The following is a 56,395-nucleotide window of genomic DNA, read 5'->3' on the forward strand; positions in this document are numbered from 1 at the left end:
AGTAGAGGTTTCCTGTGCGCAGTCCAGCTTCAACATGCCCAACTGGGATGCGATGGTAGAATGCCGCAAGACTGGTTGCCATTGTTGTGGCGGTATCGCCGTGCACAAGGACAACATCCGGTTGGAAATCCGCAAATACTGCCTTTAATCCTTCCAAAATACGGCAAGTAATATCGGTTAAATCCTGACCTGGCTTCATAATGTTGAGATCATAATCGGGCGTGATCTCAAATAAGTTCAGTACTTGATCTAGCATTTCACGGTGCTGAGCGGTGACACACACTTTCGCTTCAAAGTCTGCATCATCAGCAAGAGCATGAACCAATGGAGCCATTTTAATGGCTTCAGGCCGTGTGCCGAATACAGTCAATACTTTCACAGTGACTCTCTTATGTTTTCTTCGCAGTTTACTGCTTTCTTTAGTTTTAATGATGCTATTTCGCCACCGACCTTGCCGCCGGTGGCGAATATGACATTACGATGGGCGACGGCGAGACAGTACCACTCCGGCACCTACTAACATACCAATTGCACCCCACAGAACAGCAATAAATGCTCTGCGCGGACTATCGCGTTTGATTGGATCTTCAGGCGTTCGCAGATAACGATACGCATGGAAATTATCTTGAAGAACAGGTTCAACATTCAGCGTCGATAACATCGCCACATTCTGATCATAATCTGTATCAAAATCTGGACCTGTTGCTTTTAACGTCTCAATTTGAGCTTGCAGTAATGGAACACCTAACATGAACATTTTTGAGTCAGGAATTTCATCCACTGGCGCAGTCGTTTGATTACGTGAAATACCTTGCTTTTCCGCCACTTTAAGAGCTTGTTCAAGGCTATTTAGACGACGGTCATACGCTGCCGTTGCTACCATCGCTTCACGTTTAACTAACGCTTTCATTGATTGGGTTTTGGTTGCCCACGTCCCTTTCAATTCATCATTCAAATTTGTCGTTGCACGCTGATTAGCAAACTCAATATATTCACGTAACAGTTGATTGCTGTCTGTTGCTGTTTCAGCTACTAACTTCACGCTATCTGTTGGGTTTTTGAGTGCATCAGCTGGCGTATATTCGATATTGTTGATCAGCTCATCTAACAATGCCGCATCCGCTTTCGGGTCATTTTCCAAGCGTTGCTTATAATACTCAGTACCTAACCAAAATTGGCGGCGAGTATCGTAAGAACCTAATTGTTTGGTAAATTCTTCATAAGCTTCTTTGGCAATCGTTGGTAGTTGCCCTTCTTGCCCCACCGCATTAATACGAGAATCAAGGTTGCGCAGAAATTGTTGCTGAGAATAATAACTTCCCAGATTGTTCACAGTCGGTAAATCCGTGATAGCCGTTGTGCTCCACTTCGGCTGCATAAAATAGGATGCTCCCAGTGCAATCGCAGCAAAAATCACTGCACATGCGACGATCCAAATTTTACCCTGCCATAGTGAACGGCATAAATCACGAATATCTAACTCCGCTTCAAGCGAGGTTTGATGTTGATTAGGTTGCGTTTCTGAGTTATTCACTGCACAGAACCTCTATAGTTCGTTTGTCGTTACCGGACCGCACTCTTACGCGCACGACGTCTAATTCGCTTGATAAAACGGGCGACTTTCCATGCTCGCTTGATGCAGTAACCATACATCATAAATACAAGCAAAAATAATGCCAACATTACCCATTCAGGAACGAATGAAAGGCGCTCGCCAATAATACCAATACACGCAAGAATTGCCGCAGCCAATGTGATGATTACAAATGCCCCTTTCGGGGTAAAACCTGAGCGCATAATCAAGTGATGAATATGCTGACGATCCGGTGAGAATGGACTCATACCTTTACGAATACGGCGGTACATAATTGCCACCATATCCATAAGCGGAATAGCAATAATCCATAATGCAGTCACAGGGTTTATTGGATGAAAGTCTTCTTGTGTTGATGCTACCAAGATCCAAATAATGGTAAAACCAATCAATGTACTTCCCGCATCCCCCATGAACACTTTAAAGCGACGCCCTAAAACACCCATATTCATGAGAATATAAGGAAGGATAGCCGCTATAAATGCAAAACACCAAAACGCTAACGCATAGTTACCATTTTGATACAGTAAGAAACCAAGGGCTCCAAAGGAAACCGAGGACAATCCGCCTAATAAGCCATCGATGCCATCGACCATGTTAAAGGCATTGATCGCAGCCCAAACGGCAAATAAGGTGACGATATAACCAAATGGTCCAAGTACCAGTTCCCAAGGACCAAATGCATGGCCTAGAGACTCTAATGACAACCCACCTGCTGTCATCATGACGACAGCGACGATAGCTTGAACCCCAGCGCGTAATTTCACGCTGATATCAAACCTATCATCCAGAGCACCAACGAATACTAAGAGCCCCGCACAAGCAATATATAGCCATTTATGGGGAATGTATTCTTCCGTGATCATAAACGCGAAGCAAACGCCAAAGAAAACAGAGATCCCTCCAACGAGAGGAACCAATCCTACGTGTTTCTTCCTGAAATTCGGTTTATCAACCAAGCCAATTTTTGGCGCCACAATACGCGCGACAAAAATAAAGACAAAGGTAAACAAAAAAACATAGAAGAGATTACTCATAAAGTGTGTGCTATCCACTGTTCTACTCTCTTATATTTCTATCTAACTTTTAAACACTAAAAATCTGGGTTGTTATGATAAATAATCGCCATCACGTAATTACAGCTAACTCAATGATAGTTACTACAGAGCATCTGGACAAAAAATACCCCGTTAAACTGAGCCTTCCCTATTCTTATCTATGCATAAAACATGTATGCACAAAACATGCCATAAAAAACAATCTCAGATTCGTTAGCCGCCATTGACGATTATTTTCACCTAAAAGAGTCAATATCAGTCATTGGATAAATCTAAGTATAAAAATTAATATAAAAAATACCATCTTATAGAGAATAAGCTAGCATCCGTTGATTATTTCATTTTGCTCATCAAGAAAGTAATTCATGCTTATGTTGATAAATAATAAAGACTATTATTTTGTGAATGTTCACTGATAAAAAAATAGGCGCCCTAATTAGAGCGCCTATTTCTATACTCATAATCCTAACGAGACTATGCTCTTTTCATAAAATCAAAGAACTCTTCGTTAGTCTTAGTCATTGCTAATTTGCTGATGAGGAATTCCATTGCATCGATTTCGCCCATTGGGTGAATAATCTTACGCAGGATCCACATTTTTTGCAGCTCATCTTGGGAGGTGAGCAGCTCTTCTTTACGTGTACCAGAGCGGTTGTAATCAATCGCAGGGAAAACACGTTTTTCAGCAATTTTACGGGACAGGTGTAATTCCATGTTACCTGTTCCTTTAAATTCTTCGTAAATCACTTCATCCATTTTGGAACCGGTATCAACTAACGCGGTCGCGATGATAGTCAAGCTACCACCTTCTTCAACGTTACGAGCAGCACCGAAGAAACGTTTTGGACGATGTAATGCGTTTGCGTCCACACCACCGGTCAATACTTTACCTGATGAAGGAACGACGGTGTTGTATGCACGAGCAAGACGAGTAATAGAATCCAGTAAAATGATAACGTCTTTTTTATGCTCAACCAGACGTTTCGCTTTCTCGATAACCATTTCAGCAACTTGGACGTGACGTGCAGCTGGCTCATCAAACGTTGAAGCGATAACTTCACCTTTCACTAAGCGTTGCATCTCAGTAACTTCTTCTGGACGCTCATCAATCAGCAGAACCATCAATACGCAGTCAGGGTAGTTATGGGCAATGTTAGCCGCAATATTTTGCAGTAACATGGTTTTACCCGCTTTCGGTGGTGCAACGATCAAACCACGCTGTCCACGACCGATAGGTGCGGCTAAATCCAATACACGCGCCGTTAAATCTTCAGTAGAACCGTTACCACGCTCCATGCGCAGACGATTATTGGCATGTAATGGGGTTAAGTTTTCAAAAAGGATTTTGCTGCGGGCATTTTCAGGTTTGTCAAAGTTAACTTCGTTAACTTTCAAGAGTGCAAAATAGCGTTCACCTTCTTTCGGGGGACGAATTTTTCCTGAAATGGTGTCGCCGGTGCGTAGGTTAAAGCGGCGAATTTGGCTAGGGGAAACATAGATATCATCAGGGCCTGCGAGGTAAGAACTGTCTGCTGAACGGAGGAAACCAAATCCATCCTGCAATATTTCCAGTACGCCATCGCCGAAAATATCTTCTCCACTTTTAGCATGCTGCTTCAAAATTGAGAAAATAATATCCTGCTTTCTCATACGGGCTAAGTTCTCTAGCCCCATGTTTTCGCCTAACGTAATCAGTTCTGATACAGGCGTATTTTTTAATTCGGTAAGATTCATAATGGTGGGTTCTTTAACTCGGGGTATTTCTCGAACTATGAACGTAAATTGGAGGCAACTTTTATAGTGAACCTATTTAGTATAGTGAACCTATGAAGCGCCAGTTTAACTTTATAGTGCCCTGTTGATAGATATGGACTCATAACCAACAACAATGCATTAAAATTTGTGCTAGCTACAACTAATATTGCTGTGAAGGTGTTGTGACTAACGAAAGCGTTGTAATCATCAAGATGACATGCCGCATATTATTAGAAACGTAATCAATATTAGCAATAGTTTTTTATACATTTTAGGACAACATCTTATCCCTAATACAGCCCATTTATTTACTCAAGACTCAAGTCACAGTGATACAACCATGAATTATCAACTTTAGATTAATAGTCAGTAACTAAAATTGGCATTGAACAGAACTGCAAGCTAGATGTTTCAGAAAAGAGCAAAGGAAAACAAGGTAATTCTTATGGGTACTCTATGAGGAATGCGGATAACTTATCATGCTTAAATGGGGACGTCTAGCGACTCTCTATATAAAATAAATGCGCCGCTAAACGTTTTGGCTTATATAAAGCTATAACTTACAGATTTTCGTCTAGAAATTCTTTCAGTTGAGTTTTAGATAAAGCACCAACTTTAGTTGCAGCTACACTGCCGTTTTTGAATAATAACAGTGTAGGGATACCGCGAATACCAAATTTTGGGGCAGTCGCTGGATTATCATCAATATTCAGTTTTGCGATAGTCACTTTGCCTGTATATTCTTCAGCAACTTCATCAAGGATTGGCGCGATCATTTTACAAGGTCCACACCATGCAGCCCAGAAGTCGACTAAAACAGGTGAACTTGCATTTAGAACGTCTGACTCAAAACTTGCATCAGTAATATGTTTAATTTTGTCGCTCATGTTGTACTCCAAAGGATCATTTTTACAGACATAGTGTAACATTAATTGGCAGCAGTATGCTTTATTTCAAAAGATACACTTTCGTAAACCAACCGATAACTGATATTCTAACATACTATGAGTAAAGCACACTTGACAGAAAAGAAGTTTTCCGACTTCGCATTGCACCCAAAAGTCATTGAAGCACTTAATAAAAAAGGCTTCAACTTTTGCACGCCTATTCAGGCGTCTACCCTGCCTTATACTGTCGAAGGCAAAGATGTTGCGGGGCAAGCACAAACAGGTACAGGTAAAACGTTAGCATTCCTAACGTCTACATTTCATTTTCTCTTAACTCACCCGGCAATCGAGGGGAAAAAAACCAATCAGCCACGTGCGCTGATCATGGCTCCTACTCGTGAATTAGCCGTACAGATTTACTCAGATGCTAAAGAGCTGGCTGAGTACACTGGTTTGAAAATGGGTCTAGCCTATGGTGGTGATGGCTATGACGAGCAGTTACGCGTATTACAAAACGGCGTTGATATCCTTATTGGAACAACCGGTCGTCTTATTGATTATGCAAAACAAGGTCACGTTGATTTAGCGGCTATCCAAGTTGTTGTTTTGGATGAAGCTGACCGTATGTACGACCTCGGTTTTATTAAAGATATTCGTTGGTTATTCCGCCGTATGCCTGGCGCAACAGACCGACTCAACTTACTGTTCTCAGCAACACTCTCTTACCGCGTTAGAGAATTAGCGTTTGAACAAATGAACAGCCCGGAATATGTGGAAGTTGAACCACTACAAAAAACCGGTCACCGTATTAAAGAAGAGCTATTTTATCCATCCAACGAAGAAAAAATGCGCCTACTGCAAACGCTACTCGAAGAAGAGTGGCCAGAGCGCTGCATTATTTTCGCCAATACGAAGCATCGTTGTGATGATATCTGGGCTCACCTTGCTGCCGATGGCCACCGTGTCGGGTTATTAACTGGCGATGTCGCACAGAAAAAACGTCTGCGCATTTTAGAACAGTTCACCCAAGGTCAAATTGATATCTTGGTTGCGACTGACGTTGCTGCTCGTGGATTACATATTCCATCAGTAACTCATGTATTTAACTATGATTTACCTGACGATTGCGAAGACTATGTGCACCGTATTGGACGTACAGGTCGTGCAGGTGAAAGCGGAAATTCTATCAGCTTAGCATGTGAAGAATACGCACTAAACTTACCTGCAATCGAAGAGTATATTCAGCACTCCATCCCTGTCAGTAAATATAACAGTGATGCACTGCTGAGCGACCTGCCGGCACCAAAACGCCGTCACCGTCCGCGCCCTAGTGGTCCACGCCGCAATTCTAATGCGCCGCGTCGCCATAATGGCCCACGTAATAACCATAAACGTGCAGGCTGAGTAAATACCCTATGCTGAAATCTTCTTCTCTGTATGCCGCTATCGATTTGGGTTCCAACAGCTTTCATATGCTGGTTGTTCGCGAAACTGCAGGTAGCATTCAGATTATTTCTCGGGTTAAACGGAAAGTTCGTCTGGCAGCGGGTTTAGATAAAGATAATATTTTATCTGAGCAAGCCATGGAACGAGGCTGGCAATGCCTGCGTCTCTTCTCAGAACATCTGCAAGATATTCCTAACTCGCAAATTCGAGTTGTGGCAACCGCGACATTACGCCTTGCCAAAAATGCCGATGCCTTTATTGAGAAAGCCAGCCAAATCCTCGGAAATCCCGTAAAAATAATCCAAGGAGAAGAAGAAGCTCGCTTGATTTATCAAGGCGTCGCCCATACAACTGGCGGGCCAGAGCAACGCTTAGTGGTCGATATCGGGGGCGGCAGCACCGAACTTGTCACCGGTACAGGCGCTAAAGCTCAGCTACTTTATAGCCTAGAAATGGGCTGTGTGACTTGGCTTGAACGCTACTTTAGCGACAGAACGCTAACAGAAGAAAACTTCGCTCAAGCCGAAGCGGCAGCTCAACACGTTATTGCGCCTATCGCAGATACCCTTAAAAACCATGGGTGGAAAATTTGTGTCGGTGCATCGGGTACTGTACAAGCGATTCAGGAAATCATGATTGCTCAAGGGATGGATGAACTCATCACTCTGAGTAAATTACAGCAACTGAAACATAAAGCTATCCTGTGCCATAAATTAGAAGAGCTTGAAATCGAGGGCCTCACGTTTGAACGTGCCCTCGTTTTCCCAAGTGGCTTATCGATCCTGATCGCAATTTTCAAAGCTCTGAATATCGAAAATATGACATTAGCCGGCGGCGCTCTTCGCGAAGGCTTAGTGTATGGCATGCTTGAACTGCCTATTGAGCAAGATATTCGCGCACGCACGCTACGCAATATTCAGCGTCGCTTCCTTGTGGATATTGAACAGGCTAGCCGCGTGCGCCAGCTTGCTGAACATTTCTACCTGCAAGTTGCCAAAGAGTGGGAATTAGATAGCCGTTGCCGTGATTTATTATCCAGCGCTTGTGCATTACATGAGATTGGGCTGAGTGTTGATTTTCGCAAAGGCCCAGAGCACGCAAGTTATTTAATCACTCACCTTGATTTACCAGGCTTCACGCCAGCGCAAAAACGCTTTCTCGCGGTTCTTCTCAAGAACCAGCAAGGTCAAATCGACCTCGCTTCGCAGAGCCAACAAAATGCATTACCTATTCAGCAAACTTACGCATTATGCCGTTTATTGCGCCTAGCCATTATTTTTGCCAGCCGTAGACGTGACGATACATTACCAGCATTGCGCCTTAACGCTAATGGGCAAGATTTAACCATCGCACTGCCATACCGCTGGCTTGAGGAACACCCTTTACGAGCTGAAAATTTACAGCAAGAAGTTCAGTGGCAAGGGTATGTGAATTGGCAACTGGCCTTAGAAGAGCGTAATAGCTCCAATTGATATCGCTCTAAATTGATCATGATAGGTTCCCACCTCGTCGTGGGAACTCTCTCTTAAACTCTTTTGCTACTGATCAGTTTTCTTATTTAACCCCAAGCGTGCCTTGATATCCGCTAAAGCGGACTGCCCTTTTTGCATTCGCTCTTCAGCGGTAACCACTTTTCGTTGTTGTTCCCACACCAAATCATCTTGCGGTAATTCCATCAAAAAGCGGCTCAGTTCAGGGCGGATCAGTTCGCCGTATTGGCGACGCTCACGGCTATGAGTAAAGAATAACTCTCGCTGCGCTCGCGTAATTCCCACGTAAGCCAGTCGACGCTCTTCATCAATATTATTTTCATCAATACTACTTTGATGAGGCAATAATCCCTCTTCCATTCCAACTAAGAAAACATAAGGAAATTCAAGACCTTTAGATGCGTGCAATGTCATCAACTGAACCTGATCTGAATCTTCATCATCTTCCCCACGTTCCATCATATCGCGCAGCGTAAAGCGAGTGACAACCTGATTGAGCGTCATTGGATCATTTAGCTCATCCCCTTCAATCATTTCGCTCATCCATGTAAACAATTGATTGACGTTTTTCATTCGCATTTCGGCGGCTTTGGTACTGGCCGAGGTTTCATACAACCAACTCTCATAGTCCATTTCCCGTAAAAGATCCCGTACCGCTATCAATGGTTCACGCTCCGAAATCCGGACTATCCCTTCCATCCAATGAGTGAAACGCTGCAACGCTTCCAAGCCTTTCCCTGTTAAAGTTTGTTCCAGACCTAAATCAAAGCTGGCGTGATATAAGCTTTTGCCTCGCTGATTCGCCCATTCTCCCAATTTTTGGATAGTTTTAGGGCCAATTTCTCGGCGCGGCGTATTCACAATACGTAAAAAAGCACTGTCATCTTCAGGGTTAGTCAGCACCCGCAAATAAGCTAAAAGATCTTTAATTTCAGGACGTGAGAAAAAGGATGTCCCTCCCGAAATTCGGTAAGGAATACGGTTTTGCATCAGCATTTTTTCAAAAATACGAGACTGATGATTGCCTCGATACAAGATCGCATAATCTTTATATTGGGTTTTATTAATAAAGTGGTGAGCAATTAATTCACCAATCACACGTTCCGCTTCATGGTCTTCATTATTTGCAGTCAGCACCTTTAATGGCGCCCCATAACCCAACTCAGAAAATAATTTTTTCTCGAAGACATGGGGGTTATTGGCAATCAAAATGTTGGCCGCTTTCAAAATACGGCCCGATGAGCGGTAATTTTGCTCCAGCTTAATCACATTCAGTTTTGGAAAATCTTGGCTGAGTAACACTAAGTTTTGAGGCCTCGCACCACGCCAAGAATAAATAGACTGGTCATCATCACCAACGACGGTAAAGCGGGCACGGCTGCCCACGAGTAATTTCACTAGCTGATACTGACTGGTGTTCGTATCTTGGTATTCATCCACCAGCAAATAACGAATTTTTTGCTGCCAACGCTCACGGACTTCTTCATTATGATAAAGCAGCAATGTTGGTTTGCTGATTAAGTCATCAAAATCCAAGACATTACAACTTTTTAAATGCAGCTCATAGCGGCGATAGCACTCAGCAAAATGGTGCTCTTTTTCCGTTCTCGCTTGCCCAACCACTTGCTGCGGAGAGATCAGATCGTTTTTCCAATTTGAGATCGCCGAGATCAGCTGTTGAAGAAGATCTTTATCTTCCTCAAGCAGATCAAATGTGAGTTCTTTGAGTAACGCCATTTGGTCTTGGTCATCAAACAAAGAAAAATTAGCTTTGATCCCTAACGCTTTATATTCGCGTTTGATAATTTCCAGTCCCAAAGTATGGAATGTGGAAATGATTAGCCCTCGGGCTTCTTTTTTACCTAATGTTTGTCCCACACGCTCTTTCATTTCGCGCGCGGCTTTATTGGTAAATGTTACCGCCGCAATTTGCCGAGGCTGATAACCACAATGGCGGATCAGATGCGCAATTTTATTGGTAATAACCCGTGTTTTACCTGAGCCTGCCCCTGCCAAAACAAGGCACGGACCATCTACATATTCAACTGCCTGTTGCTGGCTAGGATTTAATCGCATGGTTTCTCTGCATCACTTAGTTATTCAAAAAGGAATTCGCTACAGATTGTAGCAGAAACCCACCCAACTCTTGAGCAACGATCCTGCCTATTTATAAAAAACAAAAAACCACATCATTCAGCAGAGCGATGTGGTTTTGTTTGCTTTCTGTTTTCTGTTTTTTTTGACAGCCATACATTTTTCTAAACTATTCGCGTTAGAGGAAGGCGGCAAAGGAGGTTATCCCAAGGAGCATACATTAGTATGTGACTTGGGTAACCGAGCGCAGCCAACGCGCCTATCACGCGAAGAGTGACGAAAAATTAGGTTATCTCAAGGAGCATACATTGAGTATGTGACTTGGGTAACCGAACGCAGCCAACGCGCCTATCACGCGAAGAGTGACGAAAAATCAACTTCCAACTGAAATTTTCTTCATATCCGTCATATACCCCCGTAAAACCTTACCGATCTTCTCGATAGGATGATTACGGATAGCTTCGTTGATATCACGTAATTGCGCGTTATCGGTACCATTATCTGCAACTGGTTTCGCTAAATCACCCGCTTGTAACTTGGTCATAAACTCTTTCAGCATTGGAACCGCTGCGAATGAGAACAGGTAGTTACCGTACTCCGCAGTATCCGAGATAACCACGTTCATTTCATATAAACGCTTACGTGCAATTGTGTTAGCAATCAATGGCAGCTCATGCAGTGATTCATAATATGCTGACTCTTCTAAGATACCCGCTTCCAACATAGTATCGAATGCTAACTCAACACCCGCTTTAACCATCGCAACTAACAGAACGCCGTGGTCAAAATATTCTTGCTCTGCAATTTTGCCTGCAAATTCTGGGTAGTTTTCAAAAGATGATTTGCCGGTCTCTTCGCGCCATGTCAGTAAGTTTTTATCATTATTCGCCCAATCCGCCATCATTGTTGATGAAAACTCACCAGAAATAATGTCATCCATATGTTTTTGGAACAGTGGCGCTAAAATGGTTTTCAGCTGCTCTGATAAAGCATAAGCACGGATTTTCGCTGGGTTAGACAAACGATCCATCATCAGGGTGATGCCGCCCTGTTTCAGTGCTTCAGTGATTGTTTCCCAACCAAACTGAATTAATTTCCCTGCATAGCCTGGCTCTACGCCATCGGCAACCATTTTGTCATAGCTCAGTAACGCACCTGCCTGCAACATACCGCACAGAATTGTTTGCTCACCCATTAAGTCAGACTTAACTTCAGCAACGAAAGAGGACTCCAGAACGCCCGCACGATGGCCACCCGTTGCTGCTGCCCATGCTTTCGCAATCGCCATACCCTCACCTTTCGGATCATTTTCAGGGTGAACCGCGATCAACGTTGGAACACCGAAGCCACGCTTATACTCTTCACGAACTTCGGTACCCGGACATTTTGGAGCAACCATCACAACCGTGATGTCTTTACGAATTTCTTCACCAACCTCAACGATGTTGAAACCGTGAGAATAACCTAACGCAGCACCTTGTTTCATCATTGGCTGAACCGCACGAACAACGGTAGAGTGTTGTTTGTCTGGCGTTAAGTTAACAACTAAATCTGCTTCAGGGATCAGTTCTTCATAAGTCCCAACTTTGAAGCCATTTTCTGTCGCTTTACGCCATGATGCACGTTTTTCTGCGATCGCTTCTGGACGCAAAGCATAAGCGATATCTAAACCAGAGTCGCGCATGTTCAAACCTTGGTTCAGTCCTTGAGCACCACAACCGACGATGACGATTTTTTTACCTTTCAGATAGCCTGCTTCATCCGCAAATTCTTCGCGTTTCATGAAACGACACTTGCCTAATTGCGCTAACTGCTCACGTAAATTCAATGTATTAAAATAATTCGCCATGGTCTTACTCCATTATTCGGTCAGTGTTCTGTTGTGTTCGTATTATCAGGCAATTTCGTTACCTGTTGCTCATTATTGAGCAGTTATGGATTTACTATATGCGATGATGAGCATTGCTTAAATTGATATATTAACAATATAATGTTGCAATATTTGCAACATCAATCAAGGTATCATCAGAGGGCAAAATGGATATTCGTGATCTACAACTGTTTTTGCACTTAGCTGAAAGTTGCCACTTTGGTCGCACATCAAAAGCCATGCATGTCAGTCCATCCACACTATCAAGACAAATTCAGCGTTTGGAAGATCAACTGGGTCATCCACTATTCATTCGTGATAACCGCTCGGTGAAACTGACCCAAGCGGGTGAGCATCTCAAACAGTTTGCCCAACAAACATTGTTACAATATCAGCAGCTAAAGCATGCGCTTAATCAGCAAAGCCCATCACTAAGTGGCGAATTACGCCTATTCTGCTCGGTCACTGCGGCATATAGTCATTTACCTCAAGTGCTTGATAAATTTCGTGCTTTGCATCCGCTCGTTGAAATAAAACTCACCACGGGCGATGCCGCAGATGCCGTTGAAAAAGTCGAAACCAAAGAGGCGGATTTAGGCATCGCAGGTAAACCTGAAAAATTGCCAGATAACGTGCGATTCGCCAAAATTGGGGAAATCCCCCTCGTACTTATTGCCCCATCACTACCTTGCGCAGTACGGAGTATGGTGACTGAAGAGGAGCCGGATTGGTCTACGGTACCGTTCATTCTTCCTGAACATGGCCCTTCTCGTAAACGTATTGAATTATGGTTTAAGCGTCATCGAATCCATAACCCGGTAATTTATGCGACGGTTTCGGGTCATGAAGCCATTGTGTCTATGGTGGCATTGGGCTGTGGTATTGCATTAATACCAAGTGTCGTCGTTGATAATAGCCCCGAGCCTGTCCGTAGCCGTGTATCTCAACTCGATAATATTTCGATGGTAGAACCATTTGAACTTGGCGTTTGCCTGCTCAGCAAACGCCTAAGTGAACCATTAATTAAAGCATTCTGGGAATTGCTCCCAGAACACTCAATCTAATGTTCTTTTGCTATCTTGCGGCGCTAGAAAGAAACGGAATGACGGATTTCCCGTTTCATCATGATATTCATATCCTAGTGCATCAAGGTGGCGATCAAAGCGTACTTCTGGACCAGAAAGCTCAAAGGCCGCCAGCACTCTCCCATAGTCTGTTCCGTGACTACGATAATGAAATAGCGTGATATTCCAGTGAGTTCCCAGTGTTTCTAGGAACTTCAATAATGCCCCTGGAGATTCAGGAAACTCAAAGCTATACAATTTTTCATCTAATGGCTTCGATGGTCGCCCACCTATCATATAGCGCACATGCAGCTTCGCCATTTCATCATCCGATAAATCAGCCACTTCATAACCATTATTTTGCAGCCCTTGAATGATGTCATGCCGCTCTTGCTCACCACCATTTAAGCGAACACCCACAAAAATGCAGGCTCGCTCTGGATCAACATCTGTATAACGATAATTAAACTCAGTGATTGAGCGGTTACCAAGCAATTGGCAGAATCGCAAAAAACTGCCTTTCTGTTCAGGAATAGTCACTGCAAGAATCGCTTCTCGTTGTTCACCTAATTCACAACGCTCGGATACATAACGTAAACCATGGAAGTTCATGTTGGCGCCTGACAGAATATGCGCCAGCCTTTCACCTTTAATGTTATGTTGCTGAACATATTTTTTCAGTCCCGCCAGCGCTAATGCCCCCGACGGTTCTGCAATCGCTCTCACATCTTCAAAAATATCCTTCAGTGCCGCACAAATGGCATCACTATCTACGGTGATCACATCATCGACATACTGCTGGCATAGTCGAAAGGTTTCGTCGCCAATACGTTTCACGGCAACGCCTTCCGCAAATAAACCAACACGAGGGAGATCAACGGGATGACCAGCTTCTAATGCCGCTTTTAAGCAAGCAGCATCTTCAGCTTCTACACCGATAATCTTAATTTCAGGCATCAACTGCTTGATTAATACAGCGACGCCGGCAATCAATCCACCGCCCCCAACAGGCACAAAAATACGGTCGAGGTGAGCATCCTGCTGAAGGAGTTCTAGTGCAATAGTTGCTTGACCTGCTATCACAGATGGATGATCAAACGGCGGTACAAAGGTATATCCTTCGCGTTTTGCCATCTCAATTGCGTGAGCTTTAGCTTCATCAAAATTTGCGCCGTATAAAATGGCCTCTCCACCAAAGCTGCGAACAGCATCCACTTTGATATCTGCGGTTGCTACTGGCATAACAATTTTGGCTTTAATACCAACACGATTAGCCGACAACGCTACGCCCTGTGCATGATTTCCCGCTGATGCAGTGACAACACCTTTAGCTTTTTGCTCTTCGGTCAAGCCCGCAATCATGGCGTAAGCACCACGTAACTTAAAACTATGAACTGGCTGTCTATCTTCGCGTTTGACTAAAATGGTGTTTCCCATACGCGAAGAGAGTTTGCTCATTTCCTGAAGCGGTGTCACTTGCGCCGCTTCATAAACTGGCGCACTGAGCGCCGCCTTCAGATAGTCGGCACCTGTCGGTGCCGCTGGTAATGGTTTTGCGGCTGCCACAATTAGCCTCCTAATTTAGACTTATCGCGTACAGCGCCTTTATCCGCACTCGTCGCCAAAGAAGCATAAGCGCGTAAAGCGAAAGAAACCTCACGTTGACGGTTACGCGGAGTATAGGCTTTATCTCCACGCGCTAATTCCGCTTCACGACGTTTTGCCAGCTCACTGTCGTTAACATCTAGGGACATGGTACGTTTTGGAATATTGATATCGATAATATCCCCATCTTGTACCAGAGCCAGTAATCCACCGCTTGCCGCTTCAGGAGAGATATGGCCGATTGATAAACCTGAACTTCCACCGGAGAAACGCCCATCGGTGATCAGTGCACAATCTTTGCCTAATCCCATCGATTTCAGATAGGAAGTTGGGTACAACATTTCTTGCATACCCGGTCCGCCTTTAGGGCCTTCATAGCGGATGACGACAACATCACCAGCGACAACTTTTCCACCTAAAATTGCCTCTACCGCATCATCTTGGCTTTCAAACACTTTCGCAGGCCCACGGAAAGTTAAGCTACCTTCATCAACCCCTGCTGTTTTCACGATACAACCATCTTCAGCGATATTTCCTGCAAGTACCGCCAAACCACCATCCAAGCTATAAGCATGTTCGAGGTTACGGATACAACCATTTTCACGGTCAGTATCCAGTGATGGCCAACGGCAATTCTGAGAAAATGCTTGGGTGGTACGAATACCCGCAGGTCCCGCTGAGAACATAGACCTTACAGACTCATCATTCGTCAACATAACATCGTACTGAGCCAATGTTTCTGGTAATGAAAGACCTAAAATATTCTTCACATCTTCCTGCAATAAACCTGCACGACTCAGCTCCCCAAGAATACCAATCACACCACCAGCACGGTGTACATCTTCCATATGATATTTTTGGGTGCTAGGTGCAACTTTACATAAATGAGGGACTTGGCGAGATAAGCGGTCGATATCATCCATGGTGAAATCCACTTCCGCTTCTTGCGCAGCCGCCAGCAAATGCAGAACGGTATTTGTGGAGCCACCCATCGCGATATCTAATGTCATCGCATTTTCAAACGCGGCTTTTGTTGCGATATTACGCGGTAATGCGCTCTCATCATTCTGCTCATAATAACGTTTAGTCAGCTCAACAATTCGCTTACCTGCATTGATAAATAACGTTTTACGATCAGCGTGAGTCGCAAGTAATGAACCATTTCCTGGCTGAGAAAGACCTAATGCCTCAGTTAAACAGTTCATTGAGTTCGCAGTAAACATTCCTGAGCATGACCCACACGTTGGACATGCTGAACGTTCAATTTTTTCACTATCTTCATCACTGACATTTGGATTTGCACCTTGGATCATCGCATCCACAAGGTCAAGTTTGATGATTTGATCTGAAAGCTTGGTTTTTCCTGCTTCCATTGGTCCGCCGGAAACAAAGATCACGGGAATGTTCAGGCGCAAAGACGCCATTAACATGCCTGGGGTAATTTTGTCACAGTTGGAGATACAGACCATGGCATCTGCACAGTGCGCATTCACCATATATTCCACAGAATCAGCAATTAGCTCTCGGGAAGGTAAGGAATACAGCATACCGCCATGCCCCATCGCAATCCCGTCATCCACAGCAATAGTGTTAAACTCTTTCGCGACGCCGCCTGCTTGTTCTATTTGTTCTGCGACGAGTTTACCTAAATCACGTAAATGTACATGACCCGGAACAAACTGAGTAAATGAGTTTACAACGGCAATAATTGGCTTACCAAAATCATCATCGGTCATACCTGTCGCGCGCCATAATGCTCGCGCACCTGCCATATTACGGCCATGAGTGGTTGTTGCTGAACGGTACTTAGGCATATCTTAACTCCCGAGTTTTAAAACAGGCGGGGAACGACCGCCTGTAATTTATAGTATTTAATTATTGAGGGTTTACTGGATCTAACCAGCCCCATTTATCTTCTGTTGTACCGTTAAATAAACCAAAGAATGCTTGCTGAATTTTCTTCGTCACAGGACCACAACGACCGATACCAACTTGGATACCATCAACACTGCGAACTGGAGTGATTTCAGCAGCTGTTCCTGTCATAAAGACTTCATCCGCTAAGTACAGAGATTCACGAGACAGCGTTTGTTCACGCACTTCGATTCCCATATCTTTCGCCAATGTCAAAATGGCATCGCGGGTGATCCCCGGTAATGCTGATGAAGTAAACGGTGGGGTGTACAGAATGCCATCTTTCACTTCAAAGATATTCTCGCCTGCGCCTTCAGAAAGATAACCATGAACATCCAGCGCGATACCTTCTTGGTAACCATGACGACGCGCTTCGCTACCAACCAATAATGACGATAGGTAGTTACCACCTGCTTTTGCACCAGTAGGAATAGTATTTGGTGCAACACGATTCCATGAAGAGACCATTGCATCAATTCCTTGGTCTAATGCCTCTTCACCTAAATACGCCCCCCAAGGGAATGCGGCTAAAATGACATCAGTACTGTAGCCATCTGGTGGATTCACGCCCATGCCCACATCACCAATGAAAACTAATGGACGAATATAGGCACTGACTAAGTTATTTTTACGCAGAGTTGCACGACAAGCTTCCATTAACTCATCGACGCTGTAGCTGACTGGCATACGGTAAATTTTCGCAGAATCATGTAAACGCTGCATGTGTTCACGATGACGGAAAACAACGGGTCCTTTGTGTGAATCATAGCAACGGACGCCTTCAAATACGGAGGTACCGTAATGCAGAGCGTGAGACATTACATGAACTTTAGCATCTGCCCATGGCGTCATTTCACCGTTAAACCAAATAAAGTCAGCTTTCTTAGTCATTTTATCTATTCCTTACATTGCACTTTGTGTGCGTAATAGTCGTGATTCTTGTTGTTTTATTTCAACTTCAGTGATGTCAGCCAACTTCGTTAACTGTGCACATAACTGTGCTAATGGTCTTTGGCTGCTGACAGTCAGTTCGATACTTACATTATCACTATCTGATAATTGATCCACATTCATAGAACTAATCCGAAATCCACGATGGCGAGTCACTCGCAAAATACGCTCTAAAACCTCGGGGCGGAAACGGGCTAATATCGAGAGTTGATGCTGCATCATAACGGTTTCTCCATCATTTTTTCGTTACTAGCCCCTGGTGGAACCAATGGCCAGACATTTTCTAATTCATTAATTGATACCTGTAATAAAAACGCACCTTCACTTGCCAGTAGCTCATCGAGTGCTGCGTCCACTTCTGATTTACATGTAATACGGCGACCTTGAATGCCAAAAGCGTTCGCTAATGCAACAAAGTCTGGGTTGTCAGTCAAAATGGTTTCACTGTAGCGTTGCTCGAAAAACAGCTCTTGCCATTGACGAACCATTCCTAAGCGTTGGTTATCTAACAATAAAATCTTAACGGGTAACTGTTTGCGTTTAATCGTTCCTAGCTCTTGGACATTCATCATGAAAGAACCATCGCCAGATACACAAACAACAGTATCTTCAGGTCGAGCGACTTGAGCACCCACTGCTGCCGGGATCCCAAAACCCATCGTTCCTAACCCGCTTGAAGTTAAAAAGTTCTCTGGTCCATCAACAACAATATGTTGAGCAGACCACATTTGGTGCTGACCAACATCTGTTGTAACAACGGTATTGGGTTTCATTTTGTCTGACAGTTGTTTCAGCAATAATGGGGCGTAGATGGGTTCACCTGGGTGGTCATAACGCCAACCAAACTCCTGCTTAAGCTGTTGAACTTCTTCCTGCCAACTCGTGATGTTTTTTGTCACCATCAATTGAGGCAATAACGCTTTCGCATCACCCAATAGTGCAACATGAGTTTGACGTAATTTATCCAATTCAACGTGATCGATATCGATATGAATAACTTTCGCATTCGGAGCAAACGTGTTTAATTTACCTGTGACTCTATCGTCAAAACGCGCACCAACTGCGATGAGTAAATCACAACGTTGCACTGAAATATTGGCAGCTTTCGTACCGTGCATCCCCAACATACCGAGATAGTTTTTATCTGCTGGGTGCACTGCTCCTAAACCTTTCAAGGTGACAACTGATGGGATCTTTGTCTGTTCGATAAAGGCTCTCAATTCAGTTACAGCCCCAGACATCCCGACTCCACCACCAATGTACAACATTGGTTTTTCTGACTGCTCTAACAGCATTCTTGCTTGCTGAATTGCATCCTCAGAAGTTGAGTCTGGTTGCTCTACAGGCATTAAATAGGGGGATAAATCTGCATGTTGCAGCTGAATATCTTTCGGAATATCAATCAGTACTGGCCCAGGACGCCCACTATTTGCGATTGCGAAAGCTTCAGCGAGAATACGAGGTAAGTCCCCTATGGATTCCACCAAAAAACTATGTTTTGTACAGGCCAGAGATAACCCTAAAACATCAATTTCCTGAAAGGCATCTGTACCAATAAACTCTGAAGCTACCTGCCCTGTGATAGCAACAACAGGGACGGAGTCGAGCAATGCGTCAGCCAACCCTGTAATCACGTTTGTTGCTCCAGGGCCTGAGGTCGCAATGCAAACACCTGTTTTTCCTGTCGAACGAGCATATCCGATGGCTGCGATAACTGCGCCTTGCTCATGGCGACACAACAAATGTTCTACGCCACCATCGTACAATGCGTCATAAACAGGCATGATAGCGCCACCTGGATATCCAAAAACAGTATCAACGCCTTGTGTCCTTAATGCTTGAACTAACCACTGTGCTCCGTTCATGTTTATCACCTATCTGCCTTTGTTTATTTGCTTGTATTTATTATGTTTTTATTATCTTTGTTGGTTTGCATAAATTTTATGTCAAAAAAAACCCCGCGCCTTTCGGTGCGGGGTTCTCGTAAGATTTGGCTACTATTTCAGCCTTCGTCGTCCAAGTGCAGCCCCGCACGGTGGGATAATAATCACCACCACGCTAATAATTAGGCTAATCACTTGGATGAATTTGTTCATGTGTTTAATCTTTTCAACTTTAATCGTTATCTTTATTAAAGAGTTATCATTTTAAAATTACTTTGACAACCCTTATTTATTTTTTTAATGATTAAGTTTTTTATCTCATTTAAATTCAATGAATTACAAAAAATTCAGACTAAACAACCATTAATAAAGTAAAAATCCAGCGATTAGCAATAATATTCACCCATGATTCAGCTCAACTCTCTGCCTTTGATTTAGCGAAATGTACGCCATCATGCCTATCCAAAAAATTAACTTAACTTAATCAATTTGCTGTTGAAACTATTATTATTCAAAAAATAAAATGAATGTAACTAGCTAAATTAAAGGCTTCAAAGCGCTTCGAAAAAAAATGAAACACCGTGCAATTAAACAATTTAATTATCGAGTCGCTTCGCAAATATCGGAATCTCAATAGGAAAATACGTCTAATCCATAACAGCATATTATGCTAGCCAATCAAGGAGATGATTTATGACGTTAGCGATTGTTTACACTCGAGCATCTATTGGATTAGACGCTCCACTTGTCACTGTTGAAGCGCATATTAGTAATGGACTACCGGGGTTAACTTTAGTTGGGTTACCAGAAACGGCAGTTAAAGAAGCGCGAGATAGAGTACGGAGTGCTATGGTTAATAGCGGCTTTGAATATCCTGTAAAAAAGATGACGGTAAACTTAGCGCCAGCAGATTTACCGAAGGAAAGTGGTCGCTATGATTTAGCTATTGCGATTGCAATACTTGCTGCATCCGGACAAATTCCTGATCAATTATTAGAGCGCCATGAGTTTCTTGGTGAATTAGCGCTCTCCGGAGATATACGTTATGTCAATGGCGGGATCCCTGCCGCTCAAGCGGCAATAAGTCAAAATAGGCAATTAATTCTATCGAAAGATAATCAATATCAACTCAGTTTATTAGCTGATAGCAGCGTCAGTTTTGCCACATCTTTACTGGAACTTTGCCATTACTTGCATCAAAAAAGTACACTATCGACTAATCAACAAGTTATTCAACATGCTGATCCCTCTGACTATGAAAACGATATTTGCGATATCATAGGCCAAGAGCAAGGAAAGCGAGCATTAGAAATCAGCGCAGCAGGTGGGCACAATTTATTATTGCTAGGTCCTCCCGGTACAGGTAAAACTATGTTAGCCCACCGGTTGATAACTTTACTGCCGTCCTTAACGCCTCAAGAAGCTCTAGAAGTCACAGCATTACATAGCCTTAGCCAAACCATGGAAACCATAGATAAGTGGCCTACACGACCATTTAGATGCCCTCACCACAATACATCAATGACCGCTTTGATTGGTGGTGGTTCATTACCTAAGCCAGGAGAGATATCCCTCGCCCATCACGGTATATTATTTTTAGATGAATTACCTGAATTCACACGCTCTGTATTAGACTCTTTACGAGAACCACTAGAATCTCATCAAATTATCATTTCAAGAGCAAAGGCTAAGGTGTGTTTCCCTGCTAACTTCCAATTAATTGCAGCCCTTAACCCTAGCCCCACAGGACATTACCAAGGAGAAATGAGTCGTTCCTCTCCAGCAAAGGTACTACGTTACTTATCACGCGTTTCAGGGCCATTCTTAGATAGGTTTGATCTCTCTATTGAGATACCTTTACTCCCTCTAGGTACTTTAAGCCAGCAAACGCATCAAGGCGAAACTAGCAAACAAATTCGCTTACGAGTTATTGAAGCAAGAAACCAACAAATCAATCGAGCTGGTAAAATTAATAGTCAGCTAACCGCAAGTGAAACAACAAAAACCTGCCTACTGGCCACTGAAGATGCACTATTCTTAGAGAATGCACTTAATAAACTAGGGCTATCTATTCGTGCTTGGCACAGAATTCTTAGAGTTTCTAGAACAATTGCAGATCTTAATTATTCATCGAATATACAACGGGAACATTTACTAGAGGCGCTAGGATATCGAGCAATGGATAAGTTATTGCTTCATTTGCAAAAACAAGTAAGCTGAAGGAATTAAGGCAAAAGTTAATGATTAGACAGAAACAACAAAAGGGACCTAAGTCCCTATTTGTTTTAATGCTTATACTGTTTTAATACTAATGAAATTAATCATCCGTATCGGTATAGTCTTCTGTTGGATCTATCTGTGGTTTACCACCTGATAGTGTATGGAAGCGCTTCGGACGATTAATTCTGCTAGAATATTTCACCCATACCTTTTCTTCAAGGGTTGTAGGTTCGCGCTCTCCACGGCAAACAGCGACGAATAATTTTTCTTCTTCTGTTTGCGCTGCGCGTTTTCCTGTATCAAGCTCATTGAAAGCTTGGCCATGACGTTCTAGCAACTGAGCTTCTTTGATGGTGAAATCACCATGACGAGAAAAGCCACGTGGGTAATGTTTATTATCAAAAAAACGATTAGTCGTGATGAAGCTATCTGCCATCTGACACACTCCTAACTGATTACGGTCAACTCTATATGGCGCGGAGTATTAGACAGCATTGACAATCTGTAAAACAAAACATTTAAATCATCACGACAAAAATTATTGGAGATACGTGTGGACAGCGAGTTATTAAGAACTTTTTTAGAAGTCAGTAGAACCAGACACTTCGGCAGAGCCGCAGAATCTCTCTACTTAACCCAGTCTGCCGTTAGCTTTCGTATCAGACAGTTAGAAACACAATTAGGCACAAGCCTATTCACACGACACCGTAATAATATTCGTTTAACTGCTGCTGGAGAACGTTTAGTTCCCTATGCTGAATCTCTAATGAATACATGGCTTCAAGCCAAAAAAGAGATCACACACGCATCCCAACATACAGAACTGTCTATTGGCGCAACGTCATCATTATGGGAAAGCTATCTCACTGGCTGGTTAGAGGTTCTATATAGCCAACATGATGAACTACGATTAGAAGCACGCGTTTCCACACGTCAATCACTCGTAAAACAGTTACATTCTAGAGAATTAGACTTACTGATAGCGATCGAACCACCAAAAATGGATGAATTTGAAAGTACCATCATTGGTTCTATTCAACTTCAATTAATGGCTTCTCAAAAGAACATAGCCCTTACTCAATATAATTTTATCAAGTTAGAATGGGGAGCTGATTTTCACCCCAAAAATGAGCCAACTCTACTGCAAGATGATTCCCCTGTAATGATTACGACGTCTGCAGAAATTACGCGTCAATTATTGCCTGTATCGCTTTCAGCGGCATTTTTACCAGCACATTGGCTCCAACATTATCCAACGTTAAAAACACTCTCAAATAACGTTATTACTAAGCCTTTATATGCCATTTGGCTGAAAAAAAATGATCAGCAAGTCCTAATTAATCAACTTATTAAAACACCAATACCAAACACACAATAGGCATTAAAGAATTCAAAAATAGGGCGAGCTATCGCCCTTTTTTATTGCAAATATATGTCTCTTAGATGGAATAATACTTAAAAGTAGATATGAAGATATGAAGATATGAAGATATGAAGATATGAAGATATGAAAAATACTAAGAAATTTCACAGTTAGGAAGAAAATTAAGGGATGCAAAAAGAAAAACCCGATTAATATAATCGGGTTATCAATAGATACTTCTTTTATTATTACTTAATTGGTAACTGGCAGGGGCGGAGAGACTCGAACTCCCAACACCCGGTTTTGGAGACCGGTGCTCTACCAATTGAACTACGCCCCTAAATTAAGTGGCGGAACGGACGGGACTCGAACCCGCGACCCCCTGCGTGACAGGCAGGTATTCTAACCAACTGAACTACCGCTCCACTTATTCTTTTTCGCCTTTCGGCAACTTATCGCTTCGCAATAAGTTTTAAATTAATGTCTGGCAGTTCCCTACTCTCACATGGGGAGACCCCACACTACCATCGGCGCTACGGCGTTTCACTTCTGAGTTCGGCATGGGGTCAGGTGGGACCACCGCGCTATTGCCGCCAGACAAATTCTGTTTATTCCCGTTTAGTCTCTAATCCACTAAACCAGAATATCAATCCTGAACAAGCTGTCGTGTCCACCTCTCGGCGTCCCACTTCATTGAATCAACTTTAATCTCTCATCTCGAAAACACCTTCGGTGTTGTCAGGTTAAGCCTCACGGTTCATTAGTATTGGTTAGCTCAACGTATCGCTACGCTTACACACCCAACCTATCAACGTCTTAGTCTTAAACGTTCCTTTAGGACCCTTAAAGAGTCAGGGAAGACTCATCTCAAGGCAAGTTTCCCGCTTAGATGCTTTCAGCGGTTATCTCTTCCGCACTTAGCTACCGGGCAATGCCATTGGCATGACAACCCGAACACCAGTGGTGCGTCCACTCCGGTCCTCTCGTACTAGGAGCAGCCCCTTTCAATCTTCCAACGCCCACGGCAGATAGGGACCGAACTGTCTCACGACGTTCTAAACCCAGCTCGCGTACCACTTTAAACGGCGAACAGCCGTACCCTTGGGACCTACTTCAGCCCCAGGATGTGATGAGCCGACATCGAGGTGCCAAACACCGCCGTCGATATGAACTCTTGGGCGGTATCAGCCTGTTATCCCCGGAGTACCTTTTATCCGTTGAGCGATGGCCCTTCCATACAGAACCACCGGATCACTAAGACCTACTTTCGTACCTGCTCGAGCCGTCACTCTCGCAGTCAAGCTGGCTTATGCCTTTGCACTAACCGCATGATGTCCGACCATGCTTAGCCAACCTTCGTGCTCCTCCGTTACTCTTTGGGAGGAGACCGCCCCAGTCAAACTACCCACCAGACACTGTCCGCACCCCAGATAATGGGGCTACGTTAGAACATCAAACATTAAAGGGTGGTATTTCAAGGTTGGCTCCACGCAGACTGGCGTCCACGCTTCAAAGCCTCCCACCTATCCTACACATCAAGGCTCAATGTTCAGTGTCAAGCTATAGTAAAGGTTCACGGGGTCTTTCCGTCTTGCCGCGGGTACACTGCATCTTCACAGCGAGTTCAATTTCACTGAGTCTCGGGTGGAGACAGCCTGGCCATCATTACGCCATTCGTGCAGGTCGGAACTTACCCGACAAGGAATTTCGCTACCTTAGGACCGTTATAGTTACGGCCGCCGTTTACTGGGGCTTCGATCAAGAGCTTCTCCTTACGGATAACCCCATCAATTAACCTTCCAGCACCGGGCAGGCGTCACACCGTATACGTCCACTTTCGTGTTTGCACAGTGCTGTGTTTTTAATAAACAGTTGCAGCCAGCTGGTATCTGCGACTGGCTTCAGCTCCATGAGTAAATCACTTCACCTAATGCCAGCGTGCCTTCTCCCGAAGTTACGGCACCATTTTGCCTAGTTCCTTCACCCGAGTTCTCTCAAGCGCCTGAGTATTCTCTACCTGACCACCTGTGTCGGTTTGGGGTACGATTAATGATAATCTAGAGCTTAGAGGCTTTTCCTGGAAGCGGGGTATGAGCTACTTCGCCACCGTAGTGACTCGTCATCAGACCTCAGCATATAGTGAACCGGATTTGCCTAATTCACCTGCCTACATCCTTAAACCGGGACAACCGTCGCCCGGCCAGCCTAACCTTCTCCGTCCCCCCATCGCAATTATCACCAGTACGGGAATATTAACCCGTTTCCCATCGACTACGCATTTCTGCCTCGCCTTAGGGGTCGACTCACCCTGCCCCGATTAACGTTGGACAGGAACCCTTGGTCTTCCGGCGTGCGGGTTTTTCACCCGCATTATCGTTACTTATGTCAGCATTCGCACTTCTGATACCTCCAGCATGCCTCACAGCACACCTTCACAGGCTTACAGAACGCTCCCCTACCCAACAATATTTACATATCGCTGCCGCAGCTTCGGTGCATAGTTTAGCCCCGTTACATCTTCCGCGCAGGCCGACTCGACCAGTGAGCTATTACGCTTTCTTTAAATGATGGCTGCTTCTAAGCCAACATCCTGGCTGTCTGAGCCTTCCCACTTCGTTTCCCACTTAACTATGACTTTGGGACCTTAGCTGGCGGTCTGGGTTGTTTCCCTCTTCACGACGAACGTTAGCACCCGCCGTGTGTCTCCCGTGATAACATTCTTCGGTATTCGTAGTTTGCATCGAGTTGGTAAGTCGGGATGACCCCCTAGTCGAAACAGTGCTCTACCCCCGAAGATGAGTTCACGAGGCGCTACCTAAATAGCTTTCGGGGAGAACCAGCTATCTCCCGGTTTGATTGGCCTTTCACCCCCAGCCACAAGTCATCCGCTAATTTTTCAACATTAGTCGGTTCGGTCCTCCAGTTAGTGTTACCCAACCTTCAACCTGCCCATGGCTAGATCACCGGGTTTCGGGTCTATACCCTGCAACTCATTCGCCCAGTTAAGACTCGGTTTCCCTACGGCTCCCCTATACGGTTAACCTTGCTACAGAATATAAGTCGCTGACCCATTATACAAAAGGTACGCAGTCACACCACAAGGGTGCTCCCACTGCTTGTACGTACACGGTTTCAGGTTCTATTTCACTCCCCTCGCCGGGGTTCTTTTCGCCTTTCCCTCACGGTACTGGTTCACTATCGGTCAATCAGGAGTATTTAGCCTTGGAGGATGGTCCCCCCATATTCAGACAGGATAACACGTGTCCCGCCCTACTCGTCGAGTTCACAACACTAACACCTTCGGATACGGGGCTATCACCCTTTACTGCCGGCCTTTCCAGACCGTTCTCCTGATGCTAATGCTGATTAAGACTCTGGGCTGCTCCCCGTTCGCTCGCCGCTACTAGGGGAATCTCGGTTGATTTCTTTTCCTCGAGGTACTGAGATGTTTCAGTTCCCTCGGTTCGCCTCGTTTGACTATGTATTCATCAAACGATAGTGCAACGAATTGCACTGGGTTTCCCCATTCGGAAATCGTCGGTTATAACGGTTCATATCACCTTACCGACGCTTATCGCAGATTAGCACGTCCTTCATCGCCTCTGATTGCCTAGGCATCCACCGTGTACGCTTAGTCGCTTAACCTCACAACCCGAAGGTGTCTTTTCATCAGACGACACGAAACGTCATGGCTGTGCGTGGTGAAGTTCTTCGTTGGGCAGGGTTCGCAATGCTCACGTACTCATGTACGCTGCGCTTGCTGCACGCTGTCCGCCTTGAATTTCACACTGCTCGCTCATGCCACTTGCTTGTGTGTTTGAAAAACACGTTCAAGTTGAGATTTTTGAGAGACTCTCACATTGTTTAAGCGATAAACAATGTGCGTTGTTTTCAATTTTCAGCTTGTTCCAGATTGTTAAAGAGCATAATTGTTAAACCAACTACAAGGTAATTGGCTTAATCATTATTTGTGGGGAACGTCTTTCACTCATTCTCCGCGCAATTGGCGTCCCCTAGGGGATTCGAACCCCTGTTACCGCCGTGAAAGGGCGGTGTCCTAGGCCTCTAGACGAAGGGGACACTACAGTCAGCTTCGCAGACGCGCTTTTTGCTCTACTTTCTATCAGACAATCTGTGTGAGCACTTCACAAGTACACTTCAATGGTAAGGAGGTGATCCAACCGCAGGTTCCCCTACGGTTACCTTGTTACGACTTCACCCCAGTCATGAATCACAAAGTGGTAAGCGCCCTCCCGAAGGTTAAGCTACCTACTTCTTTTGCAACCCACTCCCATGGTGTGACGGGCGGTGTGTACAAGGCCCGGGAACGTATTCACCGTAGCATTCTGATCTACGATTACTAGCGATTCCGACTTCATGGAGTCGAGTTGCAGACTCCAATCCGGACTACGACGTACTTTATGAGTTCCGCTTGCTCTCGCGAGGTCGCTTCTCTTTGTATACGCCATTGTAGCACGTGTGTAGCCCTACTCGTAAGGGCCATGATGACTTGACGTCATCCCCACCTTCCTCCGGTTTATCACCGGCAGTCTCCTTTGAGTTCCCACCATCACGTGCTGGCAACAAAGGATAAGGGTTGCGCTCGTTGCGGGACTTAACCCAACATTTCACAACACGAGCTGACGACAGCCATGCAGCACCTGTCTCAGAGTTCCCGAAGGCACTAAAGCATCTCTGCTAAATTCTCTGGATGTCAAGAGTAGGTAAGGTTCTTCGCGTTGCATCGAATTAAACCACATGCTCCACCGCTTGTGCGGGCCCCCGTCAATTCATTTGAGTTTTAACCTTGCGGCCGTACTCCCCAGGCGGTCGATTTAACGCGTTAGCTCCGGAAGCCACTCCTCAAGGGAACAACCTCCAAATCGACATCGTTTACAGCGTGGACTACCAGGGTATCTAATCCTGTTTGCTCCCCACGCTTTCGCACCTGAGCGTCAGTCTTTGTCCAGGGGGCCGCCTTCGCCACCGGTATTCCTCCACATCTCTACGCATTTCACCGCTACACATGGAATTCTACCCCCCTCTACAAGACTCTAGCTGACCAGTCTTAGATGCCATTCCCAGGTTAAGCCCGGGGATTTCACATCTAACTTAATCAACCGCCTGCGTGCGCTTTACGCCCAGTAATTCCGATTAACGCTTGCACCCTCCGTATTACCGCGGCTGCTGGCACGGAGTTAGCCGGTGCTTCTTCTGTTGGTAACGTCAATCGTTGATGATATTAGCATCAACGCCTTCCTCCCAACTGAAAGTACTTTACAACCCTAAGGCCTTCTTCATACACGCGGCATGGCTGCATCAGGCTTGCGCCCATTGTGCAATATTCCCCACTGCTGCCTCCCGTAGGAGTCTGGGCCGTGTCTCAGTCCCAGTGTGGCTGATCATCCTCTCAGACCAGCTAGGGATCGTCGCCTTGGTGAGCCATTACCTCACCAACTAGCTAATCCCATATGGGTTCATCCGATAGCGCAAGGACCGAAGTTCCCCTGCTTTGCTCCTAAGAGATTATGCGGTATTAGCTACCGTTTCCAGTAGTTATCCCCCTCTATCGGGCAGATCCCCATACATTACTCACCCGTCCGCCGCTCGTCAGCGAGAAGCAAGCTTCCCCTGTTACCGCTCGACTTGCATGTGTTAGGCCTGCCGCCAGCGTTCAATCTGAGCCATGATCAAACTCTTCAATTAAAAAGCTTGATGCTCAAAGAATGTTACTGTCGTTTGATTTCCGAAGAAACCAAATTACCTATTAGTTCATATATATGAATTAACGTGTTAGTCACTCTTCAAGACTTAAAATCAAATATTTTTTTGATAGTGTCCTGTGAGTGCCCACACAGATTGTCTGATAAATTGTTAAAGAGCGGTGCGACTTAATCTTTTGATTATCGACTTTAGGTCGTTGTCGCGAGGTGTCGTATACTACGTTTTTTATTTAGAAAGTCAAGCGATTATTTTCAACTATTTTCTTTCTTCACCTCTGTTATCACGGGGCTTCGAGGTTTTCTTCGAGCCGGTTTGTCGTGACAACGGATGCGCATTATAGGGAGCTCGAAAAATTACACAACCTTTTTTTTTTAAAAAAAACATCGTTTGCAGATAATTTCATCATTATGCTTTTTTTACTATCACTGTGGTTATAAAAACAGCTATTTTGCCGTATAATTCCATTCATATTGTCCTCTCTTAATTATTTGATTCTTAATTAAGAGCTTCCTTATTGTTACCTTTATATCCATCTACGTTTTATGGCTAAGAATATGAATACATCTTTAAGACCTTATTTAGAAACCTTCCCTTCTGTCGCTGCTACTGTTTTTATTGATCCATCTTCTATCGTCATTGGAGATGTTCGCTTAGCCGAAGATGTAAGTATCTGGCCACTATCAGTACTACGTGGTGATGTGAATTATATCTCTATAGGTGCACGAACAAATATTCAGGATGGTTCCGTACTACATGTCACCCACAAGTCCACCAGCAATCCTGATGGAAATCCGTTAATCATTGGGGAAGATGTCACTGTTGGGCATAAAGTCATGCTGCACGGATGCACGATCGGTAACCGAGTTCTTGTCGGTATGGGCTCTATCGTGATCGATGGGGCTATTATTGAAGATGATGTAGTGGTCGGCGCTAATAGCCTCGTCACTCAAGGAAAAAAATTGGAGTCTGGCTACTTATATATGGGAAGCCCAGCCAAAGCGATTCGAAAACTTACCGAAGCTGAACTTAACCATTTACGTTATTCAGCTAATAATTATGTTGAGTGGAAAAATAATTACTTATCGTCCAGCAATTCATAGAAGCCATGTTCATTGTCGAGTCCTTGCTCAATCAAGGCCTCGAACTCTTCTTCTATATCCCAGCGATAATGCTGAAAAAGCGCCAGTGGAGTTTCATTCTGACCATATCGTTTAATAAGTAGGGTTTGTGAAACAACACACTCTGAAAGTAGTCCATTAACTAAAACAGGAAAACGCACCTTACTAATAGCTGTGTCCCACATTTCCCTATCTGGAAATTGAATCGCCTGATTCATTATTCAAGTTCCTTTTTTAACTCTTTTAATACTGGCTCAATCTCTGGTATCACTCCATGCCAAAGTTTAAAAGCAAATGCCGCTTGCCCAACCAGCATACCTAAGCCATCCGCTAGCTTATTCACTTGATGCTGCTTAGCGAATGACAAAAAGGGGGTTAAACCTCGTTGATAAAACATGTCATAACATGCGGTCTGTTGAGAAAATAGTTCAGGACTGATTTTAGGGATCTCACCAGCCACTCCAGAAGAAGTACCATTAATGATTAGATCAAACTCTGCTGAAATGAGCTGCTCCATTGGTCTACTCTGTATTTTCCCAAGAACCGAAAACTGGTGAGCTAAAGATTCTGCTTTTATAAAGGTTCGGTTAGTCAACGTAATATCGCAGCCGTACTCAAGTAGAGGCAATAGAGCGCCGCGAGTTGCACCACCAGCTCCAATAACCAATATTTTGCTTGAAGGCGATACAAACCCAAGGCGCTGTAAATCAAGCAATAATCCCGCACCATCCGTATTGTCACCCAACAAACGATGATTATCGAGTTTTCTAATCGTATTTACGGCACCACAGGTTTGAGCTCTTTCCGTCAATTCTGAAACGAATTGAAATGCCCTTTCTTTAAACGGTAATGTAATGTTTGCACCCTGCCCGCCTTTTTCAAAAAAGTCTGATAAATAAGCTTCAAAATCTTCTACGGGAGCAAGTATTTTCTGGTATTCAAGATCAATGCCTGTCTGCTTGGCAAACATTTGATGTATTGACGGTGATTTACTGTGTTGAATCGGGTTACCAAAAACTGCAAACATTCCCATTAATCATTATCCTTTACGATATAATTGCCCAGTCAAAGCATCTCGAATTTCTGATGGATTCAATCTTCCACCAACAGCCCCATCAAGAACGGGGATCGTTTCTTTAAACTGTGCAATCACTTCTTCTGTAGTTCGACATGGTTCTAATCCACTCAAATTTGCACTCGTTGATACGATTGGTTTGCCATATTCACTGCAAAGCTCTTTCACTAACTCATGGTTTGTGACACGAACAGCTAAAGTATCAAATTGACCCGTTAACCATTTTGGTGTTGTTTTCTTTGCAGGAATTACCCAAGTGACAGGTCCTGGCCACGTAGCAAACATCGCTTGACGCTGTTGCTCATTAAGTTTGCTGTCATCGACATAATTTTTGAGTTGCTCATAATTATCAGCAATCAAAATTAACCCTTTTTCCCAAGGGCGCTGTTTCAATTCAAGTAATTTATTTACCGCAACCTCACTATCAGGGTCACATCCTAAGCCAAAAACAGCTTCAGTGGGATAAGCGATAACTTGTTGTTGTTTCAGTGCTTCAATAATATTTTTAATTGCAGGTGTAGATTGATTTTGCATAGTTTTAACTCATGATTCTTCTTGTAACTTACCGCAGCGTTTGCTGGCACAGAACAATCTTACTCCCTGTCCAACCTTTTTTTCCATAAGTAATGGGTATTCACAAGACTGACATTTTCCCACTACAGGCTTATTATTCAGGATAAACTGACAGTTAGGATAATTATCGCAAGCATAAAAAGTTTTACCAAAACGGGATTTTCTTTGTAGCAAATTGCCTGTTTGGCATTGAGGACAAGGAACCTTAGTTTCATCCGGTTTATCGATGAGCTCTGTATGTTCACATTCAGGATAGTGGCTACAACCGATAAACATCCCAAAACGCCCTTGTTTTAATACCAAATCATACCCGCATTTAGGACAGCTTTGACCTTCCAATACTTTGACAATGTGAGTCTCTGCAACAGCTCTTAATGGCTTAATATAATGACATTGAGGGTAACCAGAACATGCTAAAAAAGGCCCATGAGCTCCGTTACGGATAACGAGCAAAGAGTTACATTCAGGACAGTATTCATTTTTATCTGTATCAAAAGGCAATTGCTTCGACATGTTTTTGTTTAATCCACTCTTTTTTCAATGACTAGTTTACTCTGATATATCCACCAGCCACTGATATAATTGCGCCATTAATCTCTAATTCAGTTAAGGCTGAAATCACTTGCGTGATAGGTAACTGTAATTCAGTAGCGATGATATCTGCAGGGGTCGATTGGTACCCTACCATACCTAAAATCCGACTTTCTGTCAGATTTAACTCTGGCTGTGCAGAGGTTTCAATCTCCAATTCTGGTTGTATCCAATTTGGTGAGCATTCTAGATGCAATAATATGTCTTCGGGTTCTACCAGCAGATATGCCCCTTGTTGTATCAACCAGTGATTACCACTAAATGCGGAGTTGCCTAATGGTGCCGGCAGTGTAAATAGATCCCGATTTTGTTCAATTGCATATCGGGCTGTAATCAACGATCCACTTTTCATACCCGCTTCGATAACCAATACTGCTTTACTTAGCCCACTAATGATACGGTTTCTTCGAGGGAACTGTTTTGGTAATGGGGGAGCATCAGGAAAATACTCTGAAACTAATACACCTTCAGACCTAATTCGTTCTGCTAAATCGAAATGTTGTTTCGGATAAATATAGGAAAGCCCACTTCCTAGTACAGCGACTGTTTTCCCTTGATTATCTATCGCTGTTTTATGGCTAATACCATCAATACCGAGAGCCAAACCACTGGTGATTGTCAATTTGTAATCTATAAATTTTCGAACAAATGCTTCCGTCCATTTCTTACCATACTCGGTAACTTGCCGACTTCCTATAATAGCAATTTGCTTTTCAGATAATAATTCACTTCGTCCCGACACAAAAAGTAATAATGGCGGGTTATATATCTGCTTTAATAAAAAAGGATATTGCACATCTAAAAATGTAATTAATTGATTTTCTGTATTTTCTAGCCATTTCAACGTTGATTCAATTCGCCTTAAAGAGACATTAAGGAATTGCAATCGTTGCATTTCATTCAGCCCACAAGCTTTTAAGACTGTATGATTTACTTTATCCACTTGTTTTAATTGAGATACTATCTTTGGCGCTATTTTTATTCCAACTCGGCTAACTTGCGAAAGTCTTAGCCATATTTCCTGTTCATTCATTTTGTCTTCCTGACAATAAGTTAGCACATTTGGAAACGAACAAATCATAACCAATACTGTCAATATGACTGATAAATGTCTAGAATAGACAGTAATTACCTTTTAAATTTTGGAAACTACTCGAAAAATTTATGTCAGTCTTAAACGTGTTACATTATCCAGACGAGCGCCTTCGCACCGTTGCAAAACCAGTTGAAAAAGTTGATGCATCTATCCAGCGTATTATTGATGATATGTTCGATACGATGTATGACGAAGAAGGCATTGGGCTCGCAGCAACGCAAGTGGATATCCACCAGCGCATCATTGTTATTGATGTTTCTGAATCACGTAATGAGCGCCTTGTACTTATCAATCCTGAGCTTCTTAATAAAGAAGGTGAAACAGGTATAGAAGAAGGCTGCCTATCAGTCCCTGAACAGCAAGGATTTGTACCAAGGGCGGAGAAAGTGAAAGTTCGTGCTCTTGATTATAACGGTACATCATTTGAACTTGAAGCTGATGGTCTACTGGCTATCTGTATTCAACATGAAATGGACCATTTAGTTGGAAAACTGTTCGTTGATTACTTATCACCTTTGAAGCGTCAACGTATTCGCCAGAAAGTAGAAAAACTCGATAGACTGAGAGCTAAAGAAGCTAAAAGTCGCTGAGTTAATAAGAAGTTAGTCTTTATTACTATAAATGGGAAAGGATCGTGTCAGAACCATTAAGAATTATTTTTGCAGGTACGCCTGATTTCGCAGCTAAGCATTTGGCCGCATTGTTAGAAACCAATCATAATATTGTTGGTGTATTAACTCGTCACGATAAACCTGCAGGTAGAGGCAAAAAGCTAACAGCGAGCCCTGTTAAGATCCTTGCGGAAGAACATGGAATACCTGTTTTCCAGCCAGTTACCTTACGTGATCCAGACAATCAACAATGGATCACAGATCAAAATGCTGATCTGATGATTGTCGTTGCTTATGGCTTGATCCTGCCACAAGCAGTTTTGGATATTCCCCGTTTAGGCTGTTTGAATGTTCATGGTTCGTTGTTACCACGCTGGCGAGGCGCCGCTCCGATCCAACGATCCATTTGGGCTGGTGATCACGAAACTGGTGTCACTATCATGCAAATGGATGCCGGCCTTGATACCGGAGATATGCTATATAAAGCTATTTGCCCGATTACTGCTGAAGATACTAGTGCAACTTTATATGAAAAGCTGGCGATTACAGGGCCTAAAGCACTTATTCATACAGTAGATTTACTCTCTTCAGGTCATTGTATCCCAGAGAAACAAGATGATTCTCTCGCTAATTACGCTGAAAAATTATCTAAAGATGAAGCGAGAATTGATTGGCAACTACCAGCTGAACACATTGAGCGCTGTATTCGAGCCTTTAATCCTTGGCCAATGAGTTATTTCATGGTTCAAGAGCAATTAATCAAAGTATGGCAAGCTGAAGTCATCGCTCAAGCACATAATCAGCGCCCAGGTACTATCATCAGTGCCGATAAAAAAGGTATCAGTGTTGCAACTGGTAATGGAATATTAAATATTACTCAGCTACAACCACCAGGCAAAAAAGCGATGAGTGCGCAAGATATACTTAACTCCCGCCGCGAATGGTTCATACCTGAGCAATTGCTAGACTAATATATTGGTAGCATTACCTAAAAATGCAAAATTCGGTAATGCTACTTAAGTAACTAATAGACTCTCTTTCAATTATGAAAAACAAATATAATTTGCGTAGTATCGCAGCGACCGCCATTAGTCAGGTATTAGATAACGGGCAATCATTAAGTACCGTTTTACCTGATCTGCAACGTAATATTAATGATAAAGATAAAGCGCTACTGCAGGAGATTTGCTTCGGAGTTCTACGTTATCTACCAAAGCTCGAATGGTTTATTAGTCAGCTAATGGAAAAACCGCTAACAGGCAAGCAAAGAACTTTGCATTACCTCATCATGGTTGGGCTTTATCAATTACTCTATACTCGCATCCCTGCACATGCGGCTTTAGCAGAAACCGTGGATGGTGCAGTTGCATTAAAGCGCCCACAGTTGAAAGGCCTAATAAATGGGGTACTACGCTCTTTCCAACGTCAGCAAGTTCAATTAGAAGAACGTAACACAAATAATAATAGCCAATATTTACATCCTAGTTGGTTATTAAAACGCATTCAAACCGCCTACCCTGATAGCTGGGAAAATATTGTTGATGCCAATAATCAGCGTCCACCTATGTGGTTGAGAGTTAACTCCCAACATCATACAGCCGCACAATATTTAGAGTTACTCGAACAAGCAGAAATTACAGCATACTTGCACCCATCACATCCAAGTGCAATTCGTTTAGAAGAAGCGACTCCTGTTACCCGCTTACCTGGTTTTGAAGATGGCTGGTCAACAGTACAAGACGTTTCTGCACAAGGTTGCGCTGAACTACTCTCTCCAGCTAACGGCGAAAATATTCTCGACTTATGTGCAGCACCAGGCGGGAAAACAACACATCTTTTAGAACTTGCCCCTAAAGCCCATGTTCTCGCCGTAGATATTGATGAGTCACGGCTCAAGCGAGTGAAAGAAAATCTGCAAAGATTGAAGCAACAAGCTATTGTTATTCAAGGAGATGGTACGAAACCTGAAGAATGGGCGAAAAGTCAGCAATTTGATCGTATTTTGCTTGATGCTCCATGCTCTGCAACGGGAGTTATTAGACGCCACCCTGATATTAAATGGCTAAGACGCGATTCAGATATTCAAGAGCTATCTCAGTTACAGGCTCAAATCTTAGAGGCTGTATGGCCATACTTAAAACCTGGCGGCACATTAGTGTATGCCACATGCTCCATCATGCCTGAAGAAAATAGCCAGCAGATTCAGCATTTCCTTTCTAAACATACTGATGCAAGTATGAATGATGGTACAGAATTAGGCTTACAAATATTACCAAGCACAACTGGGGGTGATGGTTTCTTTTACGCCCGCTTACTCAAGCACGTACAGTAATATTTAACAAAGACTCTGAGATAGGAAGATGCTATGAAGATCATTATTCTAGGTGCAGGGCAAGTCGGTGGGACACTCGCTGAAAACTTAGTGGATGAAAATAACGATATTACCGTTGTTGATACCAATGCCGATCGCTTGCGTCAGCTACAGGATCAGTTTGATCTGCGCGTAGTTAATGGGCATGGATCCCATCCCCGAGTTCTTAGAGATGCTGGAGCTGAAGATGCGGATATGTTAGTTGCGGTAACTAACTCAGATGAGACCAACATGGTTGCTTGTCAAATTGCTTATAGCCTATTTAATACGCCGAATAAAATCGCACGTATTCGTGCAACCGAATATATCCGCGAAGCTGACAAGCTTTTTTTAGCAGAACAAATCCCTATTGATTATCTGATATCGCCGGAACAGCTGGTTATTGAATATATCTATAAACTTATCCAATATCCAGGGGCTCTACAGGTCGTTAATTTTGCCGAAGGTAAAGTAAGCATTGTTGCTGTAAAAGCCTACTATGGGGGTTCTCTAGTAGGTAATGCATTGTCTAGCTTACGTGAGCACATGCCACACATTGATACTCGCGTTGTCGCGATATTCCGTCAAGATAGACCGATTCGCCCTCAAGGTTCCACCATTATTGAAGCGGGTGATGAAGTTTTCTTCGTTGCCTCCACTCAACATATTAGAGCGGTAATGAGTGAGCTCCAGCGATTAGAAAAACCCTACAAGCGTTTAATGATTGTTGGTGGTGGCAACGTAGGTGCCGGCTTAGCTAAGCGATTGGAAAAAGACTATAGCGTTAAACTGATTGAACGTAATCAGGAAAGAGCAACTGAATTAGCTGAATTGCTCCATGATACGATTGTTTTTTATGGTGATGCTTCAGATCAAGAATTACTTACTGAAGAACATATTGAACAAATGGATGTGTTTATTGCGCTTACCAATGATGATGAAGCAAATATCATGTCCGCTATGCTTGCGAAAAAAATGGGCGCTAAAAAAGCCATGGTATTAATTCAACGCTCTGCCTATGTTGAATTAGTTCAAGGCGGTGTTATTGATATTGCCGTATCTCCACAGCAAGCAACCATTTCAGCTTTACTTGGTCATGTCAGAAAGGCGGATATTGTCAGTGTCTCATCATTGCGCCGAGGAGTTGCAGAGGCGATTGAAGCGATCGCCCACGGTGATGAAAACACATCAAAAGTAGTTGGTAAGAAAATATCAGAAATTAAGCTTCCTCCAGGTACAATTATTGGCGCCATCGTAAGAGAGGAAGAAGTCATTATTGCTAGTGATTACCATATTATCGAGCAAGGTGACCATGTCATTATGTTTATTACCGATAAAAAATATGTTCCGGATGTGGAAAAGCTGTTCCAGCCAAGTCCGTTCTTTTTATAATTATCTAAAATAAATAGTAAAAATTTGCAGGTTGATAATTCTAGATACTATAATTTTGATACGTGGTTCCACACGTTTAGTCATTTAGTTAATAAATAAAGGGAAGGGGTCGTACATGAGTTTTTTAAAAGAGTTCCGCGAATTTGCCATGAAAGGCAACGTTGTGGATATGGCTGTCGGTATTATTATTGGTGCTGCATTTGGTAAAATTGTTTCTTCATTAGTTGCCGATGTGATCATGCCACCATTAGGATTAATCATTGGTGGCGTAGATTTTAAACAATTCAGCCTTGTACTTCGAGAAGCGGAAGGGAGTGTACCTGCCGTAGTGATGAATTATGGGATGTTTATCCAAACAGTTTTTGATTTTGTTATTGTCGCATTTGCTATTTTTATGGCAATCAAGGTAATGAACAAAGTTCGTCGTGAAAAAGAAGAGGCAGCACCAGCAGAGCCTGCTGCTCCATCTACAGAAGAAGTTTTACTATCTGAAATTCGTGACTTACTGAAAGAACAGAATAAAAAATAACTAAAAGGCCAGTGGTAATAAGTTTATTAACCGATTACCACTGGCCTCCCAGTTACCTGCCTTATTTGCTTTTCCTTTTCTTGTATAGCTTCCTTTACCTTTCTTATTTTTCTCAACTCTCTGGCGAAATAGTGGGTCATGTAACAGTGCCTCAATGGCATTATCTTTAATCTCACCACGCTTATGCTGATATTTATTCATAATCTACCTTCATTATCAGTTTTAAATTAATAAATTTTTGATGCGCCTTTTTCTAGGATCTCCATGATAGAACAATATGTCGATGCATGTTCATCACCACAACATGCTGAACTCAAGGTCTTCAGTGAATCTCTCATAATGATTAGCTCTTGGATCTTCTTTTCCACTTCAATCAGCCTAATATCAACAATATTCTTTGATTCCTGACAAGTATGGTGTTCGGGATCAACTCGGATCGATAATAGCTCAGTAATCGCTTCAAGTGTAAACCCTAGTTGCTTCGCATAACGAATAAAACGTAGGCGCTGTAAATCTTGCTCCGTAAACAACCGGTAACCACCTTCCGTTCTCGTTTTGTGCCCCATCAAACCCTGCTTTTCATAAAAACGGATTGTATCTGGTGTCACATCTGCTAATTTAGCTATTTGACCAATCTTATACATGCTCATTTTCTTATGCCTATAAGTATGGATAGAAAGTAAAAATTCAAGGATGGAAAAGAATTAATTTGGAGGGGTAGAATAGCAGGTACAAAAAAACCGGGCAATACACCCGGTTTTCTTGAAAGCAATTACAGATTACTCTGCAGCTGCTTCTTGAGACTCAACAGCACGGTCAACAAGCTCGATGTAAGCCATCGGAGCGTTGTCACCTGCGCGGAAACCACACTTAAGAATACGAGTGTAACCACCTGCGCGAGCTGCGAAACGAGGTCCCAGTTCATTAAATAGTTTTGCAACGATCTCGTTATCACGAGTACGTGCGAATGCCAGACGACGATTAGCTACGCTGTCGGTCTTGGCAAGAGTAATCAGCGGCTCAACGACGCGACGCAGTTCTTTCGCTTTAGGCAGAGTCGTCTTGATAATTTCATGACGAACTAAAGAACCTGCCATGTTACGGAACATAGCTTGGCGGTGGCTGCTGTTGCGGTTCAATTGACGACCACTCTTACGATGGCGCATGACCTTATCCTTCTCAGTAAAACCTTAACCTGTGATCCTAATCATCAGCAATACTTGCTGGTGGCCAATTTTCTAAGCGCATGCCCAGAGAAAGACCACGAGATGCCAAGACGTCCTTAATTTCAGTAAGAGATTTCTTACCAAGGTTCGGAGTTTTAAGCAACTCAACTTCTGTACGCTGTACCAGATCACCGATGTAGTGGATAGCTTCTGCTTTGAGGCAGTTAGCAGAGCGGACAGTCAATTCCAGATCGTCAACTGGGCGCAGTAAGATAGGATCGAATTCTGGTTTCTCTTCTTTAACTTCTGGCTGACGTACATCACGTAGGTCAACAAAAGCTTCAAGTTGTTCAGCCAGAATGGTAGCTGCACGGCGAATCGCCTCTTCAGGATCGATTGTACCATTAGTTTCCATTTCGATTACTAACTTATCCAAGTCAGTACGCTGCTCAACACGAGCTGCTTCAACATTGTAGGCAATACGCTCTACAGGGCTATAGCAAGCATCGACTAACAGACGACCGATTGGGCGCTCATCTTCTTCCGAATGAACTCGGGCAGAAGCCGGCACATAACCACGACCACGCTGAACTTTAATACGCATATTTACAGATGCGCTTTCGTCAGTGAGGTGGCAGATAACATGCTGTGGCTTGACGATTTCGACATCACCATCATGGATGATGTCGGCTGCAGTCACAGGGCCAATGCCAGATTTATTCAAGGTTAAAATAACTTCATCTTTCCCCTGAACTTTTACCGCCAGCCCTTTCAGGTTGAGGAGAATCTCCAGGATATCTTCCTGTACACCTTCTTTGGTGCTGTACTCATGCAGTACACCATCAATCTCAACCTCTGTCACCGCACAACCCGGCATAGACGAAAGCAGAATACGGCGCAGTGCGTTACCTAGAGTGTGGCCAAAGCCGCGCTCTAAAGGCTCAAGGGTCACCTTAGCGTGCGTCGAACTCACTTGCTCGATATCTACCAGGCGCGGTTTTAGAAACTCTGTCACAGAACCCTGCATTGTGTCCTCTCTTTGGTGCTAAGCTTTACTTGGAGTAAAGCTCGACGATCAGGTGTTCGTTAATGTCCGCAGACAAGTCAGTACGTTCAGGAATACGTTTGAACACACCTTCCATTTTAGCAGCATCAACTTCCAGCCAAGTTGGCTTCTCACGCTGTTCAGCCAGCTCTAAAGCAGCCTTGATACGAGACTGTTTTTTAGCTTTCTCACGAACGCTGATAACGTCATTCGGGGAAACCTGATAAGAAGCGATATTAACTACACGACCATTTACCATGATAGCTTTGTGGCTAACCATTTGACGTGCTTCTGCGCGAGTTGCGCCAAAGCCCATACGGTAAACGACGTTATCTAAACGACCTTCCAGCAGGGTCAGCAGGTTTTCACCTGTGTTGCCTTTCAGGCGAGTTGCTTCTTTATAATAGTTACGGAATTGACGTTCCAGAACACCGTAAATACGACGAACTTTTTGTTTTTCACGTAACTGAACACCATAGTCAGACAGACGCGGTTTACGCGCACCGTGCTGGCCAGGTGCCTGTTCTAATTTACACTTGGTGTCAATCGCGCGAACACCAGACTTCAGGAAGAGGTCTGTTCCTTCGCGACGGCTCAGCTTGAGCTTAGGACCCAAATATCTAGCCATTTTCTTTCTCCAACAGTCCTAAAAAAAACGAAACGTATTAAACGCGACGTTTTTTCGGTGGGCGACAACCGTTATGAGGGATAGGAGTCACATCAGTAATATTAGTGATGCGGAAACCAGCGGCGTTCAGAGCACGAATTGTTGATTCGCGACCCGGACCCGGTCCCTTAACCATAACTTCCAGGTTTTTGATTCCGTATTCTTTCACAGCTTCTGCGCAACGCTCTGCCGCAACTTGTGCTGCGAACGGAGTGGATTTGCGAGAACCACGGAAACCGGAACCACCGGCAGTTGCCCAACCTAATGCGTTACCCTGACGGTCAGTAATGGTAACGATTGTGTTGTTGAAAGAAGCATGGATATGAGCCACACCGTCTGAGACTTGTTTTCTTACACGCTTACGTGCACGAACTGGTGCCTTTGCCATTATTCAATACCCCGACTTATTTCTTGATCGGCTTACGCGGACCCTTACGGGTACGAGCGTTAGTCTTAGTACGCTGTCCGCGCACAGGAAGACCACGACGATGACGTAAACCACGGTAACATCCAAGGTCCATCAGACGCTTGATGCTCAGGGTAATTTCACGGCGTAAGTCACCTTCTACAACATATTTAGCAACTTCGTCACGCAGCTTGTCGATTTGTTCTTCAGACAGCTCACTGATCTTAACATTTTCAGCAATACCAGTTGCTTCACAGATAGCCTGTGAACGAGTTTTGCCGATGCCGAAAATCGATGTTAAAGCGATTACGGTATGTTTATGATCAGGAATGTTAATGCCTGCTATACGGGCCACTATGCACTCCTAAGTTAAAATATACATTACTGTGCTGAAAAGCCCGTTTTCAGGATACTCAAACAATAATGTATCTTAGATAAAAAAGATTGGCTGGCTAATTTAGCCAGCTCAACCCAACTTTGCAAGAAAAAAATGCTTTTTCTTAGCCTTGACGTTGTTTATGTCTTGGCTCAACACTGCAAATCACACGAACGCTACCATTGCGACGAATAATTTTGCAGTTACGGCATAATTTCTTGACGGAAGCACGAACTTTCATTTTTACTCTCCGTAACTTCTAAGCAAACCATAATCACTCGCGTGATTATTTACCTTTTAGATTTGCTTTCTTCAATGCAGACTCATACTGACTTGACATCATCAGAGTTTGCACTTGAGCCATAAAGTCCATGATAACGACAACCACGATTAAGAGGGAAGTACCACCAAAGTAAAAAGGTACTTTCATTGCGTCACGCATGAACTCCGGGATTAGGCAGATAAAGGTAATATAAAGAGCGCCGACTAATGTTAATCGTGTCATTACCTTATCGATGTACTTGGCCGTTTGCTCTCCCGGACGAATTCCTGGTACAAATGCACCGGACTTCTTCAGGTTATCTGCTGTTTCTCTTGGGTTGAAAACCAACGCAGTATAGAAGAAACAGAAGAAGATGATCGCAGAGGCATAAAGCAACACATATAACGGTTGTCCAGGCTGTAAGTACATAGATACTGTAGTCAGCCAGTCCCAACCAGTTCCATCACCAAACCAAGACGCTATTGTACCCGGGAATAGTATGATACTGGAAGCAAAAATTGCAGGAATTACACCCGCCATATTCACTTTTAACGGTAAATGTGTACTTTGTGCAGCGTAGACACGGCGTCCTTGTTGGCGTTTAGCGTAGTTTACGACGATACGACGTTGACCACGTTCCATAAACACTACAAAGAAAGTTACCGCGAATACTAATACCGCAACCAACAGCAACAGGAGGAAGTGCAGATCGCCTTGCCGAGCTTGCTCGATGGTATGGCCAATAGCCGGCGGGAGACCCGCAACGATACCAGCGAAGATAATAATTGAAATACCGTTACCGATACCTCTTTCAGTTATCTGCTCACCTAACCACATAAGGAACATAGTCCCTGTGACTAAGCTAACAACTGCCGTGAAGTAGAATGGGAGGCCTGGATCAAGAACTAATCCCTGCATCCCTGGCATATTCGGTAGACCCATTGCAATACCAATAGATTGGAATATTGCTAATACCAGAGTACCCCAGCGAGTATATTGGCTTATCTTCCGACGACCTGCTTCTCCTTCCTTCTTGATCTCTGCTAATCGTGGGTTAACCACAGATAATAACTGGACAATGATCGATGCCGAAATATACGGCATGATACCCAGAGCAAAGATAGAAGCACGGCTAAGAGCACCACCAGAGAACATGTTAAACATTTCAATGATGGTGCCTTGTTGCTGTTCGAGCAATTTGGCAAGCACAGTGGCATCAATACCAGGGATTGGAATAAAAGAACCAATTCGGAAAACAATTAGCGCCCCAATAACAAACAAAAGTCTGCGTTTTAGTTCGCCAGCTCCACCTTTGGCACTTTGGAAATCTAATCCTGGTTGTTTAGCCATCTGTCACTTATTCCTCAATTTTACCGCCGGCAGCTTCGATTGCAGCGCGAGCACCTTTAGTAACACGAAGGCCACGTACAGTAACTGCACGATTCACTTCGCCAGACAGAATAACTTTTGCGTATTCAATCTGGATGTCAATAACGTTCGCGGCTTTCAGTGCGTTCAGATCAATAACATCGCCTTCAACAGAAGCAAAATCAGACAGACGGATTTCCGCAGTGATCATTGCTTTACGTGAAGTGAAACCGAATTTCGGTAAACGACGGTATAAAGGCATCTGGCCACCTTCGAAACCACGACGTACGCCACCGCCAGAACGAGACTTCTGACCTTTGTGACCACGGCCGCCGGTTTTACCCAGACCAGAACCGATACCACGACCTACGCGTTTAGGCGCGTGCTTGGCACCTTCAGCCGGAGACAGAGTATTTAAACGCATCTCTTACTCCTCAACTTTAACCATGTAGGAAACCAAGTTGATCATACCACGGACAGCAGGAGTATCCTCGCGCTCTACTGTATGACCAATGCGACGCAGACCTAAACCGACCAGTGTTGCCTTGTGTTTCGGCAGACGACCGATTGAACTGCGAACTTGTGTAATTTTAATAGTCTTAGCCATGGCTGATTACCCCAGAATTTCTTCGACGGATTTTCCACGCTTAGCTGCGACCATTTCTGGAGACTTCATGCTGTCTAAAGCATCCAGTGTTGCACGAACCACGTTGATTGGGTTAGTGGAACCATAGGTTTTAGCCAGTACGTTGCGAACTCCAGCTACCTCTAAAACAGCACGCATTGCACCACCGGCAATAATACCGGTACCTTCGTGAGCAGGTTGCATAAACACGCGAGAACCGGTGTGTGTACCTTTCACTGGGTGGAATAATGTGCCGTTGTTTAGAGCAACGGTTTTCATACTGCGACGGGCTTTTTCCATCGCTTTCTGGATTGCTGCCGGAACTTCGCGCGCTTTGCCGTAACCAAAACCAACGCGACCGTTACCATCACCAACTACAGTCAGTGCGGTAAAGCTGAAAATACGGCCACCTTTAACGGTTTTAGCTACGCGGTTTACCGCGATCAGCTTTTCCTGCAGTTCGCCAGCTTGTTTTTCGATGTGAGACATCTTACACCTCTACCTTAGAACTGAAGGCCAGCTTCACGGGCAGCATCTGCCAGTGCCTGGACTCTACCATGATATTGGAAACCAGAACGGTCAAAAGCAACAACAGTGATGCCTTTTTCCAGTGCACGCTCAGCAATTAATTTACCAACTGCTGCTGCTGCATCTTTGTTTCCAGTGAATTTCACTTGCTCATTGATAGCTTTTTCTGTAGTAGAAGCGGCAACCAATGTTTCAGAACCGTTAGGTGCAATAACCTGCGCATAAATATGGCGTGGAGTACGATGTACCACCAGGCGAGTCGCACCCAACTCTTGGATCTTGCGGCGTGCGCGGGTCGCACGACGGATACGAGCTGCTTTCTTATCCATAGTGTTACCTTACTTCTTCTTAGCCTCTTTAGTACGCACGATTTCATCGGCGTAACGAACACCTTTACCTTTATAAGGCTCAGGACGACGGTAAGCACGCAGTTCTGCCGCTACTTGACCAATCACTTGCTTATCCGCACCTTTCAGTACGATTTCAGTTTGTGTTGGACATTCAGCAGTAATGCCTGCTGGCAGTGCGTGTTCAACCGGATGCGAGAAACCTAAAGACAAGCTTACTGCATTGCCTTTGATTGCTGCACGGTAACCAACACCGACCAGTTGAAGTTTTTTGGTGAAGCCTTCGGTAACACCGATAACCATTGCATTCAGCAGTGAGCGAGAAGTACCCGCTTGTGCCCATGCATCAGCAAAACCTTCGCGCGGAGCGAAAGTTAAGTGGCCATCTTCATGTTTAACTTCAACTGCATTATGGATAGTACGAGTAAGCTCGCCGTTTTTACCCTTGATCGAAATAACCTGACCGTTGAGTTTTACCTCTACGCCGGCAGGAATGACGACGGGTGCTTTTGCCACACGAGACATTCTTTCCTCCCGAATTAAGCTACGTAGCAGAGAATCTCGCCACCAAGACCAGCTTGGCGAGCTGCACGATCAGTCATGACACCTTTAGAGGTAGAAACAACAGCGATACCTAAGCCAGCCATAACTTGTGGCAGCTCATCTTTTTTCTTATAGATGCGCAGACTTGGGCGGCTTACACGCTGGATGCTTTCTACGACAGCCTTACCTTGGAAATAACGTAAAGTCAGTTCCAATTCTGGCTTGATGTCGCCTTCAATTTTAAAATCTTCAATATAACCTTCTTCCTTCAGCACTTTGGCAATCGCCACTTTCAGCTTGGAGGAAGGCATGGTGACCGCAACTTTATTCGCGGCCTGACCGTTACGGATACGGGTCAGCATATCCGCGATGGGATCTTGCATGCTCATCTGTCTTTACTCCCGTGATTCAATATGGTGACAATTACCAACTAGCCTTTTTAAGGCCCGGGATTTCACCGCGCATAGCGGCTTCACGGACTTTAATACGGCTCAGACCAAATTTCCGCAGGAAACCATGCGGACGCCCAGTTTGACGGCAGCGGTTACGCTGACGAGAAGGACTTGAATCACGTGGCAGTGTTTGCAGCTTGAGAACAGCGTCCCAGCGATCTTCATCAGATGCTTTAACATCAGAGATGATAGCTTTCAGTTCTACGCGTTTTGCGAAGAATTTCTCAGCTAATTTAGCACGCTTAACATCACGCGCTTTCATAGATTTCTTAGCCATGAGTAACCTGCCTTACTTGCGGAACGGGAAGTTGAACGCTGCTAACAGTGCGCGACCTTCATCATCAGATTTCGCAGTAGTGGTGATAGTAATATCTAAACCACGTACACGATCCACTTTATCGTAATCGATTTCAGGGAAGATGATTTGTTCACGTACACCCATGCTGTAGTTACCGCGACCATCGAAAGACTTAGCGGACAAGCCACGGAAGTCACGAATACGTGGTACAGCAATAGAAATCAGACGCTCAAGGAACTCCCACATGCGTTCGCCACGCAGAGTTACTTTACAGCCGATTGGATAGCCCTGACGGATTTTGAAGCCTGCAACAGATTTGCGTGCTTTGGTGATCAATGGTTTTTGACCAGAGATTGCTGTTAAGTCAGCTGCTGCATTATCCAGCAGTTTTTTATCAGCGATCGCTTCACCAACACCCATATTCAGGGTGATCTTCTCGACCCGAGGGACTTGCATGACAGAAGTGTAGTTAAACTCAGTCATGAGTTTATTAACTACTTCGTCTTTATAGTAATCATGCAGTTTCGCCATCGTATACTCCAAAAATTACTTGATAGTTTCACTGTTAGATTTGAAGAAACGGACTTTTTTGCCGTCTTCGAATCTAAAGCCTACACGGTCAGCCTTGCCAGTTGCCGCGTTAAAGATTGCAACGTTAGAAACTTGAATAGCCGCTTCTTTTTCAACGATGCCACCTGGTTGGTTCAGAGCCGGAACTGGCTTCTGATGTTTCTTAACCAGATTGATACCTTCAACGATAACTTTACTAGAAGAAATAACCTGCTTTACTTTACCGCGCTTACCTTTGTCTTTCCCAGTTAGCACGATAACTTCGTCATCACGACGGATTTTCGCTGCCATAGTTCGCTCCTTAGAGTACTTCAGGTGCCAGAGAGATAATTTTCATAAACTTCTCATTACGAAGTTCACGAGTTACCGGCCCAAAAATACGCGTACCGATTACTTGCTCACTGTTATTGTTTAATAACACACAAGCATTACCATCGAAGCGAATGACAGAACCGTCAGGGCGACGTACACCCTTCTTGGTGCGCACCACTACCGCTTTCAGGACATCACCCTTTTTAACTTTACCGCGTGGAATTGCTTCCTTAACAGTAATTTTAATGATGTCGCCTACATGTGCATAGCGACGGTGCGAGCCACCTAGAACCTTGATACACATTACGCGACGTGCACCGGAGTTGTCGGCCACGTTCAGCATAGTCTGTTCTTGGATCATTTTAGTGCTCCGCTAAATGTCAACTACTACTGAGCCACCTCATTATGAAGAGGCCGTTCAAATATACCCATACTACGAGGGCGCGGCATTATAACACCACATCTTCGTGTTGGACAGGAAAAAATAAACGGCTCGATCAAAAAGAGCCGTTTATTCATCACGAAAAATCTATTCTATTACAGAACAGCTTTTTCTACAACGCGAACTAAGGCCCAAGACTTAGTCTTAGACAGTGGACGAGTTTCGCGGATTTCTACCACGTCACCAATTCCACATTCATTGTTCTCGTCATGTACGTGCAATTTAGTCGTACGACGGATGAATTTACCATACAGAGGGTGTTTCACCATACGCTCGATAGCAACAACAATAGATTTCTCCATTTTGTCACTAACTACACGACCTTGCAGAGTACGGATTTTATCGTTCATTACGCACCTGCCTTCTCAGTCAGTAAAGTCTTCACGCGTGCGATATCACGACGCACTTGTTTCATTAGATGAGACTGTTGCAGCTGACCACTCGCAGCCTGCATACGTAAGTTAAATTGCTCACGTAACAGGTTTAAAAGTTCAGCGTTCAGCTCTTCTACGCTTTTTTCGCGCAGCTCTTGTGCTTTCATTACATCACCGTCTTAGTTACAAAGGTGGTTTTGATAGGCAGTTTCGCTGCTGCCAGAGAGAATGCTTCACGAGCCAGCTCTTCAGGCACACCGTCCATTTCATACAGGACTTTACCAGGCTGAATTAAGGCAACCCAATATTCTACGTTACCTTTACCTTTACCCATACGAACTTCGAGTGGCTTTTCAGTGATTGGCTTGTCTGGGAATACACGAATCCAGATTTTACCTTGACGCTTAACAGCACGGGTCATAGCACGACGTGCCGCTTCGATCTGACGTGCAGTCAGACGACCACGGCCAACAGCTTTAAGACCGAAAGTGCCGAAGCTAACATCCGTACCTTGCGCCAGACCACGGTTGCGGCCTTTGTGCACCTTACGGAATTTTGTACGCTTTGGTTGTAACATAGCGACGCTCCTTACTTGCGGCCTTTACGCTGCTGCTTTTTAGGTTGAGCAGCTGGTTTCTCAGCTTGTTCAACTGCAGCCATACCACCCAGAATCTCACCTTTGAAGATCCATACCTTAACGCCGAGAACACCATAAGTGGTGTGCGCTTCTGAAGTGTTGTAATCGATGTCAGCACGTAATGTGTGCAGTGGCACACGGCCTTCACGATACCACTCGGTACGAGCGATTTCAGCACCGCCTAAACGGCCACTGACTTCAACTTTGATACCTTTAGCGCCCAGACGCATTGCGTTCTGTACTGCACGCTTCATAGCACGACGGAACATAACACGACGTTCCAGCTGTGAAGAGATGCTATCAGCAACTAATTTAGCGTCCAGTTCTGGTTTACGAACTTCGGCGATATTGATTTGCGCAGGAACACCAGCGATATCCGCTACTGTTTTACGCAGTTTTTCAACGTCTTCACCTTTCTTACCGATAACGATACCTGGGCGAGCAGTGTGAATAGTCACACGGATGCTTTTAGCAGGACGCTCGATTACGATGCGTGAAATTGACGCTTTTGCCAATTCTTTATTCAAGTACTGGCGTACTTTAAAGTCGCTGTCTAGGTTGTCAGCGAATTCATTAGTATTCGCATACCAAGTAGAGTTCCAAGGTTTGACAATACCCAGGCGAATACCATTAGGATGTACTTTCTGACCCATTGCTAGTCTCCAGAGTCTCAGCGATCGGACACAACCACAGTAATGTGGCTGGTGCGCTTAAGAATACGATCTGCACGGCCTTTCGCACGCGGCATGATGCGTTTCATAGTTGGACCTTCGTCTACGAAAATTTTCGCAACTTTCAGGTCATCAATGTCAGCGCCATCGTTTTGCTCTGCGTTAGCAATAGCAGATTCCAGTACTTTCTTCACTAAACCAGCAGCTTTCTTGTTGGTGTAGGTCAGAATTTCCAGAGCTTGCGACACTTTCTTACCGCGAATCAGGTCGGCTACTAAGCGAACCTTCTGGGCAGAAGAACGAGCGTGGCGATGCATAGCTAAAGTTTCCATCTCTTCCTCCTATCCTTAACGTTTCTTAGCTTTCTTATCTGCCGCGTGGCCGCGATAAGTGCGAGTCGGTGCGAATTCACCCAGTTTGTGACCAACCATTTCGTCGGTTACGAATACTGGAACATGCTGACGACCATTATGGACAGCGATGGTCAATCCGATCATATTAGGAAAGATCGTTGAACGACGGGACCAAGTCTTGAGAGGCTTCTTGTCTCCGCTTTCCACCGCTTTCTCTACCTTCTTCAGCAAGTGCAGGTCAATAAAAGGACCTTTCTTGAGAGAACGTGGCATGGCTTATCCTCTAATTATTTTTTAGAACGATGACGTACGATGAATTGATCAGTACGCTTGTTACTACGAGTTTTCTTACCTTTGGTCTGAACGCCCCATGGTGTTACTGGGTGTTTACCAAAGTTACGGCCTTCACCACCACCATGTGGATGGTCAACTGGGTTCATCGCAGTACCGCGAACGGTAGGACGAATACCACGCCAGCGGCTAGCACCAGCTTTACCAAGAACTCGTAACATGTGTTCAGCGTTACCAACTTCACCTAAGGTTGCACGGCAATCAGCTAAAACTTTACGCATTTCACCAGAACGCAGACGCAGGGTGACATAAGCACCATCACGAGCAACGATTTGAGCGTAAGTACCTGCTGAACGCGCTAACTGACCACCTTTACCTGGTTTCAGTTCGATGTTATGAACTGTAGAACCAACAGGGATGTTGCGCATTGGCAGTGCGTTACCAGCTTTGATAGCTGAATCAACGCCAGATTGAATCTGGTCACCAGCTTTCAGGCCTTTTGGTGCAAGAATATAACGACGTTCACCGTCTTTATATAGTACCAGTGCAATGTTCGCAGAACGGTTTGGATCATATTCCAAACGTTCAACAACTGCAGGGATACCGTCTTTGTTGCGTTTGAAGTCAACTAAACGATAATGCTGCTTATGGCCACCACCGATATGACGGGTAGTGATACGGCCATTGTTGTTACGACCACCGGATTTGCTGTTTTTTTCTAACAGCGGAGCATAAGGCTTACCCTTATGCAGCTCAGGGTTAACCACTTTAACAACGTGGCGACGGCCCGGAGACGTAGGTTTACATTTAACAACTGCCATTGTTCTTTACTCCTCCGACTTACTCTGCGCCGCTAACGAAGTCCAGATTCTGGCCTTCTTTCAGCGTAACGTAAGCTTTTTTCCAGTCACTACGACGACCAGAACGCTGACCGTGGCGTTTAGTTTTGCCTTTTACCAGCAAAGTGTTAACACCTTCAACTTCAACTTCAAACAGTTTCTGTACAGCAGCTTTGATTTCTGCTTTAGTTGCGTCTTTTGCAACTTTGAGAACGATGGTGTTGCTTTTTTCCATCGCTGTAGAAGCTTTTTCAGATACGTGCGGCGCGCGCAGTACTTGTAGCAGACGTTCTTCACGGATCATGCCAGCATCTCCTCAACTTGCTTCACAGCATCAGCAGTCATAACCACTTTGTCGAAAGCAATCAGGCTAACTGGGTCGATACCTGCTGCATCACGAACGTCAACCTTGTACAGGTTACGTGCTGCTAAGAACAGATTTTCATCTAATTCAGCAGTGATGATCAGAACATCTTGCAGAGCCATATCTTTCAGTTTCTGTGCCAGCAGCTTAGTTTTAGGTGCTTCTACAGAGAACTGTTCGACAACGATCAGACGATCTTGACGTACCAATTCAGACAGGATGCTTTTCAGAGCACCACGGTACATCTTCTTATTAACTTTTTGACTGTGGTCCTGTGGTTTAGCTGCGAAGCTAACACCACCAGAGCGCCAGATTGGGCTCTTGATTGAACCAGAACGTGCACGGCCTGTGCCTTTTTGACGCCATGGTTTTTTACCAGAACCAGAAACTTCAGCACGAGTTTTCTGAGCACGAGTACCTTGACGAGCACCAGCTGCATACGCAACAACTACTTGGTGAACAAGCGCTTCATTGAAATCACGCCCGAAGGTAGTTTCGGAAACAGTCAGCGCGCTTTGCGCGTCTTTCATTACCAATTCCATTCCTATCTCCTCGACGTTAAGCCTTGACAGCCGGTTTTACGATCAGGTTGCTACCAGTTGCTCCTGGAACAGCACCTTTGACCAGCAGCAGGTTGCGCTCAGCGTCAACACGTACTACATCTAAGCTTTGAACAGTTACACGTTCATTACCCAGTTGGCCTGCCATTTTCTTGCCTTTGAACACTTTGCCCGGAGTCTGGTTCTGACCGATAGAACCCGGAACACGGTGAGACAAGGAGTTACCGTGAGTAGCATCTTGAGTACGGAAATTCCAGCGCTTAACTGTGCCGGCAAAACCTTTACCTTTAGATGTACCAGTAACGTCGACTTTTTTAACGTCAGCGAAAATTTCAACGCTAATGCTTTGACCTACGTTAAACTCAGTACCTTCTTCAGTACGGAATTCACGCAGAATGCGGCCAGCTTCAACGCCAGCTTTAGCGAAATGACCTGCTTCAGGCTTAGTTACACGGTTAGCTTTTTTGCTACCAGTAGTAACCTGAATTGCATTGTAACCGTCAGTTTCTGCAGTTTTAACCTGAGTAACGCGGTTATTTTCAATTTCGATAACAGTTACAGGGATGGAAACGCCATCTTCAGTGAAGATACGAGTCATACCCACTTTCTTACCGACTAAACCAATCATTGTTTCAACCTCTCAATCGTTCGACGACCTGATTAACCCAGGCTGATCTGCACGTCAACGCCGGCAGCCAGATCCAGACGCATCAGAGCATCAACGGTCTTCTCGGTTGGCTCAACGATGTCAACCAGACGTTTGTGAGTGCGAATTTCGTACTGATCACGCGCGTCTTTGTTAACGTGCGGAGAGATCAGAACGGTAAAACGCTCTTTACGTGTCGGCAGCGGGATAGGACCACGTACTTGCGCACCAGTGCGCTTAGCAGTCTCTACGATTTCCGCAGTTGATTGATCGATTAAACGATGATCAAAAGCTTTCAGGCGGATACGGATTCTTTGGTTCTGCATGAGACCAGAGCTCCAACTATTTTATAAACGTAAATGATTACTCCTCGCACCCATTTCGATTGATAGGGGAGTGTAATCGTTCTTGATGTAACCCCCATATCGGGAGTATTGTCTAAATGAGCAACAAATCGTTGACTCAATACTGAGATTTCAGTCCTAAAATTTAGGGCTTACTCATCAGTAAGCCCGCGCATTATACGTAATTTATTGCGAAACGCAAGCAATCGGGGAAAATATGTGCGAATTTTCTGATGTGCAAATTTAGCAGATATAAAAAAGGCCCATCACTGGGCCTAATTACGTTTTCGCCAATCATACAAAACTATTCTTCGATAACTTGTGCCTGAAGATAGTTTTGAATACCTAAACGTTTGATCAATTCAAGCTGAGTTTCAATCCAATCTATGTGATTTTCTTCATCTGCAAGAATCTCTATCATTAAGTCTCGACTAACATAATCATGAATTGAATCCGCATAACTAATGGCTTCTTTTAAATTTTTGGCGCCATCAAGTTCTAATTTCAAATCTGAAGCAAGCATCTCTTCGACATCTTCACCAATGTTTAGCTTACCTAGATCTTGTAGATTCGGAATACCTTCGAGAAATAAAATACGCTCAATGTACTTATCCGCATGTTTCATTTCATCAATCGATTCGTGATATTCCATTTCATTGAGTTTAGTCAGTCCCCAATTTTTAAACATTCGGGCATGTAGAAAATATTGATTAATTGCAACAAGTTCATTGCCCAGCAATTTATTTAAGTGGGCTATCATTTTTTTATCGCCTTTCATTTTTATCCTCCATCGCTTCCAGTCCTATAAGTGTAGTACTGAAATTGATGATATGAATAATATTTACACAGTTATCTGCGTGGCGAATTTTAACTAAACAATAGAGGGGTATATGAAAGGATTATGCGACGTGTTCAATACACTGTTCTTCTAGATGCCGAAGTTCTTCCTGCAAAATTTCACGCGTTTGTCGGATACATTTTCCGCATTCGCGCCCTACTGGCAAAATCTGACGTAGCCCTTTCAAAGAGGTGACGTGATATTTACGCGCCACGTTCCTGATTTGTTTATCAGTGATTGCTTCACAAAGGCATACATACATGATCATCTACCTGCACAAATTACATACAGTAAGTTTAAATGAAAATGATTGGCATTTCAATTATCATTAATTGCAATATTTGAAAATAAAATAAATTAATGAGCTATATAAAAACAAAAAGGACGTCCTAAGACGTCCCTTTTTCTGTGGTTCTTTCTTATTCAGAAAGAGCGGTATTATGCAATGATTCTTGCAACAACACCCGCACCTACAGTACGACCACCTTCACGGATTGCGAAACGTAAACCATCATCCATCGCGATTGGGTGAATCAGAGTCACGATCATGTTGATGTTGTCGCCTGGCATTACCATCTCTACGCCTTCTGGCAGTTCGATAGTACCGGTTACGTCAGTTGTACGGAAGTAGAACTGTGGACGGTAGCCTTTGAAGAATGGAGTATGACGACCACCTTCATCTTTGCTCAGAATATAAACTTCTGATTCAAATTGAGTGTGTGGCTTGATTGAACCTGGTTTAGCCAGTACTTGACCACGTTGAATTTCTTCACGCTTAGTACCACGCAGCAGAACACCAACGTTCTCACCCGCACGACCTTCGTCCAGCAGTTTACGGAACATTTCAACGCCAGTACAAGTTGTTTTAGCCGTTGCTTGGATACCAACGATTTCAACTTCTTCACCAACTTTGATGATACCACGCTCAACACGGCCTGTTACTACTGTACCACGACCAGAGATTGAGAATACGTCTTCGATTGGCAGCAGGAATGGCTTGTCAATTGCACGCTCTGGTTCTGGGATGTAAGAATCCAGGTAGCCTGCTAATTCAACAATTTTCGCTTCCCACTCTGGGTTGCCTTCCAGCGCTTTCAGTGCTGAACCGCGAACAACTGGAGTGTCGTCGCCTGGGAAATCGTATTGAGACAGAAGTTCACGAACTTCCATTTCAACTAATTCTAACAGTTCTTCGTCGTCTACCATGTCACATTTGTTCAGGAAAACGATGATGTAAGGAACACCTACTTGGCGACCTAACAGGATGTGCTCACGAGTTTGTGGCATTGGGCCATCAGTCGCAGCAACAACCAGAATTGCACCGTCCATCTGCGCAGCACCAGTGATCATGTTTTTAACATAGTCGGCGTGACCTGGGCAGTCTACGTGTGCGTAGTGGCGAGTTGGAGTGTCATATTCTACGTGAGAAGTAGAAATGGTGATACCACGCGCTTTTTCTTCTGGTGCGTTATCGATTTGGTCGAATGCACGAGCGTTACCGCCGTAAGTTTTAGCCAGAACAGTAGTGATTGCTGCTGTCAGGGTAGTTTTACCATGGTCAACGTGGCCGATTGTACCAACGTTAACGTGCGGTTTTGAACGTTCAAATTTTTCTTTAGACATTAGATTGTCCCTCTAAGACACGGAATCGGTGGTTAAACCACATCAACCAAGCAAGGATTAAATTCGCTTGTATTCTTTCTTTACAGGAGACAAAACAGGAGATAATTGAGAACATCGGGGAAGTGGTGCTGATAGGCAGATTCGAACTGCCGACCTCACCCTTACCAAGGGTGTGCTCTACCAACTGAGCTATATCAGCACATCTTGGAGCGGGCAGCGGGAATCGAACCCGCATCATCAGCTTGGAAGGCTGAGGTAATAGCCATTATACGATGCCCGCAATGAACTCGGCTACCTGAGTTATCAGCTGTTAAACTGTTTTCCGCAAAGCTTATAGAAGCTTATTGGAGATGGTGGTGGGAGAAGGATTCGAACCTTCGAAGTCTGTGACGGCAGATTTACAGTCTGCTCCCTTTGGCCGCTTGGGTATCCCACCTATCCAAATTTTTAATGGTGCCGGCACCAAGAGTCGAACTCGGGACCTACTGATTACAAGTCAGTTGCTCTACCAACTGAGCTATGCCGGCATCAAGTGCTGCGCATTCTAGGAAGAGTGAGCGCAGGATGCAACAAAAAAATTTAATTTTTTGTTCATTCGCTCATATTTTATTCGCTTTTTGCGATTTTGTTGATTTTTTATCTACTTTGAGATTAAAACATCAACAACAGCCATTAACTATAATCGATTATAATCTGAGGAGTAAAGCACCGTTATCGAGTTTAGTTTCGTAAAATATAATTTTTTTATTCACTATCACAGTTTTTCCCCTGTTTTGATCGTTTAGTTTTTCAGCAAAAAACCTGTTTTTTTTTGCATACGTCAAAAAAAATTCACATAAAACACAAAAAAACCTACGCCTACTTCTCTTCACTCGCTATGATGCTACCAAATTTTATGGATACAGATGCTTTTGCAGCCTGTCCAACCTGCACACAATAGGCAGATGTTGGTTTATGAAACAAAAAGAAAATTTTATGACGACACCATATTTAGAGTTCGATAGAGAGCATTGGGCCACTTTACGTGATTCTGTTCCTCTAACATTATCATCAAGTGAGCTTCTTGAACTTAAAGGTATTAATGAAGAGCTCTCCATGGATGATGTCATCGAAATTTATCTTCCTCTCTCTCGTCTACTGAACTTTTATATAAGTTCCAATTTGCGTCGTCAGGCGGTGTTAGAGCAATTTTTAG

General features: G+C 44.0%; 64 protein-coding genes, 7 tRNA genes and 3 rRNA genes (2 of these 74 running past the window's edge). 12 read left to right on the top strand and 62 right to left on the bottom strand.

What is annotated here, in order from left to right; all coding sequences use genetic code 11:
* The 5 genes from wecB to trxA all read right to left on the bottom strand — a co-directional run.
* Positions 1–379, bottom strand: the 5' end (the start) of a protein-coding gene (gene wecB, locus QS795_RS16365) for a non-hydrolyzing UDP-N-acetylglucosamine 2-epimerase (RefSeq protein WP_006658208.1). Its footprint begins 752 nt before the window's first position; only the first 379 of its 1,131 coding nucleotides appear in the window; it begins with the start codon at positions 377–379; its stop codon lies off the left edge, out of view.
* Positions 380–475: 96 nt separating this feature from the next.
* The gene (gene wzzE, locus QS795_RS16370; RefSeq protein WP_181477695.1) at positions 476–1,534 is read right to left on the bottom strand and encodes an ECA polysaccharide chain length modulation protein; all 1,059 of its coding nucleotides are present in this window, start codon (positions 1,532–1,534) and stop codon (positions 476–478) included.
* A 29-nt stretch (positions 1,535–1,563) separates the two neighbouring features.
* The gene (wecA, locus tag QS795_RS16375) at positions 1,564–2,631 is read right to left on the bottom strand and encodes a UDP-N-acetylglucosamine--undecaprenyl-phosphate N-acetylglucosaminephosphotransferase (RefSeq protein ID WP_286270055.1); all 1,068 of its coding nucleotides are present in this window, start codon (positions 2,629–2,631) and stop codon (positions 1,564–1,566) included.
* 495 nt (positions 2,632–3,126) lie between these two features.
* The gene (gene rho, locus QS795_RS16380; RefSeq protein ID WP_004915469.1) at positions 3,127–4,386 is read right to left on the bottom strand and encodes a transcription termination factor Rho; all 1,260 of its coding nucleotides are present in this window, start codon (positions 4,384–4,386) and stop codon (positions 3,127–3,129) included.
* A 581-nt stretch (positions 4,387–4,967) separates the two neighbouring features.
* Entirely contained in the window at positions 4,968–5,294 is a 327-nt protein-coding gene (gene trxA, locus QS795_RS16385; RefSeq protein WP_036948804.1) for a thioredoxin TrxA, read from the bottom strand.
* Between the two features lie 117 nt (positions 5,295–5,411).
* Between trxA and rhlB the strand changes: the two genes are divergently transcribed.
* The gene (gene rhlB, locus QS795_RS16390) at positions 5,412–6,698 is read left to right on the top strand and encodes an ATP-dependent RNA helicase RhlB (protein ID WP_318626642.1); all 1,287 of its coding nucleotides are present in this window, start codon (positions 5,412–5,414) and stop codon (positions 6,696–6,698) included.
* 11 nt (positions 6,699–6,709) lie between these two features.
* Positions 6,710–8,212 carry a guanosine-5'-triphosphate,3'-diphosphate diphosphatase gene (gene gppA, locus QS795_RS16395; RefSeq protein ID WP_318626643.1) on the top strand — a complete coding sequence of 501 codons (1,503 nt, stop codon included), beginning with the start codon at positions 6,710–6,712 and terminating at the stop codon, positions 8,210–8,212.
* Positions 8,213–8,278: 66 nt separating this feature from the next.
* On the opposite strand, the gene rep is transcribed toward gppA, so the two are convergent.
* Positions 8,279–10,306, bottom strand: a complete 2,028-nt coding sequence (gene rep, locus QS795_RS16400) for a DNA helicase Rep (protein WP_154628882.1) — start codon at positions 10,304–10,306, stop codon at positions 8,279–8,281.
* 391 nt (positions 10,307–10,697) lie between these two features.
* On the bottom strand, positions 10,698–12,173 hold the full coding sequence (gene ilvC / locus QS795_RS16405; protein WP_211886798.1) for a ketol-acid reductoisomerase: 1,476 nt from the start codon (positions 12,171–12,173) through the stop codon (positions 10,698–10,700).
* A 188-nt stretch (positions 12,174–12,361) separates the two neighbouring features.
* Between ilvC and ilvY the strand changes: the two genes are divergently transcribed.
* Positions 12,362–13,258, top strand: coding sequence for an HTH-type transcriptional activator IlvY (gene ilvY, locus QS795_RS16410; protein ID WP_154603095.1), 897 nt, complete (start codon positions 12,362–12,364; stop codon positions 13,256–13,258).
* Here ilvY and ilvA read toward each other — a convergent pair.
* From ilvA to ilvL, 6 genes are all read right to left on the bottom strand, one after another.
* Positions 13,250–14,824, bottom strand: coding sequence for a threonine ammonia-lyase, biosynthetic (gene ilvA / locus QS795_RS16415; RefSeq protein WP_318626644.1), 1,575 nt, complete (start codon positions 14,822–14,824; stop codon positions 13,250–13,252). The genes ilvY and ilvA overlap by 9 nt on opposite strands.
* A 2-nt stretch (positions 14,825–14,826) precedes the next feature.
* Complete coding sequence (gene ilvD, locus QS795_RS16420; RefSeq protein ID WP_154628884.1) at positions 14,827–16,677, bottom strand: dihydroxy-acid dehydratase; 1,851 nt, start codon at positions 16,675–16,677, stop codon at positions 14,827–14,829.
* A gap of 61 nt (positions 16,678–16,738) precedes the next feature.
* Positions 16,739–17,668 (bottom strand): branched-chain amino acid transaminase, encoded by a 930-nt coding sequence (locus QS795_RS16425; protein WP_006658220.1) that lies wholly within the window; start codon positions 17,666–17,668, stop codon positions 16,739–16,741.
* Positions 17,669–17,680: 12 nt separating this feature from the next.
* Positions 17,681–17,950, bottom strand: a complete 270-nt coding sequence (ilvM, locus tag QS795_RS16430) for an acetolactate synthase 2 small subunit (protein ID WP_036948778.1) — start codon at positions 17,948–17,950, stop codon at positions 17,681–17,683.
* The gene (gene ilvG, locus QS795_RS16435) at positions 17,947–19,593 is read right to left on the bottom strand and encodes an acetolactate synthase 2 catalytic subunit (protein WP_318626645.1); all 1,647 of its coding nucleotides are present in this window, start codon (positions 19,591–19,593) and stop codon (positions 17,947–17,949) included. Before ilvG ends, ilvM begins: the two co-directional genes overlap by 4 nt.
* A 132-nt stretch (positions 19,594–19,725) precedes the next feature.
* Positions 19,726–19,824: an ilv operon leader peptide gene (gene ilvL, locus QS795_RS16440; protein ID WP_112837475.1), complete on the bottom strand. Its 99-nt coding sequence runs from the start codon at positions 19,822–19,824 to the stop codon at positions 19,726–19,728.
* A 480-nt stretch (positions 19,825–20,304) separates the two neighbouring features.
* Between ilvL and QS795_RS16445 the strand changes: the two genes are divergently transcribed.
* Positions 20,305–21,831 (top strand): YifB family Mg chelatase-like AAA ATPase, encoded by a 1,527-nt coding sequence (locus tag QS795_RS16445; RefSeq protein ID WP_318626646.1) that lies wholly within the window; start codon positions 20,305–20,307, stop codon positions 21,829–21,831.
* Positions 21,832–21,928: 97 nt separating this feature from the next.
* On the opposite strand, the gene QS795_RS16450 is transcribed toward QS795_RS16445, so the two are convergent.
* Complete coding sequence (locus QS795_RS16450) at positions 21,929–22,267, bottom strand: MaoP family protein (protein WP_154603099.1); 339 nt, start codon at positions 22,265–22,267, stop codon at positions 21,929–21,931.
* Between the two features lie 111 nt (positions 22,268–22,378).
* Between QS795_RS16450 and hdfR the strand changes: the two genes are divergently transcribed.
* A complete protein-coding gene (gene hdfR / locus QS795_RS16455) occupies positions 22,379–23,209 on the top strand; it encodes an HTH-type transcriptional regulator HdfR (RefSeq protein ID WP_181478849.1) in 831 nt (276 codons plus the stop codon).
* A 249-nt stretch (positions 23,210–23,458) separates the two neighbouring features.
* On the opposite strand, the gene QS795_RS16460 is transcribed toward hdfR, so the two are convergent.
* The 6 genes from QS795_RS16460 to QS795_RS16485 all read right to left on the bottom strand — a co-directional run bounded on the left by QS795_RS16460 (position 23,459) and on the right by QS795_RS16485 (position 28,900).
* Positions 23,459–23,534: transfer RNA gene (locus QS795_RS16460), tRNA-Trp, on the bottom strand.
* Positions 23,535–23,542: 8 nt separating this feature from the next.
* Positions 23,543–23,619, bottom strand: a tRNA-Asp gene (locus tag QS795_RS16465).
* A 57-nt stretch (positions 23,620–23,676) separates the two neighbouring features.
* Positions 23,677–23,792: ribosomal RNA gene (rrf, locus tag QS795_RS16470) — 5S ribosomal RNA — on the bottom strand.
* A 141-nt stretch (positions 23,793–23,933) separates the two neighbouring features.
* A 23S ribosomal RNA gene (locus QS795_RS16475) occupies positions 23,934–26,839 on the bottom strand.
* Positions 26,840–27,198: 359 nt separating this feature from the next.
* A tRNA-Glu gene (locus QS795_RS16480) sits at positions 27,199–27,274 on the bottom strand.
* An 85-nt stretch (positions 27,275–27,359) separates the two neighbouring features.
* A 16S ribosomal RNA gene (locus QS795_RS16485) occupies positions 27,360–28,900 on the bottom strand.
* The 16S, 23S and 5S rRNA genes sit together here with 3 tRNA genes alongside, the layout of an rRNA operon.
* Positions 28,901–29,472: 572 nt before the next feature.
* Here QS795_RS16485 and QS795_RS16490 point away from each other — a divergent pair.
* Positions 29,473–30,018: a gamma carbonic anhydrase family protein gene (locus tag QS795_RS16490; protein WP_154603120.1), complete on the top strand. Its 546-nt coding sequence runs from the start codon at positions 29,473–29,475 to the stop codon at positions 30,016–30,018.
* On the opposite strand, the gene QS795_RS16495 is transcribed toward QS795_RS16490, so the two are convergent.
* From QS795_RS16495 to dprA, 5 genes are read right to left on the bottom strand one after another with little or no spacing between them, the layout of a single operon-like run.
* Positions 29,994–30,254: a DUF1488 family protein gene (locus QS795_RS16495; protein WP_154603121.1), complete on the bottom strand. Its 261-nt coding sequence runs from the start codon at positions 30,252–30,254 to the stop codon at positions 29,994–29,996. The two genes, QS795_RS16490 and QS795_RS16495, sit on opposite strands and share 25 nt — an antisense overlap.
* On the bottom strand, positions 30,254–31,069 hold the full coding sequence (gene aroE, locus QS795_RS16500) for a shikimate dehydrogenase (RefSeq protein ID WP_286272805.1): 816 nt from the start codon (positions 31,067–31,069) through the stop codon (positions 30,254–30,256). The genes QS795_RS16495 and aroE overlap by 1 nt, the downstream gene beginning before the upstream one ends.
* A 6-nt stretch (positions 31,070–31,075) precedes the next feature.
* On the bottom strand, positions 31,076–31,645 hold the full coding sequence (gene tsaC, locus QS795_RS16505; protein WP_154603123.1) for an L-threonylcarbamoyladenylate synthase type 1 TsaC: 570 nt from the start codon (positions 31,643–31,645) through the stop codon (positions 31,076–31,078).
* A gap of 9 nt (positions 31,646–31,654) precedes the next feature.
* Positions 31,655–32,197: a DNA topoisomerase family protein gene (locus tag QS795_RS16510; RefSeq protein WP_154638945.1), complete on the bottom strand. Its 543-nt coding sequence runs from the start codon at positions 32,195–32,197 to the stop codon at positions 31,655–31,657.
* A 31-nt stretch (positions 32,198–32,228) separates the two neighbouring features.
* A complete protein-coding gene (gene dprA / locus QS795_RS16515; RefSeq protein WP_286272807.1) occupies positions 32,229–33,308 on the bottom strand; it encodes a DNA-processing protein DprA in 1,080 nt (359 codons plus the stop codon).
* A gap of 131 nt (positions 33,309–33,439) precedes the next feature.
* On the opposite strand from dprA, the gene def reads away from it, so the two are divergent.
* The 5 genes from def (at position 33,440) to mscL (ending at position 38,253) form a co-directional block, all read left to right on the top strand.
* A complete protein-coding gene (def, locus tag QS795_RS16520; protein ID WP_318626647.1) occupies positions 33,440–33,961 on the top strand; it encodes a peptide deformylase in 522 nt (173 codons plus the stop codon).
* 44 nt (positions 33,962–34,005) lie between these two features.
* Positions 34,006–34,953 carry a methionyl-tRNA formyltransferase gene (gene fmt / locus QS795_RS16525; RefSeq protein ID WP_181477704.1) on the top strand — a complete coding sequence of 316 codons (948 nt, stop codon included), beginning with the start codon at positions 34,006–34,008 and terminating at the stop codon, positions 34,951–34,953.
* 74 nt (positions 34,954–35,027) lie between these two features.
* Entirely contained in the window at positions 35,028–36,314 is a 1,287-nt protein-coding gene (gene rsmB, locus QS795_RS16530; protein WP_286272813.1) for a 16S rRNA (cytosine(967)-C(5))-methyltransferase RsmB, read from the top strand.
* A gap of 33 nt (positions 36,315–36,347) precedes the next feature.
* Positions 36,348–37,724, top strand: coding sequence for a Trk system potassium transporter TrkA (gene trkA / locus QS795_RS16535; RefSeq protein WP_036955884.1), 1,377 nt, complete (start codon positions 36,348–36,350; stop codon positions 37,722–37,724).
* A 115-nt stretch (positions 37,725–37,839) separates the two neighbouring features.
* Positions 37,840–38,253 (top strand): large-conductance mechanosensitive channel protein MscL, encoded by a 414-nt coding sequence (mscL, locus tag QS795_RS16540; RefSeq protein WP_036955890.1) that lies wholly within the window; start codon positions 37,840–37,842, stop codon positions 38,251–38,253.
* Here the strand turns inward: mscL and QS795_RS16545 are convergent, their stop codons facing one another.
* From QS795_RS16545 to QS795_RS16725, 37 genes are all read right to left on the bottom strand, one after another.
* Positions 38,254–38,454, bottom strand: a complete 201-nt coding sequence (locus QS795_RS16545; RefSeq protein ID WP_154603128.1) for an alternative ribosome-rescue factor A — start codon at positions 38,452–38,454, stop codon at positions 38,254–38,256.
* A 26-nt stretch (positions 38,455–38,480) separates the two neighbouring features.
* On the bottom strand, positions 38,481–38,897 hold the full coding sequence (gene zntR, locus QS795_RS16550) for a Zn(2+)-responsive transcriptional regulator (RefSeq protein WP_036955922.1): 417 nt from the start codon (positions 38,895–38,897) through the stop codon (positions 38,481–38,483).
* Between the two features lie 135 nt (positions 38,898–39,032).
* The gene (rplQ, locus tag QS795_RS16555) at positions 39,033–39,419 is read right to left on the bottom strand and encodes a 50S ribosomal protein L17 (protein ID WP_036955900.1); all 387 of its coding nucleotides are present in this window, start codon (positions 39,417–39,419) and stop codon (positions 39,033–39,035) included.
* Between the two features lie 37 nt (positions 39,420–39,456).
* Positions 39,457–40,446: a DNA-directed RNA polymerase subunit alpha gene (locus QS795_RS16560; RefSeq protein WP_036955903.1), complete on the bottom strand. Its 990-nt coding sequence runs from the start codon at positions 40,444–40,446 to the stop codon at positions 39,457–39,459.
* 25 nt (positions 40,447–40,471) lie between these two features.
* Positions 40,472–41,092: a 30S ribosomal protein S4 gene (gene rpsD, locus QS795_RS16565; protein WP_004265487.1), complete on the bottom strand. Its 621-nt coding sequence runs from the start codon at positions 41,090–41,092 to the stop codon at positions 40,472–40,474.
* Positions 41,093–41,129: 37 nt separating this feature from the next.
* Positions 41,130–41,519 (bottom strand): 30S ribosomal protein S11, encoded by a 390-nt coding sequence (rpsK, locus tag QS795_RS16570; RefSeq protein WP_004388621.1) that lies wholly within the window; start codon positions 41,517–41,519, stop codon positions 41,130–41,132.
* 16 nt (positions 41,520–41,535) lie between these two features.
* Entirely contained in the window at positions 41,536–41,892 is a 357-nt protein-coding gene (gene rpsM / locus QS795_RS16575) for a 30S ribosomal protein S13 (RefSeq protein WP_004907144.1), read from the bottom strand.
* 145 nt (positions 41,893–42,037) lie between these two features.
* Complete coding sequence (rpmJ, locus tag QS795_RS16580; protein WP_004265484.1) at positions 42,038–42,154, bottom strand: 50S ribosomal protein L36; 117 nt, start codon at positions 42,152–42,154, stop codon at positions 42,038–42,040.
* Between the two features lie 45 nt (positions 42,155–42,199).
* Positions 42,200–43,525, bottom strand: coding sequence for a preprotein translocase subunit SecY (gene secY / locus QS795_RS16585; RefSeq protein WP_006657025.1), 1,326 nt, complete (start codon positions 43,523–43,525; stop codon positions 42,200–42,202).
* 7 nt (positions 43,526–43,532) lie between these two features.
* The gene (gene rplO / locus QS795_RS16590) at positions 43,533–43,967 is read right to left on the bottom strand and encodes a 50S ribosomal protein L15 (RefSeq protein ID WP_006657024.1); all 435 of its coding nucleotides are present in this window, start codon (positions 43,965–43,967) and stop codon (positions 43,533–43,535) included.
* 3 nt (positions 43,968–43,970) lie between these two features.
* Entirely contained in the window at positions 43,971–44,150 is a 180-nt protein-coding gene (gene rpmD / locus QS795_RS16595; protein ID WP_006657023.1) for a 50S ribosomal protein L30, read from the bottom strand.
* Positions 44,151–44,156: 6 nt separating this feature from the next.
* Entirely contained in the window at positions 44,157–44,657 is a 501-nt protein-coding gene (gene rpsE / locus QS795_RS16600; RefSeq protein WP_006657022.1) for a 30S ribosomal protein S5, read from the bottom strand.
* Positions 44,658–44,671: 14 nt separating this feature from the next.
* Positions 44,672–45,025, bottom strand: coding sequence for a 50S ribosomal protein L18 (rplR, locus tag QS795_RS16605; RefSeq protein ID WP_006816326.1), 354 nt, complete (start codon positions 45,023–45,025; stop codon positions 44,672–44,674).
* 9 nt (positions 45,026–45,034) lie between these two features.
* Positions 45,035–45,568 carry a 50S ribosomal protein L6 gene (gene rplF / locus QS795_RS16610; RefSeq protein WP_006657020.1) on the bottom strand — a complete coding sequence of 178 codons (534 nt, stop codon included), beginning with the start codon at positions 45,566–45,568 and terminating at the stop codon, positions 45,035–45,037.
* 14 nt (positions 45,569–45,582) lie between these two features.
* Entirely contained in the window at positions 45,583–45,975 is a 393-nt protein-coding gene (gene rpsH / locus QS795_RS16615) for a 30S ribosomal protein S8 (protein WP_004907134.1), read from the bottom strand.
* 34 nt (positions 45,976–46,009) lie between these two features.
* A complete protein-coding gene (gene rpsN / locus QS795_RS16620; RefSeq protein ID WP_004265458.1) occupies positions 46,010–46,315 on the bottom strand; it encodes a 30S ribosomal protein S14 in 306 nt (101 codons plus the stop codon).
* Between the two features lie 12 nt (positions 46,316–46,327).
* On the bottom strand, positions 46,328–46,867 hold the full coding sequence (rplE, locus tag QS795_RS16625; protein WP_006657019.1) for a 50S ribosomal protein L5: 540 nt from the start codon (positions 46,865–46,867) through the stop codon (positions 46,328–46,330).
* Between the two features lie 15 nt (positions 46,868–46,882).
* A complete protein-coding gene (gene rplX / locus QS795_RS16630; protein ID WP_004265452.1) occupies positions 46,883–47,197 on the bottom strand; it encodes a 50S ribosomal protein L24 in 315 nt (104 codons plus the stop codon).
* Positions 47,198–47,207: 10 nt separating this feature from the next.
* The gene (rplN, locus tag QS795_RS16635; RefSeq protein WP_004265449.1) at positions 47,208–47,579 is read right to left on the bottom strand and encodes a 50S ribosomal protein L14; all 372 of its coding nucleotides are present in this window, start codon (positions 47,577–47,579) and stop codon (positions 47,208–47,210) included.
* Between the two features lie 176 nt (positions 47,580–47,755).
* Positions 47,756–48,010, bottom strand: coding sequence for a 30S ribosomal protein S17 (gene rpsQ / locus QS795_RS16640; RefSeq protein WP_006657018.1), 255 nt, complete (start codon positions 48,008–48,010; stop codon positions 47,756–47,758).
* Positions 48,010–48,201, bottom strand: a complete 192-nt coding sequence (gene rpmC / locus QS795_RS16645; protein ID WP_006657017.1) for a 50S ribosomal protein L29 — start codon at positions 48,199–48,201, stop codon at positions 48,010–48,012. Before rpmC ends, rpsQ begins: the two co-directional genes overlap by 1 nt.
* The gene (gene rplP, locus QS795_RS16650; protein WP_004926449.1) at positions 48,201–48,611 is read right to left on the bottom strand and encodes a 50S ribosomal protein L16; all 411 of its coding nucleotides are present in this window, start codon (positions 48,609–48,611) and stop codon (positions 48,201–48,203) included. The genes rpmC and rplP overlap by 1 nt, the downstream gene beginning before the upstream one ends.
* 11 nt (positions 48,612–48,622) lie before the next feature.
* Positions 48,623–49,324 carry a 30S ribosomal protein S3 gene (gene rpsC / locus QS795_RS16655; RefSeq protein ID WP_004907131.1) on the bottom strand — a complete coding sequence of 234 codons (702 nt, stop codon included), beginning with the start codon at positions 49,322–49,324 and terminating at the stop codon, positions 48,623–48,625.
* Between the two features lie 17 nt (positions 49,325–49,341).
* Complete coding sequence (gene rplV / locus QS795_RS16660) at positions 49,342–49,674, bottom strand: 50S ribosomal protein L22 (RefSeq protein WP_004265430.1); 333 nt, start codon at positions 49,672–49,674, stop codon at positions 49,342–49,344.
* A gap of 15 nt (positions 49,675–49,689) precedes the next feature.
* Positions 49,690–49,968 carry a 30S ribosomal protein S19 gene (gene rpsS, locus QS795_RS16665; RefSeq protein WP_004265426.1) on the bottom strand — a complete coding sequence of 93 codons (279 nt, stop codon included), beginning with the start codon at positions 49,966–49,968 and terminating at the stop codon, positions 49,690–49,692.
* A gap of 14 nt (positions 49,969–49,982) precedes the next feature.
* Positions 49,983–50,807, bottom strand: coding sequence for a 50S ribosomal protein L2 (rplB, locus tag QS795_RS16670; protein WP_006657016.1), 825 nt, complete (start codon positions 50,805–50,807; stop codon positions 49,983–49,985).
* Between the two features lie 19 nt (positions 50,808–50,826).
* Entirely contained in the window at positions 50,827–51,129 is a 303-nt protein-coding gene (rplW, locus tag QS795_RS16675; protein ID WP_006657015.1) for a 50S ribosomal protein L23, read from the bottom strand.
* On the bottom strand, positions 51,126–51,731 hold the full coding sequence (gene rplD / locus QS795_RS16680; RefSeq protein WP_036955909.1) for a 50S ribosomal protein L4: 606 nt from the start codon (positions 51,729–51,731) through the stop codon (positions 51,126–51,128). The genes rplW and rplD overlap by 4 nt, the downstream gene beginning before the upstream one ends.
* A gap of 16 nt (positions 51,732–51,747) precedes the next feature.
* Positions 51,748–52,377: a 50S ribosomal protein L3 gene (gene rplC / locus QS795_RS16685; protein ID WP_036955911.1), complete on the bottom strand. Its 630-nt coding sequence runs from the start codon at positions 52,375–52,377 to the stop codon at positions 51,748–51,750.
* 32 nt (positions 52,378–52,409) lie between these two features.
* Positions 52,410–52,721 carry a 30S ribosomal protein S10 gene (gene rpsJ / locus QS795_RS16690; protein ID WP_001181005.1) on the bottom strand — a complete coding sequence of 104 codons (312 nt, stop codon included), beginning with the start codon at positions 52,719–52,721 and terminating at the stop codon, positions 52,410–52,412.
* Between the two features lie 322 nt (positions 52,722–53,043).
* Positions 53,044–53,517 (bottom strand): bacterioferritin, encoded by a 474-nt coding sequence (gene bfr / locus QS795_RS16695; protein WP_036955915.1) that lies wholly within the window; start codon positions 53,515–53,517, stop codon positions 53,044–53,046.
* A gap of 121 nt (positions 53,518–53,638) precedes the next feature.
* Positions 53,639–53,839: a bacterioferritin-associated ferredoxin gene (bfd, locus tag QS795_RS16700; RefSeq protein ID WP_286272829.1), complete on the bottom strand. Its 201-nt coding sequence runs from the start codon at positions 53,837–53,839 to the stop codon at positions 53,639–53,641.
* Between the two features lie 176 nt (positions 53,840–54,015).
* Positions 54,016–55,200, bottom strand: a complete 1,185-nt coding sequence (gene tuf / locus QS795_RS16705) for an elongation factor Tu (protein WP_096759607.1) — start codon at positions 55,198–55,200, stop codon at positions 54,016–54,018.
* A 123-nt stretch (positions 55,201–55,323) separates the two neighbouring features.
* A tRNA-Thr gene (locus QS795_RS16710) sits at positions 55,324–55,399 on the bottom strand.
* Between the two features lie 6 nt (positions 55,400–55,405).
* Positions 55,406–55,480, bottom strand: a tRNA-Gly gene (locus QS795_RS16715).
* Between the two features lie 71 nt (positions 55,481–55,551).
* Positions 55,552–55,636, bottom strand: a tRNA-Tyr gene (locus tag QS795_RS16720).
* 15 nt (positions 55,637–55,651) lie between these two features.
* Positions 55,652–55,727: transfer RNA gene (locus QS795_RS16725), tRNA-Thr, on the bottom strand.
* Between the two features lie 427 nt (positions 55,728–56,154).
* Between QS795_RS16725 and coaA the strand changes: the two genes are divergently transcribed.
* Positions 56,155–56,395 carry the start of a type I pantothenate kinase gene (gene coaA / locus QS795_RS16730; RefSeq protein ID WP_154602943.1) on the top strand. The gene runs 710 nt beyond the window's last position, so the window shows 241 of its 951 coding nt (coding positions 1–241); it begins with the start codon at positions 56,155–56,157; its stop codon lies off the right edge, out of view.

The organism is Providencia zhijiangensis, assembly GCF_030315915.2.
GTDB classification, from domain to species: domain Bacteria; phylum Pseudomonadota; class Gammaproteobacteria; order Enterobacterales; family Enterobacteriaceae; genus Providencia; species Providencia zhijiangensis.

Bases quoted from the DNA above. Each gene is read 5' to 3' on its own strand.
- QS795_RS16490 (WP_154603120.1), top strand. From the start codon at position 29,473: ATGAATACATCTTTAAGACCTTATTTAGAAACCTTCCCTTCTGTCGCT.
- rplQ (WP_036955900.1), bottom strand. From the start codon at position 39,419: ATGCGCCATCGTAAGAGTGGTCGTCAATTGAACCGCAACAGCAGCCAC.
- ilvC (WP_211886798.1), bottom strand. From the start codon at position 12,173: ATGGCGAATTATTTTAATACATTGAATTTACGTGAGCAGTTAGCGCAA.
- QS795_RS16425 (WP_006658220.1), bottom strand. From the start codon at position 17,668: ATGACTAAGAAAGCTGACTTTATTTGGTTTAACGGTGAAATGACGCCA.
- ilvY (WP_154603095.1), top strand. From the start codon at position 12,362: ATGGATATTCGTGATCTACAACTGTTTTTGCACTTAGCTGAAAGTTGC.
- dprA (WP_286272807.1), bottom strand. From the start codon at position 33,308: ATGAATGAACAGGAAATATGGCTAAGACTTTCGCAAGTTAGCCGAGTT.
- ilvM (WP_036948778.1), bottom strand. From the start codon at position 17,950: ATGATGCAGCATCAACTCTCGATATTAGCCCGTTTCCGCCCCGAGGTT.
- rplE (WP_006657019.1), bottom strand. From the start codon at position 46,867: ATGGCGAAACTGCATGATTACTATAAAGACGAAGTAGTTAATAAACTC.
- tuf (WP_096759607.1), bottom strand. From the start codon at position 55,200: ATGTCTAAAGAAAAATTTGAACGTTCAAAACCGCACGTTAACGTTGGT.
- rplR (WP_006816326.1), bottom strand. From the start codon at position 45,025: ATGGATAAGAAAGCAGCTCGTATCCGTCGTGCGACCCGCGCACGCCGC.
- rpsN (WP_004265458.1), bottom strand. From the start codon at position 46,315: ATGGCTAAGAAATCTATGAAAGCGCGTGATGTTAAGCGTGCTAAATTA.
- tsaC (WP_154603123.1), bottom strand. From the start codon at position 31,645: ATGCAAAATCAATCTACACCTGCAATTAAAAATATTATTGAAGCACTG.
- QS795_RS16545 (WP_154603128.1), bottom strand. From the start codon at position 38,454: ATGAATAAATATCAGCATAAGCGTGGTGAGATTAAAGATAATGCCATT.
- rpmJ (WP_004265484.1), bottom strand. From the start codon at position 42,154: ATGAAAGTTCGTGCTTCCGTCAAGAAATTATGCCGTAACTGCAAAATT.
- ilvL (WP_112837475.1), bottom strand. From the start codon at position 19,824: ATGAACAAATTCATCCAAGTGATTAGCCTAATTATTAGCGTGGTGGTG.
- def (WP_318626647.1), top strand. From the start codon at position 33,440: ATGTCAGTCTTAAACGTGTTACATTATCCAGACGAGCGCCTTCGCACC.
- QS795_RS16510 (WP_154638945.1), bottom strand. From the start codon at position 32,197: ATGTCGAAGCAATTGCCTTTTGATACAGATAAAAATGAATACTGTCCT.
- rep (WP_154628882.1), bottom strand. From the start codon at position 10,306: ATGCGATTAAATCCTAGCCAGCAACAGGCAGTTGAATATGTAGATGGT.
- aroE (WP_286272805.1), bottom strand. From the start codon at position 31,069: ATGGGAATGTTTGCAGTTTTTGGTAACCCGATTCAACACAGTAAATCA.
- secY (WP_006657025.1), bottom strand. From the start codon at position 43,525: ATGGCTAAACAACCAGGATTAGATTTCCAAAGTGCCAAAGGTGGAGCT.
- QS795_RS16450 (WP_154603099.1), bottom strand. From the start codon at position 22,267: ATGGCAGATAGCTTCATCACGACTAATCGTTTTTTTGATAATAAACAT.
- bfr (WP_036955915.1), bottom strand. From the start codon at position 53,517: ATGAAAGGCGATAAAAAAATGATAGCCCACTTAAATAAATTGCTGGGC.
- rpsQ (WP_006657018.1), bottom strand. From the start codon at position 48,010: ATGAACGATAAAATCCGTACTCTGCAAGGTCGTGTAGTTAGTGACAAA.
- rplP (WP_004926449.1), bottom strand. From the start codon at position 48,611: ATGTTACAACCAAAGCGTACAAAATTCCGTAAGGTGCACAAAGGCCGC.
- rplC (WP_036955911.1), bottom strand. From the start codon at position 52,377: ATGATTGGTTTAGTCGGTAAGAAAGTGGGTATGACTCGTATCTTCACT.
- rplN (WP_004265449.1), bottom strand. From the start codon at position 47,579: ATGATCCAAGAACAGACTATGCTGAACGTGGCCGACAACTCCGGTGCA.
- rplD (WP_036955909.1), bottom strand. From the start codon at position 51,731: ATGGAATTGGTAATGAAAGACGCGCAAAGCGCGCTGACTGTTTCCGAA.
- rho (WP_004915469.1), bottom strand. From the start codon at position 4,386: ATGAATCTTACCGAATTAAAAAATACGCCTGTATCAGAACTGATTACG.
- trkA (WP_036955884.1), top strand. From the start codon at position 36,348: ATGAAGATCATTATTCTAGGTGCAGGGCAAGTCGGTGGGACACTCGCT.
- rpmD (WP_006657023.1), bottom strand. From the start codon at position 44,150: ATGGCTAAGACTATTAAAATTACACAAGTTCGCAGTTCAATCGGTCGT.
- rplX (WP_004265452.1), bottom strand. From the start codon at position 47,197: ATGGCAGCGAAAATCCGTCGTGATGACGAAGTTATCGTGCTAACTGGG.
- rplO (WP_006657024.1), bottom strand. From the start codon at position 43,967: ATGCGTTTAAATACTCTGTCTCCGGCTGAAGGTGCCAAGCACGCGCCT.
- rplF (WP_006657020.1), bottom strand. From the start codon at position 45,568: ATGTCTCGTGTGGCAAAAGCACCCGTCGTCATTCCTGCCGGCGTAGAG.
- rpmC (WP_006657017.1), bottom strand. From the start codon at position 48,201: ATGAAAGCACAAGAGCTGCGCGAAAAAAGCGTAGAAGAGCTGAACGCT.
- rpsE (WP_006657022.1), bottom strand. From the start codon at position 44,657: ATGTCTCACATCGAAAAACAAGCTGGCGAACTGCAGGAAAAGCTGATC.
- rpsC (WP_004907131.1), bottom strand. From the start codon at position 49,324: ATGGGTCAGAAAGTACATCCTAATGGTATTCGCCTGGGTATTGTCAAA.
- rplW (WP_006657015.1), bottom strand. From the start codon at position 51,129: ATGATCCGTGAAGAACGTCTGCTACAAGTACTGCGCGCGCCGCACGTA.
- rhlB (WP_318626642.1), top strand. From the start codon at position 5,412: ATGAGTAAAGCACACTTGACAGAAAAGAAGTTTTCCGACTTCGCATTG.
- trxA (WP_036948804.1), bottom strand. From the start codon at position 5,294: ATGAGCGACAAAATTAAACATATTACTGATGCAAGTTTTGAGTCAGAC.
- bfd (WP_286272829.1), bottom strand. From the start codon at position 53,839: ATGTATGTATGCCTTTGTGAAGCAATCACTGATAAACAAATCAGGAAC.
- rplV (WP_004265430.1), bottom strand. From the start codon at position 49,674: ATGGAAACTTTAGCTATGCATCGCCACGCTCGTTCTTCTGCCCAGAAG.
- wecA (WP_286270055.1), bottom strand. From the start codon at position 2,631: ATGAGTAATCTCTTCTATGTTTTTTTGTTTACCTTTGTCTTTATTTTT.
- rpsK (WP_004388621.1), bottom strand. From the start codon at position 41,519: ATGGCAAAGGCACCAGTTCGTGCACGTAAGCGTGTAAGAAAACAAGTC.
- QS795_RS16560 (WP_036955903.1), bottom strand. From the start codon at position 40,446: ATGCAGGGTTCTGTGACAGAGTTTCTAAAACCGCGCCTGGTAGATATC.
- rpsJ (WP_001181005.1), bottom strand. From the start codon at position 52,721: ATGCAGAACCAAAGAATCCGTATCCGCCTGAAAGCTTTTGATCATCGT.
- rpsD (WP_004265487.1), bottom strand. From the start codon at position 41,092: ATGGCTAGATATTTGGGTCCTAAGCTCAAGCTGAGCCGTCGCGAAGGA.
- rplB (WP_006657016.1), bottom strand. From the start codon at position 50,807: ATGGCAGTTGTTAAATGTAAACCTACGTCTCCGGGCCGTCGCCACGTT.
- gppA (WP_318626643.1), top strand. From the start codon at position 6,710: ATGCTGAAATCTTCTTCTCTGTATGCCGCTATCGATTTGGGTTCCAAC.
- ilvG (WP_318626645.1), bottom strand. From the start codon at position 19,593: ATGAACGGAGCACAGTGGTTAGTTCAAGCATTAAGGACACAAGGCGTT.
- zntR (WP_036955922.1), bottom strand. From the start codon at position 38,897: ATGTATAAGATTGGTCAAATAGCTAAATTAGCAGATGTGACACCAGAT.
- rsmB (WP_286272813.1), top strand. From the start codon at position 35,028: ATGAAAAACAAATATAATTTGCGTAGTATCGCAGCGACCGCCATTAGT.
- QS795_RS16495 (WP_154603121.1), bottom strand. From the start codon at position 30,254: ATGAATCAGGCGATTCAATTTCCAGATAGGGAAATGTGGGACACAGCT.
- QS795_RS16445 (WP_318626646.1), top strand. From the start codon at position 20,305: ATGACGTTAGCGATTGTTTACACTCGAGCATCTATTGGATTAGACGCT.
- rpsH (WP_004907134.1), bottom strand. From the start codon at position 45,975: ATGAGCATGCAAGATCCCATCGCGGATATGCTGACCCGTATCCGTAAC.
- ilvD (WP_154628884.1), bottom strand. From the start codon at position 16,677: ATGCCTAAGTACCGTTCAGCAACAACCACTCATGGCCGTAATATGGCA.
- rpsS (WP_004265426.1), bottom strand. From the start codon at position 49,968: ATGCCACGTTCTCTCAAGAAAGGTCCTTTTATTGACCTGCACTTGCTG.
- mscL (WP_036955890.1), top strand. From the start codon at position 37,840: ATGAGTTTTTTAAAAGAGTTCCGCGAATTTGCCATGAAAGGCAACGTT.